Consider the following 56,177-nt stretch of genomic DNA (forward strand, 5'->3'; position numbering starts at 1 on the left):
TAAGAGACAGTCTTCGCATAGACCATGTTGCGCAGACGGGCATAAACTCGACATCCCAGACACGGCCGAGGTCGGGACCATCGTCGAGGAAATAGATCAATCCGCCGCCCGCGCCGCGAATGGCCGGGATCTGCAAGCCTCCATCGGGCCCGGCTTGTTCGAATGCCTCGGCGCCAAGCGCCACGGCACGCTCTGCGGCGGCCTTCGCATCCCCGACTTTCAGCCCGATGGCATAGGCTGTCGTGCCGTGCAGCAGGAAGGACGAGTTGGCAAAGCCCTGCTGTTCCATATTGATGACCAGGTTGATATCGCCCTGGCGATAGAGATCGACATTCTTGCTGACATGCCGAGCGACCTTCCGGAATCCCAGGGTCTGCAGCAGGTCGGTCAGTTCCGTCGCTTCCTGCTCCTCCGTTGCGAATTCGACAAAGGCGACGCCAGTCACCTCGGCCCGCGTGGGCATGGCTGGAACGGAGAGCGAAGTGTCTGGATCAATACGTTTGATCTGGTCGCCCAGATAGACCAGCGAGCGATGACCATCCACGGCAATGGCGCGGGCCGAACCGCCGCGGAACTGGTCGTTGAAGATCTCGAGCGACAGGTAGTCATCATAGCCCGTGGCTGCGACGGCGGCCATGAACTCCGCAACGGGGAGATCCCCCTCCCCCGGCATGTTGCGGAAATGCCGGCTCCAATAGAGCAGATCCATGTCGATCAAAGGTGCATCTGCAAGCTGTACGATGAAAATCTTCTCTCGTGGAATGGAGCGGATCGAATTGACGTCGATCTTGCGGGCTAGCGTGTGGAAGCTGTCAAGGATCAGGCCGATATTCGGGTGATCGGCGCGACGCACGATTTCCCAGGCGTCGCGATGATCGTGGATGTGCTTGCCCCAGGCCAGCGCCTCATAACCGACGCGCAAGTCCCGTTTGGCGGCGCGCTCGCCCAGTTCACGAAAATCTGCAGCCGCCCGATCCAGGCCGCCGATGGAGACCGGCGAGACATTCGAACACACCAGGACGAGATCGGTGCCGAGTTCCTGCATGACATCGAACTTGCGTTCGGCGCGATCGAAATTGCGGGCACGCTGCGGTTCCGGCATGCCCTCGAAGTCGCGAAACGGCTGAAATAGGGTGATCTCCAGCCCATGGTCGCGTACCATCCGGCCGACTTGGCGGGGGCTTTCGTCGAAGGCGAGGAAGTCGTTTTCGAAAATCTCAACACCGTCGAAGCCGGCTGCCGCAATGGCGGCCAGTTTTTCGGGAAGCTCGCCGCTGAGAGAAACCGTTGCTATGGACGTTTTCATCGAGATCCTCCTTTGCTGGGCCGCTACGGCCTCGTTGATATCAACGGGTCAGCGACAGGAAATGGCGCCGCATGCGCTCCGCGTCGGCGGTGTGACCGGTGAACAGGCTGAAGGCACCAACCGCCTGGAAGGTGGCCATGCCGCCGCCGTCGAGCACGCGACAGCCCCGTCGTCGCGCCTCGGCCAGAAGGGCGGTCTCGATCGGAAAGTAGACGATTTCAGCGACCCAGAGGTTTTCATGTAGCAGTTCGGCGGCTAGGGGCAGGCCGGGATATTTGTCCATGCCGGTCGGCGTGGCATGGATCAGACCGTTGGCTTCCTGAAGAGCTTGGAACAGATCGTCTCCGGCCACCAGCGTTGCGTCGGGAAAGAGCGGCTGCAATTTTGCAGCAAGATCCTCAGCGCGGCTTTTGTCCATGTCGAACACGGTCAGCTGTCCGACGCCAAGTCGCAATGCGGCATAGGCGGTGGCGGCACCTGCGCCCCCTGCCCCGAGTTGGACAGCACGCCCTAGTTCGACATCGGGCAGGCCGCGTTTGAACGATTCGGCAAAGCCCCACCAGTCGGTGTTGTGTCCTTCCCGTCGGCCATTCCGCAGAACAACGGTGTTGACGGCTCCAAGGGCCGCAGCATCCGGCGTGAGGCTATCGAGAAGCGGAATGACTGCTTGCTTGCACGGGTGGGTGATGTTCAGGCCGGCAAAGTGTTCGTCTTCGGCAAAGGACAGCAGCGTCTGCAGTTGGTCGGGCTCTTCCGCCATTTCGGCGAGGTCGAGAAGGTCATAACGGTAGGAGAGGCCCTGTTCTCGCCCCTCGGCCATGTGCATGGCCGGCGTCAGCGAGGCCTTTATGCCGGAGCCGATCAACCCGGCGCGGAGCTGTCGCGAAGCTGTGATTGTCATGAATGCGTTCGACTGGCTCGGGCCAGTGCCTCCTCGTCCCATATTGATTGCCGCTCTCCCGCTCGGTATCGACGGCAGCGCAAAGCATACCGTCATTCAGTAATGTACTAACTAGTTCGAATGTCAAGTTGGCCGGTGCTTGAAACAATCGTGCAAGCTGACTAAGACTGATGCTTGAGGGTCGGGGGCGAACGGAGGACGTCGCTCGTTGTGGGCCGGAATACTGGAATGCAGGCAGGGTGGAGTATGGCAGTCAGGCCACGCAAGAACGATCCGGAAAAGACGCGCAACGACATCCTGGCGGTGGCCACGGAGGAGTTTTCCATGAACGGCCTGGCCGGCGGCCGCGTCGACTCCATTGCCGAGCGGACCAGTACGTCCAAGCGGATGATCTATTATTATTTCGGCAGCAAGGAAGGACTCTACCTCGCGGTTCTGGAGATGGCCTACCGGAAGATCCGTTCGCATGAAGAAGATCTCGAACTGCTGGGCCTGCCGCCGGATCAGGCGTTGCGCACCTTGATCGCTGCGACCTTCGATCACGACGAGGCCAATCCGGATTTCGTGCGGCTCGTCAGTATCGAGAACATTCATCATGCGGTGCATATGCAGAGCTCGGGCGTCATCAAGGACCTGAACATTTCGATCATCGAGACGATCGCCGTTCTGCTGGATCGGGGATATCGAGACGGAATTTTCAAGCGCCAAGTCGACGCGATCGACCTGCATATGCTGATCAGCGCCTTCTGCTTTTTCCGGGTGTCCAATCGCTACACGTTCGGCACGATTTTTCACCGGGACCTGTCCGCGCCCGAATACTACGATCGGCACAAGAAGATGATTTCGGACTCGGTCATCAGCTATCTGATGTCTGCCGATTGAGTTGATCTGCAATGGTTCGAAGGGTACTTCCAGGGCGTTGACAGCTGTCAACAGGCGGCAGCAGAAGCGGCGTTCTTGCCAGCCTTTGAAACGAACGGCACGACTGCTTCTATGGAGCGCGGCAGCGGGTTGACTTGAGGTGAAGCGCATGGAGTGCGGAGCGTTGACAGCTGTCAACGGCATGTGGTTCTCGATTGTGTGGGTACGATGGGCATGCCTAAAGGAGAGTTTTTGAGGTAATCCAATAAACCGCGGGCGGGCTGTTGACAGCTGTCAACGCCCGGCGCAAACGGCCGGCAAGTCTCGCGGCATCTGCGTGAGCCGGCAACAAGCCTAAGGTTGACGTCCCCTCTAGGCCTAGGGCCGGGGTCCGCGGCGCCAGATACGCAGATCTTCAAGGACGGGCAGCGCGGCCAAGAGGACGAGCGGGAGTGCCAGAAGCAGGGCCGCGGAGGTTCCAAAGCGACTGAAGGCAATCGCCCCGGCAATGCCGCCTACCAGGAAAAGGCCGATCAGAGACAAGAGCAGGCGCAGCTTCGGTCGATCGGCGCGCACCGGCGGTGCCGCGGCATGGGTCGCGGAGTTCCAGTAAAACAGCTTGCCCAGTTCTATGCCCGCGTCCGTCACCAGCCCGGTGACATGGGTCGTGCGGATGCGGGCGCCGGACAGCTTGGTGATGATGGCGTTTTGCAATCCCATGACGAAGCAGAGAAGAGCCACGGTGAGTGGAATGAAAACGTCCTGGTACAAGGACAGAAACGAACCCAGCAATGCAAAAAGGACCAGCAAGCCGGCTTCGACCAGCAAGGGCAGGGCGTATTCTGACTGGAGGTCCATCCGGCGTCCCCAGTTGATGAGGATTGCCGAGCAGGCCGCCCCTGCCACGAAGGCGCCGAGCGCCGACAGGCCCGACAGGACCAGAACGACATTGCCAAGCACCAGATTGTCAGCGATGGCCGAGACTATCCCGGACATATGCGAGGTATATTGCTGGACGGCCATGAACCCCCCTGCATTGGCCGCGCCCGCGACGAATGTCAGGTAGCGCGCAAGATGACGATCGCTCGCCTCGCTCCGTTGCCGTGACGCCAGATTGCTTAGATATTTCTTCATTGCATGCCGTTGTGTGGTTTGTCCCAAGGTGGCTTTTGACGGCCAGGGCCACCTTATAACAGGACAAGGTTTACACGCGACGAATGTCCGGGAAATCAATCATCATCGTCAGCCGTCCCATTTGGCCCATGATGAGGGGCAACCCGCGCCCGCAGCGACTGTGCCGAAACGTTGCTATTGATCCCCGCCGCAAGCGCGGTCCGCTTGACGAGTCGCGCGACCTCTTGTGCATTCAGGCGCTGAGGTCCGGCGACCCTGCCCTGACCGATGACACGGCGAAACACAGGGCCACGGTGAATCTTTGCAAGCCGGAGCCAAGTCTGCAGGGCGGCAACAGGGCAGGCGTCCTCCGGAACGGATCTGGTGATCTTGATATGCCGTAAACCGGTCCGCTCCCTTAGCGTGATGAGCAGCGAGCCGTCCGTGAGGTCGATCCACCCTAACCCGTCCGGGCTTTCGTCGTCACCGACATCGAGACCAACAATCTCGGATCGACGCAGGCCACCGGCAGAGCCGAGCAACAATATTGCCCGATCCCGGAGGCCTCGCAAGGTGCCCCGATCAAGCGTCTCCAGCATAGCCGCAATTCCGCTTTGCCCAATCGCTCCCTTGCCCATCCGGGCCTGGCCTGGTTGGCTGCGCAAAGCCGCAAGCGCGGCCAGAATCGGAGATGCGCTCCTGTCCAGCTGCAGACCGCGCTGCCGATAATTCCAGGCAAGGGAAGACAGACGCCGTTCAAGGGTAGCAAGCCCGTTCGGCCTGGCCGTTGCCGCACCGGAGGCGCAAGCGGAGATGTAGAGGCCGACAACCTGCGCATCGGGAGGCAGGAGAGCAAGGTTCTGCCGCCGGCACCATGCCGAATAGTGTTTCCAGTCGCCGGTATAGGCTCGCTGTGTATTGGCAGAATTTGCGTCCTGTCCGCGAGACTGGACGATACTATGATTTGCGCGGGTAGGGTGGCTGGACATGATCTCGGGTGAAGAAGCGCCGACCTTGTTTGCCGGTGAAACCGCGTCAGCCGCAGGCGCAGTGTCACCAGGGATCATCGTCCCGCTATTTTCCTCGATAAAACGACTCATCCCTGATACAATAGGGAAAGTCGGCCCCGGTGCAACATTATCATTCGTTATTGAATTTAGACAGCATGTGCGGTTTAAGGCTCATACAATGACATAACCGCACAAGTTCTTTTCTATGCCGGTCCACCCGGCTGCTTCGATCCGATCGCCTGGGTGCCAGATTGGAGTTGGCGCAGGGGCTCCAATTCGTTCAGTTGCGCTCGCGTCGATGCCGGAAAGCCTTGAGGTCCGTATCCCTCCGCAGGGTCGTCCCACACTGAATCATTTCAGCGCTCTCAGCTTCATCTCCGTCCGCTGCATCAGGCGTTCCAGCTCCGCCATGTCAATCGCGCTCAGTTTCGGGCCGGGCGCGCGAGTCGCGGCAGTGGTGATCGCGCCGCGCTTCATCAGGATCGTCTTGCGCAGGGCAAGACCGAAACCGAGTTGTTGCTCGTGACGCAGAATGGGCAGGTAGGCGTCGTAGAAATCCTCCGCCTCTTCCATGCGACCTTCAGCGAACAGATTGACGGTTCCCACAAGCGCCTCGGGATAGGCAAACCCGGTCATCGCGCCGTCGGCGCCACGCGCCAGTTCCTGCGGCAGATAGAGGCCGCCATTGCCGCACAGGATCGACATGCGCGGAAAACCGTCCGCCTCGGCTGCCCGCACAGCCGAGATCTTGGCAAGGCCCGGGCAGTCCTCATGCTTGAGCATGACGATCTGCGGCAGGTCGCGGGTCAGTTCCAAAATCGTGCGCGGCGATACGGATACGCCTGTGACCTGTGGGAAGTCCTGAAAGACCACCGGAACGCTGTCGCCAAGAGCCGCACAGACCTGATGGAAATAGCCGATCACCCGATCTTCCCGGGCAAGGCCGCGCGAGGGTGCGACCATAACGCCGGCCGCCCCCTTTTCCATGGCGCGGTGGGCAAGATCCGCCAGGTTGGCAATGCCCGCATCCGAGACGCCGACCACAACAGGAAGATCACCGGCGCGGGCCATGAAGCGGTCGAGTACGGCGAAGCGTTCCTCCGGCGTCAATTTGTCCGCTTCGCCCATCATGCCGAGGATGGTCATGCCCGTTACTCCCGTGCCGCGATAGAATTCGACCAGCCTGTCGATACTGTCGAAGTCCACGGCACCTGTCTCGGTAAACGGCGTGGCCGCAATGATATAGACGCCCGCGGTGGTGCGATCGATGGTCCGGGCCATGCCCTGTTCTCCCTTGAATGATGAAACCTAGCGCTTCGGCAAGGCAAACGGCGCTATCGAGACGCCTTCGGCAAGCAATGCCTCTTTCAGCGCCTTCGTTATTGCCGCCGCGCCGGGCGTGTCGCCATGCACGCAGAGGGTGGCTGCTTCCACGGGCAATTTCTGGCCGCCGATGGTTGGAATGAAACCATCGCGCACCATGCTCATGACCTGGTCGACGCTCTGGCGCGGATCATGGATGACGGAACCCGCCATCGACCGGGATGTCAGCATGCCCTGGTCGGTATAGGTCCGGTCCGCATAGATTTCGCTTGCGGTCTTCAGGCCGATGCGTTGGGCTGCTTTCATGGTTTCAGAGTAGGGCAGGGTAATGAAGACAAGATCCGGATCCACCGCATGAACGGCCCGTACGCAAACATCGGCGAGTCCCGCGTCTTCTGCCGCCATATTGCCGATCGCGCCATGGGTCTTCACATGGGTAATCGGCCAGCCGAGTGTCCTGGCCATGCCGGAGATCGCGGCGATTTGATAGATCAGCTGCGCTTCCAGATCCTCCGGCTTTTCACCTGAAATACGTCGGCGGCCGAAGCCATAGAGATCCATGAACGAGGGATGGGCGCCAATCGCGACACCGCGCTCCTTGGCCATCAGGATCGTGTCGCGCATGACGACAGGATCGCCGGCGTGAAAGCCGCAGGCAACATTGGCTGTGGTCACCAGATCGAGCATCGCCTTGTCATCGCCGATCGAATAGGCGCCAAAAGCCTCGCCCATGTCGCAGTTCAGGTCTATCGTCGCCAAGCCGCATACTCCATCCTGATTATTCCGAATTTCATACCTGGATACAGGTTGTATACCGAAGCGGCAAGCCGTAGGCCTGCACCATCCCCTATCTTCCCTTCACGGAGATCGGGCAACGCCGCCGAAAAGCGAGCTAGGCGTATGGACTCTATCCCAGGCGTCACCCCTCAATCAGCCTGAGCCATGCTCGGCTGCACTCGAATGAGCTGATCCATGCTTTTTCGGTCGCTCCGTTCTCGCCGCATCGACGGAGCTGAACCTTCAGCGATCTCTAGGATATAGGGGCAATTCGATGCCCAAGGCAATTATTCCCCTCGCCCTTACGGCATCTGTTGCGATCAACCTCCTGTCCGGCACGACCGTTGTCTCGCCAAAGCCGGAGTTGGTTCCGGCAATCGGCGGCGAACCCGACGACGGCTATGATCCGCTGCTCGGTTGGGGCCGTTACGGTCATCCCTTGTTTCAATCGACATTGCTGACCCGTGATGCCAAGCTTTGTGACGGATATGGGCGCGTGACATCACGCTTGGTGGAGGGCGCGCGCGGCGCAGGGCCGAAGATCTGCCATGAGGATAACCCATCCGGATTATGCCCGATGACGTCGACCCATGGCGATCGATGACCATACGACCCCGAGCCGCGATATCGTTGGCAGCGCCTTACTCAATCCATCCCAGCAGTACCCACCAGAGATAGTCGAGCGGCAACAAAGCCAGGATCGTCACGAACGCGAGCGGAACGGTTACCCGCACAGCGTGACCGAGCTTTTCGCCCGAAAGCTGCATGGCCACCACCAATGGTGCCACCTGATAGGGGAAGAAGATCGTCGAGAAGCCGATGACCTGGGTCATGAGCACTGTTTCCACGGGAAAGCCGCTGGCCTGGGCGAGATTTTGCGCGAGGGGCGTCAGCACGGCAGGCACGGTCGGCACGGTGGCAAACAGGGCCGTGGCAATGGACATTGCCGACAGTGACAAGAAGTTCATGAAATCATGGCCCGGCTGCAAAGGCAGTATCTGCTCGAGCCAATGGCCGGCTTTTCCGCCCAGTCCGGTGGCGTTGACGACAGCACCGAGTGCGAGGGCGCCGGCCACGAACAAGAGGGTGCCGAAGTCGGCCGAGGATTTGAACGCCTGCGGGGTGACGATCCCGACACGGGGAAGCAGGAAGAGGGTGGCAGTCACAAGCCCGATCCAGGCGGGGTTGATGCCATGCAGGCTGTCGGTCGCCCAGAAGCCGAGCGTTATCAGCAAGACAATCGCGACCGAGCACTCATGTCCACGCATGGGAGGCGCGACGGGCTCGATCTCGGTGTCCGGGCTTGCCCCCTGACGAATGGTTGCGGGAAACAGCTTCAAAACCAAGACAACGGTGACAAGACCCTTCAGCAGTCCGAGGATCGGATAATGCAGAGCCAGGTATTCGAGATAGCCGAAATGCACGCCGTAGATCGTTTCGGCCGCCCCGGCGAGAATCATGTTCGGAATGTTCGACGGCAGGATGGCAAAGCTGGGCATGTTGCAGCCGATGGCCAGGACCACCGCGACGCCGATCCGGCCCTTCGAGCCCGGCCCGAAACCGCAACGCGCCGCAAGAGCGATGCCGACGGGCATCAGCGCCACGGCGCGTCCGACGGAAGACGGCATCAGGAAGCCGAGCATCATGGCAAGCAGGAACAGTCCGCCGATCAGGCGGGGATAACTGGAGGTCAGCGCCGGCGCGACGGCACGGGCCAACCGATCGCCGAGACCGGACAGATTGATGGCGCTGCCGATTACGAAACCGGAGACGACCAGCCATACCGCCGCTGAGGCAAAGCCGGAAAAGACCAGATCGGGAGGTGCCAGGCCCAGCACCAGCATCGCCGCAAAGAAGATGAGGGACGGCAGATAATTGGCGAGCACCTGGGTTGCCCATAAGGACAGCGTGACGAGAACGATACTCAGCGTTACCGCCTGGCTGCGGTCGAGGCCCGGTGGCGGGAAGGCCGCCAGAACAAGGGCCGCCGGAAGGACCAAGGCGACGAGAAGCCGCGCGGGGGAGATGAATTTTGGCATAGGGATAGGGCTCGCAGGTTGATATGCGTCACCCTAGCCAAGAACGGAGATATTCGTTAGACCATCATAATGACAAATGATATCTCTGAAACGCCAAATTTCCGGCCGAGCGGGACCGCGTTCATTCTGGATGCGGACCGGCCGCTGCTCGCCCATTCCCGCAAGATGCAGGCGCGTTTCTCCGTCGAACCTCACGCTCACCCGCGCAGTCAGTTGATCTGGGCGTCGGATGGCGTGTTCCGTGTGACCAGCCGCGACAATGTCTGGATCGTGCCGCCCAGTCATGCCGTCTGGATCCCGGGCGATCTGTTGCATGACGTGGTGGCGGAAACGGAGGTGCATTTCCGCAATCTCTACATTGATCCGTCAGCTATCGCCGAAAGGCCCGATCTGGCTCGACTGGCCTGCACCGTGATGAGCCTTACGCCCTTGATGCGCGAATTGATCATCAGGGTCTGCGACAGCGATCTGTCTGCTCCCCTGGATCCGAAGGTTCGCCGGCTCTGTGACTTTGCCCTGGATGAGATCGCCGGGCTGCCCGAAACGTCGCTTTGCCTGCCCGGCGGCAGCGATCCCAGGGTGGTGCGGCTCACCCGTTATCTCGGACTGCATCCCGAAGATGGAAGATCCTTTGCGGATCTGGCCCAGATAGCGGGTGCCAGCCCGCGCAACCTCGAAAGATTGTTTCGCCGCGAGACGGGGCTTAGCCCTCGTCAATGGCGCTCGAGGGCCAGGCTCCTGTCGGCCATCGAACGGCTCAACGCCGGCCAGAGCAGCACGCAGATCGCCCATGCGCTGGGATACAGCGGCCCCAGCGCTTTCGTGTCCGCCTTCCGCCAGCAATTCGGCCAGCCGCCGCAAAGTTTCCTGACCGTCGGGCGGTGAGCTTGCGCGGCCGATCCTGAGCCATTCGCCCTGCGCTGGCATGCGACGCCAACGGGAGTGCCGCTTTCGGCTACCTCCCGTCGACGACGCTGTCGCGTCAGCCGCTGATCAGTTTGACCTCGAGAAAGTCTTCAAGGCCCCACTTTCCGCCCTCGCGGCCATTACCGGATTGTTTGTAGCCGCCGAAGGGGGTTCCGGCAGCGCGCGATGCTCCGTTGATCTGGATCATCCCGGCCCGGATGCGACGCGCCACCCGCTGCGCCCGCTCGGCACTTCCGGTCTGAATGTAGCCGGCCAGACCATAATCGGTGTCGTTGGCGATCCGGATGGCCTCCTCCTCGGAATCGAACGGAATCATGACCAGAACAGGCCCGAAAACTTCTTCGCGGGCGATTGTCATGTCATTGTCCACATCGGCGAAAATCGTCGGGCGCACGAAATAGCCGCGATTGAACCCGTCCGGCCGACCGGGACCGCCGGCCACAAGACGCGCACCTTCGGCCATGCCTTTTTCGATGAGTGTCTGAACCTTGTCGAACTGCAGTTCGGAAACCAGTGGTCCGATATGGCCACCTTCCTTGGCAGGATCGTCGACTTTCACGCCGGCTGCAGCGGCTGCCGCAAGCTCCACGGCTTGCGAATAGACCGAGCGCTCGACCAGCATCCGGGAGGGAGCATTGCAGGACTGTCCCGTATTGTCGAAGCAATGGGCGACGCCCCGGTCGATTGCCGCCTTGAGATCGCTGTCGGCAAAAACGATGTTGGGAGATTTACCGCCCAGCTCCAGGGATACGCGCTTGACTGTGGCGGCCGCTGCCCGCGATACGGCCGTGCCGGCCCGCGTCGATCCGGTAAACGACATCATGTCGATGCCGGGGTGGTTGGACAGGGCTTCACCGACCACCAGGCCTTCGCCGTTGACGAGGTTGAAGACGCCGGCGGGCAGGCCCGCTTCATGGATGAATTCGGCAAACAGCATCGCTGACATCGGCGCGATTTCGGATGGCTTCAGCACCACGGTGCAGCCCACGGCAAGTGCCGGAATGACCTTCAGGGCGATCTGGTTCATCGGCCAGTTCCAGGGGGTGATCAGGCCGCAGACGCCGATCGGTTCGTGAACGATGGTCTGGTCCGCTCGGTCTTCGAGAGCAGGGTGCTCCCAGGTGTAGTTGGCGAAGGCCTTTACAAAGCCGCGAAGGTGCCACAACCCCGCGAAAGCCTGGGAGTCGCGCGCCAGCGTGATGGGCGCGCCCATTTCCAGCATGATCGCCTGCGCCATCTCTTCCAGGCGCGCTTCGTAGATATCGGCGATCTTTTCGATAAAGCCGATCCGCTGTGCGCGCGGCGTTTCGCTCCAGCCTGGAAAAGCGGCACGGGCCGCCTTGACCGCTGCATCGACATCGGCCGGCGATCCTCCGGATATCACCGCATAGGCTTCCTCGTTGGCCGGATTGATGACGGCAATCGGCTTGGCGTCCGACGGGCTGCGCCATGCGCCGTCGATGTAGAAATCGGTTTTCTGAAGCAGTTGCTGGTTTCCGGTCATGGTGTCTTATCCTCGATAGAGCATGGGTGCTTCAGGCATGAGCCTGAAATCTGGCGATCAATGCGTCGGCGGTGAAAAGATCGAGATGGCCGCCGCCGGCGTTCTTGAACAAGGCTATCTCGCTGGCAGAGGTTCTGCCCGTTTTTTCTCCGCTGCACAATTCAAAGAGGTTGGCGCGGTGTCGGCCCGGCCCGCCGTGGTCACCCACGGCCAGGCCGAGGTGGTCACTGCGCCAGCCATTCCTCAAGCTCGGCTTCGGCGCGCTCGAGCGCGCTGTAGTTGAGCAGTTTGCGCAGCAGGGCCACGGTCACCGCGCGGGCCCGCAGATTGAACCGGCTTTCGTCATGATCCTCGAGAGGCGCCTGGTAGACGCCCAGCTTTTCGTAGAGCTGCTGCAGCCGGTTCTGAACGCTGCGAAGCGAGAGATTGCGGCGGCGCGCAATGGCGCGATCGGTCAGGCCAAGGGCAATATCGATGAGGATCTCATATTCCGTATCGCTGAAGCCTTTGGCCTGACCGAGGCTCTTCTGCTGCATGCCCCGCACTTCGCGGTCGATGACGCATTGCGCCTCGACAAAGATGCTGCGCAGGGCAAGCCTCAGCCGCTCGTCGGAGGCCGACTTCAAGACATAGCCGTAGGCGGCACCGTCCGGAACGATGCGGGAGACGCCGCGCACATAGGCCTCGTCGGAATAGTTCGACCAGAACAGGATGCGGGTGTCCGGGCGTTCTTTCCAGATGGTGCGCGCCGCCTCGATGCCGTTGCGATTGTTCATCTGCAGATCCATGACGATATGCGCAGATTTGTGGTCCCGCGCCAGCTTCTCCCCGGCATTGCCGCTTTCGGCCTCGATCACCGTTTCGCATTCCGGCAGGGCGGTGCACACCGCCTCGTGCAGATAGGAGCGGTGGAGTGGATCATCCTCGACAATGAGAACCTTCATGCATTACTCCTCTGGTTCAGGACGCGCCGGCCCCGCGCTGCGGCAGGCAGATGGATCCCGACGACGGTGCCGATACTGTCGTGCCCGGCATTGATCGAAAATTTCGCCGAGATCAGCCGCGCCCTGGTTTTCATGTTGTCAATGCCGCCGCCATTGCGCCGTCGCGGCTTCTCGATGCCGATGCCGTCATCGCTGACCTGGATCGAAATGCCGCCGCCGACTTCTCTCAGCCGCACCGTGATCTGGCCGGCCTGGGCGTGACGCACGGCATTGTTGATCGCTTCCTGGATGATACGAAACAGGGCCACGCAGACGGTCTGGCTAAGACTGTCGATCACGCCGTCGGTCTCGTCGACCAGTTCCGTCAGGATCGACAGACCGCTGTCGCGCACCGAACGGTCGAGGTGGTTTTCGACCGCCTGGACGAAACCGAACAATTGCAGCACGGAGGGTTTCGCCTCCTCGATAATCTGTCTTAGATCCTGCATGCAATGCTGCAGTCCGCGCGCCAGCGGCTCCAGGGCTTCGCCCGGAACCTCCGTCTCATGCGTCAGCCGTTCCAGCCGGCGCGACAGGCGTGTCAGGTCGGCAAGCGTCTGGTCGTGCAGGTCCATGCCGATGCGCTGCCGCTCGCGCTCCAACGCTTCGGTAAGGTTCAACGCACCAAGCCGCAAACCCTCCTCGCGGGCCCGGGCTTCGGCCTCAACGATCGCCGAGCGCTGCGCCTGCTCGGCGGCCCTGAGCGCAAAGAAATAGGGCGACAGCAGGTCAGCGATCGAATGCGCATTGGCAATGTCGTCCATGGTGTAGGCCGCGGTCTTGTGGGAGGAACAGCTGAGCGCGCCGATCACGTCACCCTCCACTTTCAGCGGCACATGGATGCGGCTGCGCAGATCCTGATCGAAGACCGGGCGCACGAAGGCGCCTTCGAAATTGAAGCGCGGATCGCAGCAGGCATCGTCCGTCAGGATATGCGTGACCTCGCCCCAGAGCAGCGTGCGGATCGGGCTGCCCGACACGAGCGCCGGCGGGTGGGTGCTCCAGGCGGTCTCCAGTCCGGTTTCATAGGCCGTGTGGTATTTTCCGCCATGCATGATGATGCAGACGTCGAGGTGATCGTGGGGAATGATATGGGATATTTCCTTGGCCACCGCGCGAATCGCCGACCGGAACTCAAGCTGACCGGCCAGAAGGCGCGATATGCCGAGATAATGGTCGAGCAGCGCTGTGGGCGCCATCTTCAGCATGGTGATGTTCCTCTCCTCCCGCAGCGTCCGCTGCCTCCACAGCCGAACCCCGATCTTCCTCTATCTTACTAAGCGCCGAGCGGCGCGTCACGTCCTGCGCGATCCCGCATCATCTGCAGCACAAGCCGCAAAGTCGCTGCCTCGAAGTTCCTATACAATCCCGTTCTTCTATATCATCCTGCCCCAGCTGAGAGGAGGAAGCTCGGCAGTTCACAAAAAGGCTCATCCGCCCGCCACGGGCAGGATGACAGGATTCGGTCCGATGAGGCTGGATCAACAGGGAGAGAGAGATGACATTCAATAAGGTGCTTCTGGCATCGGCCGCGCTTGCGTTCGCCATCATGCCGATCCAGGCCATGGCCGATACCTCGGCAAAGAAGATTGCATTGTCCAACAACTATGCCGGCAACTCCTGGCGTCAGGCCATGCTGACCAGCTGGGAAAAGGTCACCGGCGAGGCCGTCAAGGCCGGCATCGTCGCGGCAGCCGACCCGTTCACGACGGCCGAGAACCAGGCAACGGAACAGGCCGCCCAGATCCAGAACATGATCCTGCAGGGCTATGATGCCATCGTCATCAATGCGGCCTCGCCGACCGCGCTGAACGGCGCGGTCAAGGAAGCCTGCGACGCCGGCATTACCGTCGTGTCGTTCGACGGCATCGTCACCGAGCCCTGTGCCTGGCGCATCGCCGTCAACTTCAAGGAAATGGGCCGCAGCCAGATCGAATATCTGGCGAAGAAGATCCCCGCCGGCGGCAATGTGCTGGAAATCCGCGGCCTTGCCGGCGTCTTCGTCGATGACGAGATCTCGGCCGGCATTCACGAGGGCGTCAAGCAATTCCCGCAGTTCAAGATCGTCGGCTCGGTGCATGGCGACTGGGCGCAGGACGTGGCCCAGAAGGCCGTCGCCGGCATCCTGCCGAGCCTGCCCGAAATCGCCGCCGTGGCGACCCAGGGCGGGGACGGCTATGGTGCGGCGCAGGCCTTTGCCGCTGCCAAGCGACCCATGCCAACCATCGTCATGGGCAATCGCCAGGATGAGTTGAAATGGTGGAAGGAACAGAAGGACGCCAACGGCTACGAGACCATGTCGGTTTCGATCGCGCCCGGCGTCTCGACGCTCGCCTTCTGGGTCGCCCAGCAGATCCTCGACGGCAAGGACGTCAAGAAGGACCTGGTCGTTCCGTTCCTCAGCATCAGCCAGGATACGCTTGATGCCAGCCTGGCGACGACCCAGGAAGGCGGCGTGGCCAATGTCGAATATTCCCAGGCCGACGCCGAGAAAGTCATCGCGGAAGCGAAGTGACATCCTCCCTGCGGTTCCGCCCTCCTTCGGGAGCGGCGGAACCGTTTCTCCTGCGGGAACAGACAGCATGACAGACAAGGCCCAGCGGCACCCAGTGATCGAGGTCACCGATGCCAAAGTCCACTTCGGTGCGGTCAAGGCTCTCGACGGTGTGACGATCCAGATCCAGCCCGGCGAATGCATCGGCCTGGTCGGCCATAACGGCGCCGGCAAATCGACGATCGTCAACATCATCAACGGCGGCCTGACGCCGCAGTCGGGCACGATCAGCTGCAATGGCCAGGCCGTGCCCGGCTACGCCATCGCGGCTGCCCGCGCCAACGGCGTGCGCTGCGTGTTTCAGGAACTGTCGCTCTGCCCCAACCTGACGGTGATTGAAAACACCCGTGTCATGCACCGGGCACTGACCGGCTGGGGCTGGCGCCGCCGGGCGGCCAGCATCATCCGTACCAAGCTCGACGACATCTTCCCAGGCCACGGCATAGACCCGACGACACCGGTTGGCGATCTCTCCATTTCGCAGCGGCAGATGGTCGAGATTGCCACGGCCTTCTCGACGGTGTCCCAGCCGGTGCGGCTCGTCATCCTCGACGAGCCGACCTCGTCGCTCGATTCCAGCCTCGCCACCCAGTTGCTCGGCTATGTCAGGACATTCGTCGACGGTGGCGGATCGGTGATTTTCATCTCGCATATTCTCGGCGAAATCCTGTCGGCCGCCGACCGCATCATCGTGATGAAGGACGGTACCATCGTCTCCGAACGCCCGGCAGCGGAATTCGACGAACACAGCCTGCTCTCCGCCATGGGCAGCGTCGTCGCCGGCAGCAAGGCGACAAAGCCGATCAGATCGACCGAGGCCCTCAAGCCCCTGCTGGCGGCACCACCCCGTCGGGGCCGGGGACTGCCCTTCAAAGCCTTTGCCGGGGAAATCGTCGGCCTGGCGGGGCTCGGCGGCCATGGCCAGACCGATGCGCTGGTCGATCTCTATCTTTCGCACACCGGGAGTTGGTTCAACAGCCGCACGCCCGAGGTCTCTTTCATTGCCGGGGACCGGGCGCTGAACGGCGTGTTCCCGCTGTGGAGCATTCTCAAGAACCTGTCGATCGCTCCTCTGCGGGATCTCGCAAGCCGCGCGGGCGTGCTGGACGAGCCGGCGGAGGCAGCGCTCGGACAGGCGTGGAAAGGCCGCATGGAAATCCGCACCCCCGACGTCGGCAACTCCATCCTGTCGCTTTCGGGCGGCAACCAGCAGAAGGTGCTGTTCGGTCGGGCGCTCGCGACGTCGGCCCCGACCATTCTGATGGACGATCCGATGCGCGGCGTCGATATCGGAACCAAACAGGAAGTCTACGCCATCCTGAGGGCAGAAGCCGAAAAGGGCCGTACCTTCATCTGGTATTCGACTGAGATGGACGAGGTCTGCTTGTGCGACCGCGTCTATGTCTTCAACAACGGCGCCATCGTCGCGGAACTGAAGGGGGACGATGTGACGGAGAAGAACATTCTCGCGGCGTCCTTCATGGGGGCAGCGGCATGAGAAGAATTCTTTCCCCCGATACCATCCGGCTGGTCATTCCGGCGCTGTCGCTGACGGTCCTGCTGATCGCCGTCTTCTACCTGCAGCCACGCGCCATGAGCTATGTCGGGCTCAATCTGCTGTTCAATCTCGCCGTGCCGATTGCTCTGGCCACGATCGCCCAGATGCTGATCATGACGGTCAATGATCTCGACCTGTCGATGGGCACTTTCGTGAGCTTCGTCGCCTGTGTCGCGGCGACCTTCCTGCAGGCCACGCCGTTGCTCGGTATCCTCATTCTCTTGGTAGCCGTCGCCACCTACGCAGCGCTTGGCGTGCTGATCCACCTGCGCAACCTGCCGTCGATCGTCGTGACACTCGGCATGAGCTTCGTATGGGGCGGGCTGGCCGTGCTGATCCTGCCGGCACCGGGCGGCCAGGCCCCGGAATGGGCGCGCGCCGTGATGATCTCCAAGCCACCCCTCGTGCCCATGGCGATCATCGCCAGCATCATCATCGCGGCGGTCTCGCATTTCCTGATCATGCGTTCCTCCTTCGGTGTCATCTTGCGCGGCGTCGGCGGCAATGCCCGCTCAGTGGAACGGGCCGGCTGGTCGATCCTCGGTGCCCGCGCCACGACCTATGGGCTGGCCGCCGTCTTTGCCATCCTCGCCGGCATTTCCCTTGTCGGCCTGACGACCTCGGCCGACGCCAATATCGCTTTGCGCTATACGCTCTTGTCGATCGCCGGGGTCATTCTCGGCGGCGGCGAGTTTACTGGCGGCCGCATCTCCGCCATCGGCGCCGTCATCGGAGCGCTGACCCTGACGCTGGCCGGCTCATTTCTGTCCTTCCTGCGCATCTCGCCGGACTGGCAGATCGGTGCGCAGGGTGCGATCCTGATCGTCGTGCTGGGTCTACGGCTGCTGCTCAATCGGCTCGAAATGCGGAGCAAACGCCCATGACCTTCCTTGGCTCTCTCACTCGCAAACCGTGGATCTGGTCCTGTGTCGCCGCGCTCACTGTCTGGCTGACGACCATCCTGTTTACCGGCGGCGCCAGCACGGTCGGCCTCAGCCAGGCGGCCCTGACCTTTGCCGCCTTCTCCATCCTGGTCGGCGTCGGCCAGATGTTCGTCATCACCCTTGGGCCTGGCAATATCGATCTCAGTGTGCCGGCGACGATGACGCTGGCCGGCACGGTGGCGTTGAAGTTCATGAATGTCGATAATTCGATGATCCTGCCTGGACTTGCCGTGGCGATCGGCATCGGCATCGCCGTCGGTATCGGCAATTACGCGCTGATCAAGCTGCTGCAGATCCCGCCGATCATCGCCACCCTGTCGATGAGCTTCATCGTCCAGTCGACGGCCATCTGGACCAATCGTGGTCTGCGGATCAAGCCGCCGGAGGTGCTTGCCAATTTCACGACGGAAACGACGGCCGGCATTCCCAATGTCGCTCTTGTGGCGCTGGTCCTGTCCGTGCTGGCTTTCGTTCTCCTGCAGAAAACCGTTTACGGCCGCTGGATCGCGGCCATCGGCCAGAATATTCGCGCCGCGCGCATGGCCGGCATCCCGGTCGACGGCACGCGCTTCGTCACCTATATCCTGTGCGCCGTCCTGGCGGCCCTCTGCGGATATCTGCTGGCCAGCTTCTCCGGCGGCGCCGCCCTCAACATGGGCTCGGAATATCTGCTGATGTCGATCGCCGTCGTCGTCATCGGCGGCACGGCGGTGGCCGGCGGCGACAGCAACGTGCCGGGCATATGGGGCGCATCGCTCTTCATGTTCCTGGTGGTGTCCATGCTCAACACCTACGGCGCCGGAGCCGGCATTCGCCTTGTCATGACTGGCCTCATCATCATCGCCGTCATCGTCGTTGCCGGCGGTCGAAATCCCAACCAACGATGAATTGCGGAAATCCTCATGCCCGAGAACCCCTTGTATGAAATCCATGACCCGCGGTTCAGAGCGCTGATCGTTGAAAGCGCTGCCCTTGAGGAGCTGCATTCCGGCTGCCGCTGGGCCGAAGGTCCGGTCTGGTTCGATGACGCGCAGCAGCTTCTATGGAGCGATATTCCCAACCAGCGCATGCTGCGCTGGACGCCGGACGGACATGTCTCGGTCTACCGCTACCCCTCGAATTTTTCCAATGGCCATACCCGCGACCGGCAGGGTCGGCTCGTCTCCTGCGAACACGGCACGCGCCGCGTCACGCGGACCGAGCCGGACGGCACGGTGACCGTGCTGGCCGACAGCTTTGAGGGCAAACGCCTGAACTCCCCGAACGACGTGGTCGTTCGTTCCGATGGCAGCATCTGGTTCACCGATCCGACCTACGGCATCCTGTCGGACTATGAGGGCTACAAAACAGCGCCGGAACTGGCGGCCCGCAATGTCTACCGGCTGGATCCGGCCTCGGGCGAGTTGGTGGCCGTCGTCGGTGATTTCCTGCAGCCGAACGGGCTGGCCTTTTCTCCCGATGAGAACAAGCTCTACGTCGCCGACAGTGGCGCCAGCCATGACGAGACCGCGCCACGCCATATTCGTGTCTTTGAGGTCGAGCAGGGCGGGACACTGAAAAACGGCCGGGTCTTCTGCCACATCGACAAGGGCATACCGGACGGCCTGCGCGTCGATGTCGATGGCAATGTCTGGTCCAGTGCCGCCGACGGGGTGCACTGCTTTGCGCCGGACGGCACGCTCATCGGCAAGATCCTGGTGTCGCAGACGGTCGCCAACCTGACCTTCGGCGGCCCCCGCCGCAATCGGCTATTTATCACCGCGACACAGTCGCTCTATTCTATATACGTCACGGTCTCCGGGGCGAGCCGGCCTTAGACAAGGATCTAGTCTGGTCTTCCTGAGCCCTCCGGCAGCAGCCGTTTCAGGATCTTATCGGCGTCGGCACTGCCAAGCGGAACCGGTGCTTCCGGCTTGCCGTCGGTAAGCGCCGGCTTTCCGACCGCAATGGGCAAGGCGTCCAGGCGCGTGCAGGACCCCGTGTCGTCGAAGTGCATGCGGATCGCCGCGCTACGCCAGACGTCGACACCCCTAGCGTCATAGGTCAGGGGGCGGCGCGTGTGGAACACGAAATTGCCGAGGCCGGCGATAATGGGTCGTTCCCGGTAAAAGGTGACCGGCTGCATGACGGGAGCGCCGGTCCCCAGGATGAAATTCGCGCCCTCATCGATCAGGCGCCGACCGAGATCGGTGAGCCAGGCTGGAGTCTCAGTCCAGTCCGTATCCCAGTGATGATTGTGCAGGGCTATGCCAACCAGATGGCCGGCCAGCCGGGCGCTTTTAATGCCGCCTAAAAGTCGCTCAAGGTCGGCGGCATTGGGCGCCCAGTCGGCACCGGTGGCGTGCCCTTGCCGGACCTTGGTACCGAAGACATCCAGTCCGCTGTCGGTCTGCGACTGGTAGCCAACCGCCGAGCGCGCCGCGGCCCGACGGTCATCGCCAAGGGCCTCTATGATCTGTTGAAGGCGATGGAAATCGGCAGGCGCCACCGTCACCGTCCGGTGCATCCGCAAGGGGGCAATGCCGGCGCGATCCGGCGCTGCATAGACGATGTCGGGCTGGGGACCGAGATCCACCGAAAACAGCGCTAGCGAGCCGGCGGGGCTCGCCATAATAGCCGGAGCGGCTGCGGCATCGATCGTATCGCCGCTGCCGGCAAGCGCCAGTCCACACGCCATCGCTGCCCGTCGCGTGGCAGCGATGCCGGGCGGGCCGAGATCGAAAGCGTGATTGTTGGCATGCGCCAGCCCATGGAAACCCAGTTCGCGCAGCGACGCAAGGGCTGCAGCGCTGGCCAGATGCAGCGTCTTCGTCTTGGTTGGCCAACTGCCTGCCGTCTCGACCGTCGCTTCCAGGTTGGCAACAGCCACGTCGGCCGCCAGGAACGCCCGCACGGCCTCAGCGCCCACGGATGTCGCGTCCAGGGGTTCGTGCAGCAGGATCTGTCCCGTGACGGCAATCGAAATCGGCATGGTTCTGCTACTTCGCCTGAGGCTTCAACGGTGTCAGGCCATCCTGCCCGACGATGGGCAGCAGGATGGCCGACGGGTGAGCAGCGTCGCAGAACACGCTGTTGCGAGCAACCGTGGCTGTTCGACCGTAGCCCTCCGGTGCAAACGTGTTCGGATTGACGTCGTATTTCGGAAAATTCGACGACGAGATATCGACCCTGATCCGATGCCCCCTGGCAAACCGGTTGGCCGTCGCGAAAGGTTCGATCACGACCTGAAACACCTCGCCCGGTGTGATCGGTTCCGGCTTGGACCAGGAATTCCGATAGCGGCACCGGATGATCCCATCGGTGATATTGAGCGCATAACCGGCCGGATAATCCTCGCTCGGTGGATAAACATCGACGAGTTTCGCCGTGAAATCGGTGTCCAGCGCATCGGAAGATACAAAGAGCTCCACCCTGATCGGTCCCGCGACGACCATGTCTTCGGGCAGCGGCTCGGTTTCGAAGGAAAGCACGTCTGCTCTTGCCGAAAGCGGCAGGCCGGGATTGTCCGAGCCGAAGAAGAGGTCCGCCTCGCGCTGGTCAAAGCCCCCGCCCTCGAATATCGGCTGGCCGCTGGTCAGCGAGCCGCCAATGCTCGGCACGGGGTGCTTCGGATCATAGTCATAAGTCAGCGGCGGCACGTCGCCTGCTGGCGAAACCTCTGTAAGCTGCCGGTTGCCATGCAGGTGGAAGCGGCGGACCACGGTGCCGGGCAGCGGCCAGTCGGTCGCCGAAATCCAATGGCCCCCATGGTCGAGGCGGCCATCGCCATTGCGCCGACCCGAGCCTCCGCCCATGACGAAGGCGCGAACCTCCGAATCTTCGCCGGCATCGATTGGCGCGTCCTTCAGGAAACGATTGAACCAGGTGCGGCGAAATTCAAGCCAGGTCGCCATGACATTGCCGCCAAGCGGCGCTTCGCCGCCAAACGAAACATCGCCGGCAAAGGTCGTGTTTCGGTTGCCGTGAAGCCATGGCCCCATGATCAGTCGCAGCGGCCGATCCGGATGGCCGGATAGGCCGTGATAGTTGTCGAGCGTCGACTTGACATAGGCATCGTACCAGCTCGACATCAGAACAATCGGCACCTGAGGGAAGGTGTCATAATAGCCCTCCATATAGAGGCCGACGCGACGCCAGCTGTCGTCGAAACTGCCGCTGCGCCACTGATCGAGCAGATAGCTCTCGTATTCCGGCGCGGCGCGCAAGGGCGACACCCCCTCGCTCCAGGGCATGGCCTTGAACCAGGCATGGATGTTTTCCGCCTCGATCGCCGCGCGTGTGATGCCCTTGCTGGCTTCGCGGGCGTTGTTGTAGGCCCAGGTCGCCTGTTTCAGCTCGAAAGCCCCGCCTTGGCGGATACCGCATTGAAAGGCATTGGAAAAACCGCCGGAATCCATGACCATGCAGGCGAGGCCGGGCGGATTGAGGCAGGCGAGGGCGGCTTGCGTATGGGCCGCATAGGACAGGCCCATCGTCCCGAACCTGCCGTTCGACCATGGCTGCTCGATCAGCCAGCTTGCCGTATCGTAGCCGTCCTCGGCTTCGGAGATATACTTGCTGAATTGCCCCTCGGAATTGTAGCGTCCACGGCAGTCCTGATAGATCACCGCATAACCGGCCCGCACGAAGAAGGTGGCCACCTCTTCGCGTTTCAGCGGAGCGGCCATGCCGATCTCGATTTCCGAGCGCGAACGCTCCGCTTTGCCATAGGGGGTGCGCTCCATGATCACCGGCAAGCGTCCTGCAATCGCGACGCCGGCCACTGCCGGACGGTAGATATCGGTGGCCAGATGCACGCCGTCGCGCATTCGTACCATAACGTCCCGCTCGACAATCACGTCGTCGGTGATCGCCTCGAAGCGTGTGGCCTTAAGGGTCTTCATTGCCTGTTCCTTGGATGCTATGCGATGCCATGGCGGCGGCGCAACGGGCGCGCCGCCGCGGGTTTGCCCATCGATTATTTGGCAAGCGTGGTCAGGGTGGCGCTTGTGTCTTCCGTCATGTTGGCGACATAGGAAAGGTTCGCCTTGCCGGCCCAATGGACCTTCTGCCAATAGAGCGGAATGACAGGCGTGTCCTCGAACACCATCTTGGTGGCCTGCTGCAGCAGTTCGATGCGCTTGGCTTCATCGAACTCGCCGACGGCCGTGCGCATCAGATCGTCAAAAGCCGGATTGCTGTAGCGCGTGCGGTTGAAAGAGCCGGTGCCTGCCTCCTTGTTGTTGGTCATCAGCAGATTGCGCAGACCGGTCGCGGAGGTCGGCGTCGAATTGCCGAGCGAGAAGACAAAAGCGCTGAATTCCTGCGCCGATGCCGCTTTGGTGTAGACGTTGTAAGGCTGGGCCACGACACCGTTCACCTTCAGGCCGCCGCGTGCAAACATCTGGCCGAGGGCCTGGGCGATTTCGGAATCGCCCGGGAAACGATCGTTTGATGTGTGCAAGGTAATGCCGAAACCTTCCGGATAACCGGCCTGTGCCAACAGCGCCTTCGCACCCTCGGCGTCGAAGGCGGGGGTCGGGATCGACGGATCATTGCCGGCCACACCGGCCGGAACCAGCTGGCCTGCCGGTTCGGCAGAACCGTCGAGAATACGGTCGATGATCAGTTGGCGATTGACGAGCTTCGACAAGGCAGCACGGACGTTCTTATCCTTGAGCGGGTTCTTCTCGAGTGCCTTGCCGTTCTTGTCGGTGACGAAGGGCGTCACGTCGCGGGCACTGTCGAGTGCCAGATAGATCATGCGTGCCGAAGCGATGGAGAAAACCTCCAGACCCTCGATGCCTTCGATCGTCTTGATGTCGCCCGGCGGCACGGCATCGATCAGATCGACGGCTCCGGAACGCAATGCCGCAACACGGGAGGCGTCATTGGAAATGAACTTGATGGTGACGTTGTCGAAATCCTGCTTCTGGCCCCAGAAGGTGTCATTGCGGGTCAGCGTCAGGTTGTCACCGGGCGTCCAGGATTTGAACTTGTAGGCTCCCGTGCCGATGGCCGCCTTGCCACTGTTGAAATCCTCGATCGTGGCGGTCTCGGCGGCCTTTTTCTGGACGATATAGACGAAACCGATCTGCTCGATGAAATCCGGTGCCGGTTTCTTGGTCTTGAACTCGACGGTCAGGTTGTCGAGCGCCTTCATGCTGTCGATAGCGGCAACATTGCCCGAAAACGGCGCCGGGCTATTGGGAATATCCTTGGCACGGGTCAGGGAAAAGATGACGTCCTCGGCCGTCAGCGGCGCACCGTCATGGAACGTCACGCCTTCACGCAGCTTTACGTGCCAGGTGAGCGGATCGATATTGGTCCAGGACACGGCCAAAGCCGGCTCGATATGAATCTGTGCATCGGTCTGCACCAAACGGTCGAAAACCTGCATCGCGATGTTCTGATTGTTGCCGGTCCGCGAGAATTGCGGATCGATCGCGGATGGTTCGGTCGAGCTGCCGATCGTCAGGTCGGCGGCCTGCGCATTGAGCGCAAGCAGTGTGCTCGCGGCCGTCGTCAGGAGAAATGAGCGGATGTTCATAGGTCTGTTCCCTTCTTTGCTATGGTAACCGGCTGGACCGGCAGTGTTGTCGTTGGTGCAGGTATCGGATCGTTGAGATGACAGGCGCTGACATGTCCCGGCCCCGTCGCCTGAAGCCGCGGACGCTCGACGCGACAGCGGTCGAACGCCATCGGACAACGCGGATGGAAATGGCACCCGGCGGGTGGATGAAGCGGCGAGGGGATCTCGCCGCGGATCGGTGTGAAAGCCCGCTTGCGATCGCCGATTTCCGGCAGTTCACGGATTAATGCCTGGGTATAGGGGTGCCTCGGTTCGGCGAAGAGTTCGTCCGGCGCAGCACTTTCGACGATCCGGCCGAGATACATCACCACCACCCGATCACAGATGTGCTTGACCACGCCAAGATCGTGACTGATGAACAGATAGGTCAGCCCGAATTCCTGTTTCAGATCCATGAAAAGATTGAGGATCTGCGCCTGGATGGAGACATCGAGAGCTGCCACGGACTCGTCGCAAACCAGAAGTTCGGGCCTGACCGCCAGCGCCCGGGCAATGCCGATGCGCTGTCTTTGGCCGCCGGAAAACTGGTGCGGATAGCGATCGAGATAGGAGGGATCGAGCCCGACACGGCTGGTGATGTCTGCGACATAGTCCCGTATCTCGCGACGGGCGACCAGGCCATGCACCCGAGGCGCCTCGCCAATGAGGTCGATCACGCGCTTGCGCGGATTGAGGGTCGACATCGGATCCTGGAAAATCATCTGGGCGGCGAGCCTGGCGGCCCGCTTTTCCGCGCCTTCCAAAAGAGGCAGGGCATTCCCCTTCCAGCGCACCTCTCCATCGCTGACCGGCATGATGCCGGCCATCATTCGGCCAAGCGTCGATTTTCCGCATCCGGATTCGCCGACCAGGCCGACAACTTCGCCCGGCATGACGGAGAGATCGACATCATCGACCGCATGCACAGTGCGGTCCTGCAGATTGGCCCCCAGGGCGCGGGCGATTTTTTCGGCATAGTCCAACTTGCGTGAAAAACGTCGGCTGACACTGACAGCCTCGATAAGCGGGGTCGTCATGCGGCCCTCCATGCATGCGGATGGAAACAGCGCCATTCTCGGTCAGCCGCCTGCTCAAGCGCTGGTTCGGCAGCGCAGCTGGCGGTGGCGCGTACGCAACGATCCCGGAATGAACAGCCGGAGGGTCTGTCGAGCGGCGAAGGGGCCATGCCGGGAATCGGCTGTAATGGCTGGCCCCGCGGCACCGCCGCAGGCACCGCATTGAGGAGACCGGATGTGTAGGGATGGGCCGGGCGCGCCAGCACTCCATCAACCGGCCCTGCCTCGACGATCCGGCCGGCATACATGACCATGATCCGGTCTGCGAGCGCGGCAACCACACCGAGGTCGTGGCTGATCCAGATCAGCGCCATGCCGAACTCCTGGGCCAGCCGTTTGATCTCGAACAGGATCTGCGACTGAATGGTGACATCGAGCGCCGTGGTCGGCTCGTCGGCGATGATCAGGTCGGGCCGATGCAGAAGCGAGATAGCGATTGCCACGCGCTGCCGCATGCCACCGGAAAACTGGTGCGGATAGGCATCCAGCCGTTCCTCCGGCGAGGGGATGCCGACGAGGCCCAGCGTATCGCGCGATCGGGCACGAGCCTCAGCCCGCGACATCTTTTCGTGGGCCAGAAGCGTTTCGATCATCTGGGTCCCGATCGACAGCACGGGATTAAGCGTCATCATCGGATCCTGGAAGATCATCGCGATGCGCTTGCCGCGAATTTCCCGCATCGATCTGGACGGCAGATTCAGGAGATTCTGGCCATCGAACAGGATCTGGCCGGAGACAATGCGGCCGGGCGGATCGACCAGGCCGAGTATGGAAAACCCGGTGATGGATTTACCCGAGCCGGATTCCCCGACTAGGCCGACGATCTCGCGCGGGCCGACGGCAAAACTGACATCGTCGACCGCCTTGATGGTGCCGCGACGGGTGGTGAAATGGGTGGAGAGGTTCCTGACATCGAGAATGGGTCTGGTCATCGCGATCACCTTTCGCCCAGTCGGGGGTTGAGGACTTCGCGCAGGCGATCGCCGACGATATTGATGGAGAATACCAGGATCAGAAGCAGCAGGCCCGGATAGACGCTCATCCAGTACTCACCCGACATCAGCACCTGATAGCCATTGGCAATCAGCAGCCCCAGCGACGGCTCGGTGATCGGCAGGCCGATGCCGAGAAAGGACAGCGTGGCTTCGGCAGAGATGGCATTGGCGACCTGCAGCATGCCGATCACGATCAGCGGTGGCAGGCAGTTCGGCAGGAGATGACCAAACAGGATGCGCGGCGTACCAATGCCAAGCGTCACGGCCGCTTCGATATAGTCCTTGTTCTTTTCGACCAGGGCCGCGCCGCGCACGGCGCGGGCAAAGGTTGCCCATTGCACGAGGATCAGCGCCAGCACCACTTTCCACACCCCTTGCCCCAGCAGGGCCAGCAGCATGAGCGCCACGAGAATGGTGGGAAAGCCGAGCATCAGGTCGACGATGCGCATGATCATTGCGTCAATACGGCCACCGAAATAGGCGGCGACCAGACCCAGCATGGTGCCGACCATCAGGGCAACGACGCCGGAAAACACGCCGACGCCGAGACTGGTGCGCAGGCCGTGCACCATGGCCGAAAGCATGTCGCGGCCTTGGCCGTCGGTGCCGAGCCAATAGACCATGCCGTCCATGCTTTGCGATCCGGGCGGCAGCTTGGAGTCGAGAATATCCAGCACCGCGAGATCGTAGGGATCCTGCTGGGTCAGGAACGGTCCGAAAACCGCCGTCAGCAGCAGAAACAGGCAAACGATGGCCGCGATCGTGGCCTTGGGGCTTTGCAGGAGGCCGCCGATCAGACGACCGGCCAGCGTGTCATCCCGCAGGGTGAAGAAGCGGCCACTCATTGTGCATCTCCCAGCCGCACCCGCGGATCGATCAACGAATAAAGGACGTCGACCACGAAATTGATGAAGATGAAAAGGCTGACGATGACCAGCAGGTAGGCCACGACCACAGGACGATCGAGCCTCATGATGGAATCGATCAGAAGTTTGCCGATGCCCGGCCAGGCGAAAATCGTCTCCGTCACGACGGCAAAGGCCAGCATGCTGCCGAGTTCGAGGCCGATGACGGTCACGAGCGGGATCAGGATGTTCTTCAACACATGCACCAGCACGATACGACGCTCGGACAGGCCCTTGGCGCGCGCGAATTTGATGAAATCCAGAGGCATGGTCTCGCGCACGCCCGTGCGGGTCAGCCGTATGACAAGAGAGAGCTTGAACAGGCAGAGATTGATCGCCGGCAGGATCAGATGCGTGATGCCATCAATCGTGAACAGACTGGAATGGAGACCAAGGAAGCTGCCGATTTCACCGCGGCCGGTCGAGGGCAGCCAGCCGAGCCAGATGGAAAAGATCATGATCAACATCATGCCCTGCCAGAAGCTCGGGAGGGAAAAGCCGAGGATGGAACCGGTCATGATCGCCTCGTCGGTCACACTATTGGGCTTCAGGCCGGAGATCAGGCCCAGCGGGATGCCGAGGACCAAGGCGATGAACAGGCCGGTGAGGGTCAGTTCCAATGTGGCCGGCAGTCGCTCGAAGATCAGGGCGATAGACGGACGATTGAAGACAAAGGAGCGACCGAGATCGCCATGCAGCGCATTCCAGGCAAAGGTCAGGAACTGCTGCCACAGCGGCTTGTCGAGACCGAGCGAGACGATGACCTGGGCGCGTTCGGCGGGGCTTGCATCGGGCGAGATCAGCATCTCGATCGGATCACCGATGGCGTAGACGCCGAGAAAGACGATGAGTGCGGTGATGAGCAGCACGACAATGCTTTGCATTAGCCGGCGGATGATGAAAACCGTCACGAGCGATACTCCCGCCTGACTCGATGCAGACGGGGACAGAGAGATGTCATCGGAGAACCCCTTTTTGTCTTTTGTTGAGGTGACGATAGCGGGCCGGAAAAAGCGCGCAATATTATGAGTGAAGCGCATGATCCTATGCGTTTTGCGCCGAGCATGCGGGATAACACCGCGGCGGCTTGCCTTCCACGGCGGCAGCCTTAGGATCGGCGTCATGAATTTCAAACAGCTCGAAATTTTCAAGACGATCATGGATACCGGCTCGACCATTGCGGCAGCGGCAGAACTGGGCCTGTCGCAATCGGCGATCAGCCGGCAGTTGGCGGCGCTGGAAGAGGAAATCGGCCGTGAGCTTTTCCTGCGCGACAAGGGTCGGCTTGTCCCACGCCCGGAAGCACATTTGCTGGTCGGCGAAGTCGACGAGGTGGCCGACAGCGTTGCCAAGCTGCGCAACAAGATCGGCGATATCCGTACCGGCGTGTTCGGCGAGGCGCTGATCAGGATAGCCTTTCCCCACAGCCTGACGACGACCATGCTGCCGCCGCTGGTGGCCCGATTCAAAGCGGACCACCCGCGGGTGACGGTCGAGATCCTGAGCGGTCCCTATGATGCGATCGAAAGGATGGTGCGCAACCGCGTCGCTGATCTCGGCTTTGTGCGGCTCCCCACGGAAGAGCATTCCTTTGATGCCCGCTCGCTGTTCCAGAGCGGCACGACCTGCGTGATGCCATTTGATCATCCACTGGCCGCCAAGGAAGCGATCACCGTCAACGACCTGGCCCGCAATGATCTGATCTTGCTGGGACGACAGCGGATCAACCGCAACGAGTTGGAGCACGAGCTGCGCCGCATCGTGCCGAGCTACCGCTGCAGTCTGGAGGTTCATTCGGTGGAAACCGCCTGCGCTTGTGCAGCCCAAGGTCTCGGCATTGCCATCGTGCCATCTTTGATCGCGGCATTTTTCCGCAACGAAGCCACTGTGATGCGACCCTTCCTGCCGGACAAGGTCGCCGATTATGGCATCATCACGCTGTCCGGCGCGCCGCTGTCTTGGACCGCGGAAGCATTTATCGAGATACTCCGCCGCGGCGTGCCAAGTCTCGACGACAGGAGCCTCTAGCAGGCTGTTGAAGAAGTCTCTGATTTTGGCTTTAGGATGGACTCATCCCCGTTGTGATATGCGATCGTGATTTCGATAGCATCGTCGTCGAGCAATTCTGCATGGCCATCTCTCGTGACTTCGTCCATCTCGTCAGGACCGTTCCATGTAAATGAGACAGAGGATTGGCTGTAGCCGAGATCATGCCTCGCTTGCATTCCGGCGCAAGCGATAACGAACCTCTGGTTCGCTTCATGACCGGAGTGAGGACCTGTCTGTCCATATCTGAGCGAGGCGCCGATTGTTATTTGATATCCAAAGCGACAACGGACGCGCTGTAAATCTGCTCTGCGGCGGCCGGCAACAGCCGGCTTGCCATTTCAACTTTTAGAGCTTCGTGGCGCAAGATTTCCTCGGTTGGGTTGTCCATCCTGGCGCCGAGCGTCACAAATTCCTCCCTGACATGCCCGGGCGCCGGTTAACGCTACGGTGCCCCTGACGCGCCTATACGGCGTCGAGGTCCGCAAGGCGTTGTTTGATGGTGGAACAGCTTCCCCTACGCTCCCTTGTTTCGAAGTCGGTAGGGTTTGACTTTTCCTGCCGCCAACGGCTTCAGGTTTTTTTCAAGAGCTTAGAGAGACAATCTTGGACGCGGCGTCAAGTTGAGGCGCTCTTGATACGCGCACGCCCACCCTCGCGATCTAGCCGACGCTGTGGTCGATCCACGCGCGCGTCTGCTCCAGAACCTCGTCCGCCAGTTCGGGATCGCCGATCGCCCGGGCGAGGATGACCGCCCCGACCATCGCTGCCCAGCTTCCGATCGCTGTGCGCCGCCGGTCTTCGGCATCCAGCTCCGGGAGCGCCTTCTCGATCCGGAGGATTTGCGCGCGAAGGCCTTGCGACATGGCCGTGCGGGCTGCCGGTGTCTGGTGGCGAATGGCCGCGGCAAGACCTGCCGTGGGGCAACCACCGGCGGCATTGTCGCGATGGCGAGGCGACAGATAGGATCCGACATAGGCGCGGAAGTCATTTTCTCCGACGGTATCCGCTGCTAGGGCATGGACGAGTGTCTGTGCGACCAGATCGTCCTTTGAACTGAAATGCCCATAAAAGCCGCCATGGGTGAGGCCCGCGGCCTTCATGACCTCCGCTACGCTGACGGCGTCGAACCCCTTGTCGCGAAACAGCCGGCTGGCAACGTCCAGAATCCGGCGCCTGTTTTCCGCCATCTGTTCTCGGCTGACCTTCATTTTTACAATTCTCCGCCATCGCCGTTGACATTTACATGATGACCATCATATTTAAATCTATTCATGATGATGATCATGAATATAGGTTCCTTGACAGAAAAGAGCAATCCCATGAGTACAATTCCTACGGTCCTCATCACCGGCGCCTCCACCGGCATTGGTGCAACCTATGCCGATCGGTTTGCGCGGCGCGGCCATGACCTCGTGCTGGTCGCGCGCGACGTGGCGCGAATGGAGGCTGTGGCAGGCCGTCTGCGTCAGGAAACCGGCGTGGTGATCGACATCATTCCGGCGGATCTCACGCAAGCGGCCGATCTTGCCAGGGTCGAGACCAGATTGCGCGACGATGCCCGCATCGGCATCCTGGTCAACAATGCCGGGACGGCCATCGGTGGAACGTTCGTCGAGCAGAGCACCGACGACATGGCCCGACTTGTTGCGCTCAACACGACCGCACTCGTCCGGCTTGCCAGCGCCATTGCTCCGCGACTTGCCAAGACAGGCGAGGGGGCAATCGTCAACATCGGCTCCGTGGTCGGCCTGGCACCGGAGTTCGGCATGACGGTCTACGGCGCAACCAAGGCCTTTGTGCTGTTCCTGTCTCAAGGGCTCAGCCTCGAGCTTGGACCGAAGGGCGTCTACGTCCAGGCCGTTCTTCCCGCGACGACCCGAACCGAAATCTGGGAACATGTCGGCGCCGACGTCAATGCATTGAACAACGTCATGGAGGTTGGCGACCTGGTGGATGCGGCGCTGGTCGGCTTCGACCGCCGCGAGCCGGTGACCATCCCACCGCTTCCCGATGCCGGTCAGTGGGACGCCTTTGAGACTGCGCGCAAGACCATGATGGCCAACTTCGGCAACGCGCTTCCTGCCGAACGGTACCGCACGTTCGCTTGAGTGCATCAACCAATCAACCGGACAGATACCGCTGCGGCGGAAACACTATAGGTAAATCATGACCAACAAGACGCTTTTCGAGCCCTATACTCTCGGCTCCCTGACCCTTGCCAACCGGATCGTCATGGCGCCCCTGACGCGCAATCGCGCGGGTCCAGGCTTTGTCGCAGGGGACCTGACGGCTGAATATTACGGCCAGCGCGCGTCGGCCGGGCTGATCATTTCAGAGGCCACGCAGATCTCGCAGCAGGGGCAGGGTTACCAGGACACACCCGGCATTTACACCCAGGCGCAGATCGAGGGCTGGCGCAAAGTCACCAGTGCGGTGCACGAGAAGGGCGGTCACATCTTCCTGCAACTTTGGCATGTTGGTCGCATCAGTCACGTCGACCTCCAGCCAAACGGCGCAGCACCGGTCGCACCCTCGGCGATCCGGGCCGAGACCAAGACCTTCGTCAACAACGCCTTCGTGGACGTTTCGCAACCCCGTGCCCTTGAGATCGACGAGCTTGCGGGTATCGTCAACGACTTCCGGCAAGCGGCAGCGAACGCCATTGAGGCTGGTTTCGACGGCGTAGAGGTCCACGGGGCCAACGGCTATCTGCTCGACCAGTTCGCCAAGGACGGCGCCAATGTTCGCACAGACGCCTATGGTGGCTCTGTCGAAAACCGTGCGCGCCTGATGCTGGAGGTCACGGCCGCGGTTGTCGAGGAAATCGGCGCCGAGCGCACCGGCATCCGGATCTCGCCGGTCTCGCCCGCCAACGGCATTTCCAGCAGTGATCCCCAGGCGCAGTTCGACTATATCGTCGATCAACTCGAAGCCCTTGGCATCGTTTACATTCATGTCGTCGAGGGCGCCACCGGCGGGCCGCGCGATGTCGCGCCATTCGACTTCGGCTCGCTGCGTCGTCGCTTCAGCAAGACCTATATCGCCAACAATGGCTATGACCTCGAACTGGCGACATCGCAGCTCGCGGATGACAAGGCGGATCTGTTTGCCTTCGGTCGACCGTTCATCGCCAATCCGGACTTGGTGGAACGACTGCAAAGTGGGGCGCCTCTGACGCAGATCGATCCTGCCACCCTCTACGGCGGTGGCGCTGCGGGCTATACCGATTATCCGACGCTCGCCGCCGCTTCCGGACGCTGATTACTTTTGGGGCCGCTTTTCGCTGCGGCCCCCCACAGCCGGCGCCTCGATCTGGATCCGCGGCTCCCTTCACCGCCCTGGACCCTGGTGATCGCGATCCTTGTCGCCGATCTCGATACCGAGCGGCTTGCCTTGGCGGTGGCCAAGGTCCTTACCCCCCGAGAGACCGGATTGACGCTTCCTATGCGACTGTCGGCGGCAACCGCCAGCGACGGGGTGTCCGCGCCCGGCCGGCGAGAGCAAGTGGGCCGATTGTGCTTGCACTGGTCAACAGCGCCGACGCTGCGGACCTATGGACGCGGCGGTGCCATCTGAAAACTGCTGGATGAAGACGTGGTGCAGGTTGCGCGCCACGCTGCCATTGACACGACGCTGCCCCCAGAAGTCGTGAGATCTCCATACCGTATCAAGGCAATCTGCGCCGCATTTCCCACGGGACAGAACCGCATTAACCAAGAAGTCCGCCATTTTTCTCTTCAGCCAGAAGTCATGCTTGACTTTAATAATGATATGCATCATCTAAAATAAACAATGATGATTATCGTCATTATAAATTCAGATCTCCGATCAAATGCCTTGACGCCAACGCCTGGCGATTCAACAAACAGAGAAAGACGCTATGGCGACGTTTGCTACTAAAGGACAGAAGTCCGCCTTTGTGACCGGGGCGTCCAGTGGGATCGGCAAGGCGACCGCCTTGGCGCTGGCCCGCGCGGGCTACAAAGTGATTGGCACCAGCCGGAAGGCGGTGCCGGACGAGCTGCGCGATGGCATCCGCATGATCGCTTGCGATGTAACGTCTGATGCGTCTGTGGCTGAGGCTGTGGCGCTGGCCCATGCTGAACTTGGTCATATCGATCTTCTGATCAACAATGCCGGCTACGCTTTGTCCGGGGCGGCCGAAGAAAGCTCGGTGGACCAGGTTCGTTCGCTGTTTGAGACCAACTTTCTGGGCGTGGTTCGCGTGACGAATGCAGTTCTGCCCATTATGCGCCAGCAGGGCTACGGCAGGATCCTGAACATTGGCTCTGTCGTGGGCCTGATTCCGGGTCCTTTCGGCGCCTATTACACGGCGAGCAAGCATGCGATCGAAGGCTATTCGGAATCGCTGGACCATGAGGTGCGGCAGTTCGGCGTCCGGGTTGCCGTGATCGAACCTTGGGCAACCAAAACTTCAATCGAAGCCAACTCTCCGCAAGGGGATCGTCCCATTGCGGCCTATCGTCAGACATTCGCCAGGTACCAGGCCGCGTTTGACGCAGCCATGGCGGCTGGTGACACGGCGGACGATGTTGCGGCTACGATTCTTACGGCAGCGCAGGCCAAGGTGCCGCGGCTGCGCTACCCCTCGGGCAAGGCGGCTCGGCAGACCTCTTTTGCCCGACGGTTTCTCCCGCGCGCGCTGTTCGACCGCATCTTGCGCAAGCAATTCAACATCGCCTGAGATCGCCGGCTCCCGTTAGAGGCCCGATCGCGGGCAAAGTAGGACCACCATGATAGATACATCCCAATCGGCGGCATCAGTATACCGTTACAGCGACGCCCCCAACCGTTTCATCACCGTCGGGAAAATTCGACTTGCTTATCGGGAGCTTGGTCCGCGCGGTGGCGTTCCATTAGTGCTGCTGAATCACTGGGGGGCGGTCCTGGACAATTTCGACCCGCGGATTGTCGATGGGCTTGCAGCCTCACATCACGTGATCGCGATAGACTACCGGGGGATCGGCCTTTCCGGCGGGTCGGCCCCGGTGACCATTGACGAGATGGCCCGCGATGCGATTGATATGATCGGCGCTCTGGGCTTTAAAACCGTTGATCTGATGGGCTTTTCGCTGGGCGGCTTTGTGGCGCAGGATATCACACTGAAAGCCCCCGATCTGGTGCGCAAGCTGATCTTGACCGGCACTGGCCCGGCGGGTGGAACGGGCATTGCAAGGGTGGGGGCCGTGTCCTGGCCCTTGATCCTCAAGGGAATGCTAACCCTGCGCGACCCGAAAACCTATCTGTTCTTCACCTCGACCGCCAATGGTCGCCGCGCAGCCAAGGACTTCCTGGCGCGACTGAAGGAGCGTAAACTGAATCGCGACAAGGGTCCGACACCCCGTGCCTTCTTGCGCCAGCTTACGGCCATTCAGGCTTGGGGCCGTCAGGCGCCGCAGGATCTGGGCCGCATCCGTATTCCCGTTCTTGTGGCCAATGGCGACAGTGACATCATGGTGCCCACGCCCAACAGCCGCGACATGGCCCGGCGTATTCCAGGTGCTGAACTGCTGATCTACGACGATGCCGGCCACGGCGGGATCTTCCAATACCATGCCGAATTTGTGCCGAAAGCCTTGGCTTTCTTGGCCGCCTGACCCGATATAAGTTTCACACTGGAGAAAGCCCGTGAAAGCCTTCGTCGTCGACAAATACAAGAAGAAGGGCGCGCTGCGTCTGGCCGACATGCCCGAGCCCCGGATGGGCGCAAACGATGTTCTCGTGCGCATTCAGGCCACCGCGATCAACCTTCTGGATTCCAAGGTACGGGACGGCGAATTCAAGCTGTTCCTGCCCTATCGCCCGCCCTTCATTCTAGGCCATGATCTGGCCGGAACGGTTGTGCGCGTCGGCGCGAATGTGCGGCAATTCAAAGCGGGGGATGAGGTTTACGCCCGTCCGCGCGATCACCGGATTGGCACCTTTGCAGAGTTCATCGCGGTTGACGCCGCCGACGTGGCTCTGAAACCCGCGAGCCTTTCCATGGAGCAAGCCGCATCGATCCCGCTGGTCGGATTGACCGCCTGGCAGGCTTTGGTCGAGGTGGGCAAGGTCAAGCCCGGCCAGAAAGTGTTCATTCAGGCCGGCTCCGGCGGGGTTGGGACCTTTGCCATCCAGCTTGCCAAGCACCTTGGTGCCACGGTGGCCACCACGACCAGTGCGGCGAATATTCACCTGGTCAAAAGCCTCGGCGCCGATGTGGTGATCGACTACAAGACGCAGGATTTCGAACAGGTACTGTCCGGTTATGATCTGGTGCTGAACAGCCAGGATGCCAAGACGCTGGCCAAGTCACTGAACGTACTGAAACCGGGTGGCCGATTGATCTCGATCTCCGGCCCACCGGATGTTCCCTTTGCCAGATCTCTGGGGCTGAACCTGTTTCTGCGCTTTGTGATGCGAATGCTGAGCCGGGGCGTTCTGAAGAAGGCGAAAAGCCGGGGCGTCGAGTATTCCTTCCTGTTCATGCGCGCAGAAGGACAGCAGTTGGCCCAGATCGCCAGGCTGATCGACTCCGGTGTGATCCGTTCGGTCGTGGACAAGGTGTTCCCCTTTGCCCAGGTGGGAGATGCCTTGGCCTATGTCGAGACCGGGCGCGCCAAGGGCAAGGTCGTGGTCAAGGTTGCAGACTAAGTTTGCCGCCCAACATCGGAAATTATAAGGATCGGGGCCGCATTTTTGCGGCTCTATTGTTTCTGATGCCCGTTCGTGACAGCAGCACGGCAATCGGCGCGGCAGGTATCAAGAATTTCGTCTGCCAAGGCCGAGGCGTCCGGGCAGGCCCGCGACAGCACGATGGCCCCGACGGCTTGCGCCAGAATGCTGATGGCTTGCGCGCGGGCATTTGCGCTGGCGGGCTGGTTTGCAGCAAGATTGCTCTCCAGTGCGCCAACAAGGCCCTCAATACCCTCGCCGAAAACGGATCTGGTTTCATCCGGCAGCCGCGCCGCTTCCCCGCTCAGTGCGGCGGCCGTGCAGCCTTGGCCGCGCGCATCGCGATGCGCGCGAGAGACATAGGCGTCGATCATCTCACCCAAATCATACCCTGCATAGCGCACCAAAGTTTCGGAAAGTCCTTTGGCGGAGGCTTCTGCAATCAGCGCCTCCTTCGAGGCGAAGTGATTGTAAAATCCACCATGGGTCAGGCCCGCACCCTCCATCAGGTCGGCGACGCCCACGCCATCGAACCCTCGTTCGCGAAACATCTCGGAGGCGATAGCGACGATCCTGTCGTGATTTTCCTGCTTCTTTTCCTTGGTGATCCGCATGTCCGAATCCTTTCGACGACGCGCCGTATCTATGATGTTGATCATCATTGGGTTGGTATATTGCTGACGACTATCATTAATAATGTGTTCAACACAAGGAACACCTTATGCCAGTTGCCTAACTTTCCGTCCCGCCCCTCGTTTCATCGCCTAGATGGCGTAAGTTCGCCCGGCGCCGCTGACAGCTTGTTACCCGCTACAATGAAGGCTTCTCTTTCTGGGGCAGAGGAGGGCGCTGGGACAGGGGCTTTCTGTAGCGCGATGGCGAGACTGCTGCTTGAGCCGACTATCGCTCCAATTGCGCGGAAGTTTTTCCATGGCGAACCAGCATCAGGTTGCTCCGATGAGCATGTAGTCGCTATTGCAAAGAGCACAACGATGCGTGGAGCGACTTTCCACTCCATCAATATCGCTAGGCAGGTGAGTTCCAGGTCGACGTAGGCGACTAGTCGCGAAATCGTAGAAATTCCTAAAAATATATGTTTATCAATCTATTAGCTTCCTTAGTCAGAGGAAGCCGGTCCAGATCCCTTTCAAGAGCCTGCAAACTCACGCCACGTGATGTCCTGTCTTCACAACGGGGCATCTTTGTCTTACAAGGCACCCGTAATCCGGTCGCAGCCCACCCGGTCAAAACAAGGGATACTACATCGTGAACATCATCGTCATCTGCTCCGGCGGATTGGACTCTGTTTCGCTCGCCCATAAGGTGGCAGCGGAACATCAACTCGTCGGCCTTCTTTCCTTCGATTACGGACAGCGGCATCGCAAGGAACTGGACTTCGCCGCCGCCTGCGCCAGGCGGTTGGGCGTCGCCCATCAGATCATCGACATCAGCAATATCGGCGCTCATCTCACCGGATCGGCCTTGACCGACGATATCGCCATTCCCGACGGGCACTATGCCGAGGAGACGATGAGAGTGACGGTTGTCCCGAACCGCAACGCGATCATGCTGGCCATCGCCTTCGGGCTCGCGGCGGCGCAGAAAGCAGACGCCGTCGGGGTCGCCGTGCATGGCGGCGATCATTTCATCTATCCCGACTGCCGCCCCGGCTTCATAGACGCATTTGAAGCGATGCAGGACCAGGCTCTCGATGGCTATGCCAGCGTTTCGCTCTACGCGCCTTACGTTCATATATCGAAGGCCGATATTGTGACCGACGGCGCGAACAACGGCACTCCATTTGCCGAGACCTGGTCGTGCTACAAGGGTGGTGCGCGCCATTGCGGCCGCTGCGGAACCTGCGTCGAGCGGCGGGAAGCGTTTCATCTTGCCGGGGTCGCGGACCCGACCGACTACGAGGATCCGGACTTCTGGGTGGCGGTCACCGCCAGCTTCTCCGTCTCGGAGGGGAAGTAGTATTTCGGATCACCAAGGAATTTCACTTCCCCGCCTCGCATCAGTTGACGCGTTTGCCGGCCGAACAGACTTTTTATGGCGCCATTGCTCATCCATCAACCGCCACGAGACCTATTTTGCAAACCTTGTCTTGGAGGAAATCACATTGACCCAGCATGGCGATTACCGGATCGAACCCCTCGTCCCGAGTGTCGAAGATTTCCTCCGACTGCGACATCTGTCGGGCCTTAGCGCCTTTTCGAGGGAGGCGGCCGAAAAGGGGTTGCCCAATTCGATCTTTGGTGTCTGCCTGATGAGCGGCGGCGATGTCGTCGGCATGGGTCGCATCATCGGCGACGGCGGCTGCTTCTTTCAGATCACCGACATCGCGATCATGCCGGCCCACCAGGGTAGAGGGCTTGCCAAGATGATCATGGCTGCCCTGACCGACCATATCGAGACCCAGTTGCCGAAGACCGCCTATGTCAGTCTGATCGCCGACGTCCCGGCGAACCGCCTCTATCAACAGTTCGGTTTTACTGAAACTGCGCCGCGGTCGGTCGGGATGGCGAGGAAAGTTGTCTAGCGATGGGCGGCCAACGCAACTTCCTTCTATTTTCAGGGAGCCTTTGTGACGCTGCCCCACCTCCTTCGTGAGCGCCTTCACCTGACGGGGACGAAGAAAGGCTGAGACCGAGGCCAATGCGGTGCCTGGACCGTGCTCGTCGATGGACGGCGCATCAACGCCTGCCTTTTCAGGCAGCCTTCATCGCGTGCGACGGCTTCCAATGCGGCTACTGCACGTCTGGGCAAATCATGAGTGCTCGTCCTGGTCCGCGACCCTTCCCAGGGACAGACCCATGATCTTTCGAACCGTGATCCCGACAAGCCTGTCGACGAGTCGGGCCCGGATGGATTGCAGGGTTATTCGAAGACGATGCGCGGGAAATAGAAGCTCACCACCCAGTTCGGCAGGTCGACGATTTCGCTGATCCTGAGATCGGCGCAAACCGAGCACAGCATATAGGCGTCGACCGGGTTCAGTCCGTGTTCGGCGCAGAGGAGATCGACCATGCGCGACACGGCCTCCCGGGCGGCTGTCATCAGATCAGGGCCTATGCCGGTCGTCACTTCATAGCCTGCGCCGTCGAGATGGCGGGTGACGGGTCCGGGCGTGGTGAAACGGGGGGCGGGCAGGCGGGCATCCTTGACAAGTTCCACCGTCGCTTCGACATCCATCCGGCTTTCGATGGCCGTGCCGCAGACCTCACCGTCGCCCTGGGCGGCATGGGTGTCGCCGATCGAAAGCAGCGCGCCTTCCACCTCGACCGGCAGGTAGAGTGTGACGCCGCTGGTCAGGTCGCGGATATCCAGGTTGCCGCCGACGCGGCGTGGCGGCACGACGGAATGCAGGCCCGGTTCCGCCGGAGCGACACCGATCGTGCCGGCGAAGGGCTTGAGCGGCACGCGGCCTTTCGGGCCATAGAGGGCCGGGGCCATGGAGGCGGCGTCATAGGACCAGAGATGCAGTGCCGGATCCTTGAACTGGTCCGCCAGAAGCCCGAAGCCGGGAATATTGGCCGTCCAGCCGATCCCTGAGGGATGAAAGGCGCGCAGCGTGATCTTCAGCGCATCGCCCGGCTCGGCACCCTCCACATAGACCGGCCCGGTCACCGGGTTGATCAGACCGAAATCGAGCGCTGCGAGCGTCTCAAGCGTCGCGTCGGAACCGATCTGGCCGCCGGAGGAATCAAGGCATTCGAACAGGATGGTTTCACCGGACTTTGCCACGATCGCCGGATCGAAGGCCCGGTTCCAGCCGAAGTGACTTTGGGCGCGGTGGATGGTGTGGGTGCAGGCAACGCACATGGAGCGGTCCTTTCTCGGTGAGGCTCCCGTCCAGACGACGGTGGTCAGTCCAGAGGAAAATGGCAGGCCACCTGCCGGTTGGTCGCAACCCTGGTCAATTCCGGCCTCGTCTCGCGACACAGATCCGTCGCATAGGGGCAGCGGGTGGAAAACTTGCAGCCGGAGGGCGGCGACAAGGGGCTCGGGATTTCGCCGGACAGCAGGATCCTCTCGCGTTTGCCGCGGAGATGCGGTTGCGGAATGGCCGAGAGCAGGGCGCGCGTATAGGGGTGGTGCGGCCGGGCGTAGAGCGCTTCGGTTTCGCCGGTCTCGACGATCGAGCCGAGATACATGACCGCCACCCGTGTCGAGACATGGCGGACCACGGCCAGATCGTGGGCGATGAAAACATAAGTGAGGTTCAGCCTGTCGCGCAGCTCGCCGAACAGGTTCACCACCTGTGCCTGGACCGAAACGTCGAGCGCCGAGACCGGTTCGTCGGCGACGATCAGTTTCGGCTCGACGGCCAGCGCCCGGGCGATGCCGATGCGCTGGCGCTGGCCACCGGAAAATTCGTGCGGGTAGCGGTCGAGATATTCGCGGCGCAGGCCGACAAGTTCCATGAGTTCGTCCAGCCGTTCCTCGACAGCCGAACCTTCGCGGATGCGATGGACGCGCAGCACTTCCGCCAGCATGTCGCGAACGCGGCGGCGCGGATTGAGCGAGGCGGACGGATCCTGGAAGATCATCTGCATCTTGCGGCGTACCGGTTTCAGCGCGGCGGTGCCGGCAGTCGCAATGTCCTGTCCGTCGAAGGACAGGGCCCCGGAGGTGATGTCGTAGAGGCGGGTCAGGCAGCGTCCGAGCGTCGACTTGCCGCTGCCGGATTCGCCAACGAGACCCAGCGTTTCCCCTGGATAGACGTCAAGATCGATGGCATCGACCGCATGCAGGACGCGGCCGGAACGGGGCAGCATGGTCTTGCCGACGGTGAAATTCTTGGTGAGCCCGCGGGCCTTGAGCAGCGGCGCGTTTGTGGTCGTTTCGGCGCTCATGCGGTTTGCTCCAGCGGAAGGGCGGATTGCCGAAGGGCGGGACGCTCGTCGTCACCGATGACGCATAGTGCGGCCTGCTCACCGGACTTTTGCAGGGGCGGGCGCTCCGCGCAGGCGGGGCGCGCGAAGGTGCAACGCGGCGCGAAGCCGCAACCGTCCGGAATGGTCTCCGGCGTCGGCGGCATACCGGGGATCGACCGGAGTTTGGCAAGTCGCGGGCCGGTCAGTGGCGGGATCGAGGCCATCAGCCCCCAGGTATAAGGATGCATGGGCGCGGAGAAGACGTCCTCCATGCGGCCACGCTCGACGATCCGCCCGGCATACATCACTGCCACCTGCTCGGCGACTTCCGCCACCACGCCCATGTCATGGGTGATCAGGATGATGGCGGAGCCGAAATCCTTGCGCAGCCGGAGAAGCAGATCGAGCACCTGCGCCTGCACGGTCACGTCGAGCGCGGTGGTCGGTTCGTCGGCGACGAGAAGAGCCGGGTTGCAGGAGAGCGCCATGGCGATGACGGCGCGCTGGCGCATGCCGCCGGACAGCTGGTGCGGATAGCGGTCGACGGCTTCGCCCGGATTGGAGAGGCCCACTTCCCCCAGCAATTCGATGGCGCGGCGGCGGGCAATGCGCGCCGAGACGTTTTCGTGCGCCCGGATCTGCTCGGCGATCTGCCAGCCGATGGTATAGACCGGGGTCAGTGCCGTCATCGGGTCCTGGGAGATAAGCCCGATCTGCCTGCCGCGGATCGCCCGCATCTGGCTGGCCGGCAGGTCGAGAAGGGGCTTGCCTCGAAACGACACGGCGCCGTCGACGCGGGTGGTCTTGGTATCGTGCAGCCCGAGCAGCGACAGCAGTGTCACGGATTTGCCCGAGCCGGATTCGCCGACGATCGAGAGGATCTCGCCCCCGTGGACGCGAAAGGAAACGTCGCGCACGGCCGGGACCAGGCCGCGGTCGGTCGCAAACGACACCGACAGGCCGCTGACGTCGAGGAGGATCTTTTTTTCATTCTGGCTCATCGCTCAGTTCCCCCTCACGCGCGGATCGATCAGCACATAGACCAGGTCGACCAGGGCATTGGCGATCACGACGAAGAAGGACGCATACATCACGGTACCGAGGATCATCGGCAGGTCGAGGTTGAGCAGTGCCTGATAGGTCAGGCGCCCGACGCCGTTGAGGCCGAAGACGACTTCCGTCAGAAGCGCCGCGCCGCCGACCAGCACGCCGAAATCGAGCCCGAACATGGTCACGAAGGGAATGAGCGAGGTGCGCAGGGCATGGCGCAGCATGACGCGGGCCGGCGACAAGCCCTTGGCGCGGGCGGTGCGGATGAAATCCTCCTGATAGGCCTCCACCAGATTGGCCCTGAGCACGCGGCCATAGATGCCGATATAGAGGGCGGCGAGCGTGAACCACGGAATGATCAGCGTCTTGAACCAGCCGGCGGGGTCCTGCAACAGCGGCTTGTAGCCGAGCGCCGGCACCCATGAAAACAGCCAGGTATCGTGGAAACGGCTCTGGCTCATGAGGTTCATCATCTCGCCCAGCCAGTAGACCGGCATGGAGACGCCGATCAGCGCCAGCGCCATCAGGCCGCGGTCGACCAGCGTGTCGCGGGTCAGCGCCGCCAGCACGCCGACGAGAATGCCGCCGACGATCCACAGCACGGCGGCGCCGGCGACCAGCGAGAGCGTCACCGGAGCGGCGGCAATAACGGCCGGTACGACGCGGTAGCCACGATTGACGAAGGAAGTGAGGTCCTGCGTCACGAAGAGCTTCGTCATCATCACCCCGTATTGCACCGGCAGCGGGCGGTCGAAGCCGAATTCCCGGCGAATGGCTTCGACGGTTTCGGGTGAGGCATTGCGGCCGGCAAGGCGAGCGGCGGGGTCAGAGCCCGGTGTGGCAAAGAAGATGAGGAAGACGAGCGCGGAGATGCCGAACATGACGAAAAGCATCTGGCCGAGGCGCTGCAGGACGGCGAAGATCATGAACCTCTCCTCAAACCAGTTTGGTGCGCGGATCGAGCGCGTCACGCAGGCTGTCGCCCAGCACGTTGAGTGACAGCACGGTGAGCACGATGGCGATGCCAGGCGCCAGCGCCACGATTGGCCGCGTGTAGAGCAGGGTCTGGCCGTCCTGGATGATCGTGCCCCAACTCGCATCCGGCGCCTGCACGCCGATCGACAGGAAGGACAGCGAGGATTCGGTGATGATGTTGAGCCCCATCATCAGCGGCACGAAGACGATCAACATGGTGGCGACGTTGGGCAGGATATCGTGCAGCAGGATGCGCCAGGCGGGAATGCCCAAGCCGCGCGCCGCCAGCACGAATTCGCTTTCCCTGAGCGCCAGCACCCGACCGCGCAGCGGGCGCGCCACATAGGGCACGTAGATGATGCCGATGATGAAGATCGGCAGGGCCAGGCTGTCGGCGCCGATCTCGATCGGCCCGATGACGATGCCGTTGGAGATCAGCACGATCGAGAGCGAGATGGCCAGCAGATAGACCGGAAAGGCCCAGAGAATATCGAGGATCCGCGACAGGATGTTGTCGACCCAGCCGCCGAAGAAGCCGGCGGAAATGCCGACGATGGCGGCAAGACAGAGACAGATGAGGGTCGCCGATGCGGCGATGAACAGCGAGTTGCGGCCGCCATAGAGCAGGCGGGCGGCAACGTCGCGCCCTTGCGTGTCGGCGCCGAGCAGATATTGCGGGCTCCAGGTCGGCCCGATCGGCGTGACGCCGAGACCAAGGCCCTCGGTCGAAGCCTGCATCACCTTGACCCGCTTGCCGTCGATCATGATGCGGCCGCTGAGATTGGAGCGGAACGGGTCGGTCTCGGCGATGTAGCTGGCATAGAGGGGGGCTGCAAGCGTGGACAGCACGATCAGCAGCAGGACCGCCGCGGCGGCCAGGGTCACGCGGTCGCGCTGCAGGATATGCCAGGCGCGCCGCCACGGGCCCGAGGACGGGCGAGAGGCAAGGGCTGGCGCCTCGAGGCTGGTGATCTGTAGAACGTCGGTCATCTATTCCCCGATAGGCATCATTGGGCTGGCGGGCGGCAAAACTCTTCGCCGCCCGCCGGATTGTGTCAGGCGAAGCTCACTTCACCCAGGACTGGGAGGCGATCCAGCGGTTCTGCTTGTTGAACAGGTAGTTGCCGAGCCGCGCCGAGGCGAAGTTCACGCTCTTCGGCGTAAAGAGCGGAGCCAACGGAGCCTGTTCCATGAAGCCCTTGTCGACCTCAGCCCATTTGGCATTGGCCGCCTCGGGATCGGTGAGCGCAAGGGTCATCGCCTCCTTCATCTTGGCGTCGAGATCCTTGTTGCAGTAGCCGGCGATGTTGATCGAGGCGTCGGTGCCGGGTGTGAACGAAGCGCAGGACAACAGCACGTTCAGGAAGTTCGAGGCTGCGGGATAATCCATGTACCACTGCGACACGCTGATCTGGACATTGTTGCTGGTGTTCTGGATGTAGGTGAACTGGATGTTCGGCGAGATGGCCTTCATCAAGGCATCGTAGCCGAGTTCGGAGAGCACGCTCTGGATATAGGTGCCGATGCCGCGCGAGGTGGCGTTGTCCTCGGCGATCACGGTGACCTTCTGGCCCTTGGTGCCGGACTCCTCGACCAGTTGCTTGGCCTTGTCCATGTCGGGGCCGGCCCATTCTGGACCGGGCTCGGCACTGTAGATGCAGTCGTCGACATGGCCGGGGAAGTCCGGCGGCAGGATCTGGCAGGTCGGCTGGGCGAGAACTTCGCCGCCGAACAGCCCAACGAGCGCGTCGCGGTCGAGCGCGTAGTTGACGGCCTGGCGCACCTTGACGTTGTCGAACGGCGCCAGATTGGTGTTCATCGGCGCGTACCAGAAGGCGGCCAGCGGATCGAGATGGATCTGGCTTGCATATTTCGCGCCGATTTCCGGCAGGCGGTCGGCCGGCGGCGTGTCGAACATCCAGTCGATCTGGCCGTTGATGACGGCATTGATCGTCGCTTCTTCGGTCAGGCCGAACTTGTAGACGATCTCGTCGGCATAACCATCCGGCTGGGCGTCGACGCTCCATTCCTTGAAATGCGGATTACGCTTTATGACCAGCTGTTCGGTCGGATTGTAGCTGTCGAAATAATAGGCGCCGGTGCCGGGAATGGGCGTGGTGCCGGCGTCGGCGGCGGGCGCATCCGCTGGCAGGATGGAGGCATGCGGGACGGCGAGCTTCGAGAAGATCTCGGAGTCCGGCGCGACGAGGTTGATCGTCACCGTGCCGGCGGCATCGTCGCCGACAACCCCGCCGTCGAGCGTGCAGCTGGCCGCATCGGCGATGCATTTGTCGGCGCCGATGATGCCGTTGTAGAAGCTGCCCATGGTCGGGCCCTTGACCTTGAAGATGCGCTGGAAGGAGGCGACGACGTCGGAGGGCGTCACGTCCTTGCCGTTCGAGAACTTGATGCCCTTGCGGATCTTGAAGACATAGGTCTTGCCGTCATTGGTCGGCTCAGGGATTTCCTCGGCGATCGACGGAACGATCTCGAAGCCGTCCGTGCCGCCTGCCTGCTTGAACTTGACGAGGCCGTCATAGGTCATCTGGTAGAGCTGCCAGAACTGGGCAGTGTAGTTGATCATCGGATCGATCGTGCCGGCGGCGGAAACGGCGGCGAGCGTCATGGTGCCGCCGCGGTGCTTGGCCATCAGTTCGGCACGGTCCTCGGCGAATGAGGCACTGGAAAGTGCCGTCTGCGCAAGCAGGGCGCCGGCGGCAAGCAGACCGGCGCGGCGGACGAAGGGTTTCAGGTATATCGTCATGATGCAGTTTCCCTCTGGTTTTTGTCGCGGTTGTGGATCGCGCCCTTGGCCGGGCGGCTTTTTGTTGTGGAATGGTCAGGGTGCCTTGTCGTCGAGGAAGCCGGCGGCCTCGGCCATGCAGGCCTCACGCTCCTCGACATGCGGCATGTGGCTCGACTGTTCGAAGATGCGCCAGCGCACGTCCGGGATCTCGTCGGCATAAGGCTGCACGCAGGCCTCCGTCGCCTCGTCGTAGCGACCGGAGATCAGCAGCGTGGGGGCGGCGATGGTCGACAGGCGGCCGACGATCGACCAGTCCTTCATCGTGCCGATGACGTGGAACTCGTTCGGGCCGTTCATGGTGTGATAGACGGTCGGGTCGGTGGCGATCGCGTCGAAGGTGCGCTGGACTTCGGGCGGCATGGGCACGATGCGGCAGACATGACGCTGGTTGAAGACATCGGTCGCCTCCATGTATTCCGCGCTGTCGGTGGTGCCGGCCTGCTCGTGGCGCAGCAGCGTGGCCTGGACTTCTGAAGGCAGGGCCTCGCGCAGTCGGTTGGCTTCCGCGATCCAGGTCTTCATGGCCGCCGGGGAGTTGGCGATGATCAGCGCCTTGAGGCCTGCGGGACGTTCTACGGCAAACTCGGCGGCCAGCATGCCGCCCCAGGACTGGCCGAGCAGGCAATAGGCATCGCGAATGCCGAGATGGTCGATCAGATTGTGCAGTTCGGTCCTGAAGAAGGCAACGGTCCAGAAGTCTCCGCCCTTGTCCGGCAGGTGGGTCGATTTGCCATTGCCGACCTGGTCGTAGTGGATCACGGCCCGGCCGGTCGCGGCTATGTCCTTGAAACTGTCAACATAATCATGGGTGCAGCCCGGACCGCCATGGGCGACGATGAGCGGCGGCTTGCCGGAGCCGAGATCTCCGGTGATCCGGTACCAAGTCTGGTAGTCGCCGTAGGGGGCGTAGCCTTCAGTGATCGACACGCGTCATGTTCCTTTTCTGTCTCATTGTCTTTCAGGCGCCGTTTCTGGTGCGGCGGTCGTCGCGGCAGATGGCTTCGGCCGTCTCCTCGATGGTCATGCCCCAGTCCATGGCGATCTTGCGCAGCCGTTTCCAGGCGCCGGCCTCGTCGAGCCGCTCCTGCTGCAACAGCTTGAGGATGGCGCGCACGACGATCGGCCGCTGGCGCAGCCTGTCTTCCAGGACCCTGATATCGTCGGCCTGGCTGCGCGTGACCTGGTAGGCATGGGAGGCGATCAGCAGCGCGCTGTAGGCGCCGGTCGAGCCGATGGGTTTCAGCAGATGGGCGTTGGAGCCCTGTGCCAGCGCCCATTCGACGCGGCCGGGCGCTTCCGATCCGATCAGGGCGATCATCGGCATCGGCGCAAAGCCGCGCGGCCAGGGAAACTGGCCGTCATGGCCCATGTCCGCATCGAAAAAGACGACGTCGCAGGAAGCGTCCGCGCCGTCGATCTGCGGCCAGACCACACTGACGCGGATATGAAGCAGTTCGAGCTGGCGTTTCAGGGCATCCACGGAAGGGTGTTCCCGGTGCAGGATGACGGCATGCCAGGTGGCGAGGGGAAGGCGCTGAGCGCGGCTCATTTGATCACCTTCAGCATGGCGCCGGCCAGAGGCGTAGCGGGATCCGGGTCAGCTCCGCCGCCGCCGAGCGGTCGGCCCAGCGAGCGCACCAGATAGGGATCGGCGGCCAACGCAGCCGGCGCACTGTGGAAGATCTCGAACTCGCCATCGCTGTTGGATAGGGCCAGGTGGGGACGCAGCGCCGCGTGATGGGTGCGGGGGTCCACCGTGACCGGCCCGAGCGGCGTATCGAACAGCCGTGAGGTGACGACACGCCGGATCGCCTCGGGTGCGTCGGTGGCCGCATCCTCGATCGCCCGGGCGAGGATCGAGACGCTCATGTAGGCGGCGACGAAGGAGGTAGTCAGGCGGCGGTCGCTGCCATGGCGAAGCGCCATGCGGGCCTTGAAATCACGGTTTTCTGCCGTGTCCAGCCGGTTGAAATAGGGAGAGGCGGACATGTGCCCGGCCCGAGCGGACGATGTCAGGCCCTCAAGCTCGGTTTCCGACAGGTTGCAGGCCACGACCGGCGGCGCATCCGGAATAACCCTGCGAAGGGTATCATAGGCCGCGAGGAAGGCCGTCACTGACTCTCCGACCAGGTTGCTCAGGATGAAGTCGGGTCTCTTTTGGGCAATTTCCGCGATCAGATGGTCGACTTCGGTGGAACCTAGGGGAACGAACCGCTCCGATACCACTTGGCCGCCGGCGGCCTCGGTGATCTCGCGGGCGATGCGGCTGATTTCCCAGCCCCAGATGTAGTTGGAGCCGACGATGAAGGGACGTCGGCCGTAACGCGGCAGCACGTGGTCGAACAGCGGAAGCAGGTGCTGGTTCGGGCAGGCGCCGAGATAGATGGCACTGTCGCTCGCCTCATAGCCCTCATAGGGAAAGGCGTACCAGAGGAGCGCACCGTGGCGCTCGATCGCCGGCAGGACGTCCTTGCGGCTCCAGGAGGTGATGGTGCCGATCACATGGCGGCAGCCGTGCTGGCGGATCGCCGCCTCGCACAGAAGCGCATAGCGCTCCGCCCGGCCGGCCGGATCGTCGATCTTCGGTTCCATGCGGAAGGAGAAGCCGCCATCGGCATTGATCTCGGATATTGCGGCCATGGCGCCGGCGACGGCTTCCTGGCCGAGCGAGGCATAGGCCCCTGTCGTTGAATAGAGAATGGAAACCGGCACAGTCTCGCGCTTCATCACGCGCGCCCCCGATGCTGCGGCTTTTCATTTCCCTTTGCATTCATCGTCATATCCCAAGGCTTCATCGCCTGGTTCCATCCACATGAGACGCTCGATACGGCCGTTCGTCTATTGCTCGGAACAAAAAAAGCCCCGCACCGCGTGTCTCGCGGTATCGGGGCTCATTTGCCGTCGGCAGCTTCTACCATTTTCAAAGGCGAAGCTAGTTTATGGCTGCATTATAGTCAATTGCTTTATGTGCATAAATATTGCCCAATCCGGAGACTGAGAAGCCGTGGCGTGGATGACAAGCGGCGCATCATAACGTTCTGATATACAAACATAACACCTTGTAATCGAGGGCATGGCTTTACCGATTGAACCCTCGACACTGGCCGCACATACTCCCGGTCATAACAACGACAAAGAGGGTAACATGTTAAAATTCAACACAATACAGGCTCACGCCTGCCGCCTTTCCACGTCCGCCATTGCTGGCATCCTGCTGCTTGCCGCCGGTCAGGCGAATGCCGAGACGCTTCGGCTCGCGCACGCGTCAAGCTCGAAGAGCCTCATCCAGGAAGCGGTCGTCATGTTTGCCGACAAGCTCGCCGCAGAGACCAAAGACGGCCTGACGGTTCAGATATTTCCGGACGGCCAGTTGGGAGACGAGGGGCCGATTGCCGATGGCGTCGGGTCCGGCTCAATCGATATCGGGCTCGGCGGGGTTGCCGATGCGATCGATCCAAAGCTGAACGTCGTCACCTTGCCCTTCCTGTTTTCCGATGCGAAGGCAGCGCATACGTTCCTCGACGGTCCGGTTGGCAAAAAGGTCTTCGACACCGGTGGCGACAACGGCTTCAAGATGCTCGGTGCGCTGGATTCCGGTTTCCGCCAGTTTGCAACGGTCAGCAAATCGATCGCGACTCCAGAGGATATGAAGGGTTTGAAACTCCGGACGCCGCCGAACCCAGTCATTCTCGCAACCATCGAACAACTTGGCGCGTTGCCGCAGTCCCTGCCTTTCGGCGAGGTCTACACATCGCTGCAATCGCATGTGGTCGATGGCGTGGAACCGGAAATCCGCGATTTCTCCGATCAGAAATGGTACGAGAGCGCGAAATTCCTGTCCGTCTCAAACTATATCTGGACGCCAAACTACTGGTTCATGAACAAGGCGCGTTTCGATGCGCTCAGCCCGGAATATCAAGCTGCCCTAACCAAGGCGGTGGAAGAGACGACTGCCTGGTATCGCGGCCAGCTCGATGAGGTCTATGCCAAGGTCATTGAAGACCTCAAGTCGAAGGGCGTGACGGTAACGACCGTGGAGACGACACCGTTCCGTGCCATGGTCGATCCCGTTTATGTGAAGTTTGGGGCTGAATGGGGCGACGAGCTGGTATCGTCCGTGCGCGCGGTAGCCGCCGGTCAATAGTCGAAGCTGCGGCGACATCCGAATCGGTTTTCCGAGGGGGATTGTCGCCGCACTCGTTTGCAGAGATCCTTTCCACTCTTGATGGAGGCCCCATGAAACACCTCGGTTCCTCAGCGGTCCTGGGGATGACGATCGTCGGCGTGCTGGTCGTCGTCGCTCTCGTCCTCTCTACCGGCCTTGGTGCCGTCGGCCGATATCTTGGCCTTTCCGGCATCACCTGGTCCTTCGAAATGGTCAGCATCCTGTTCTTGTGGACGACGGCTATCGGCGCCGTTCTGTCTGAGGTCGCCGGAGAGAACGTCTCCATCGACGGCAATACGTCGACAAGCGGGCGCAGCCGGTGGTTTCGAATCTACCACAACCTCGTCCTCCTCAGTGTCGCCGGCGCTTTTCTGGTGAGCGGCACAGCGATGCTTGGACGTACGGGTCTTGTTCCGACGCCGGTCATGCGTGTGCCGAGCTGGACGGTACAAAGCATCATCGTTTTCATGGGGGCGGCGCTGGCGGTCATCGCTATTGCGCGCATCGTCTCGGCTTTCCGGGAGCGCGCTCGATGACACTTTTGGTTCTGTTCGGGGTTTTTGCCGTCACCCTCTACACGGGTGTTCCGGTCGCCTGGGCGATCGCCTTTTCCACGCTTGTGGTCATTTTCACCGGTTTGGTTCCGTTGCCTCCGTCCTGGTTCGCACAACAGGTCTACATGGGCGCCGACTCCATTTCGCTGGCATCCATTCCGTTGTTTCTCGTTGCAGGCGGCATCATGAACGAGGGTGGCCTGACACGCCGTATCATTGACCTTGCCAACGACATGTTCGGGTGGGTGCGAGGCGGACTGGGCGTCGTCAACGTCGCAACCTGTATGGTCTACGGTGGCATCACCGGCTCTGCCACAGCTGACACTGGTGCCGTCGGCGCCATCATGATCCCGGCCATGGCCGAACGGGGCTATCCCCGGGACTTCTCGGCAGCCGTGACCGCTGCGGCCGGTACGCTCGGTATCATTCTGCCGCCGAGCGTCGTCATGATCATGTACGGGGTCATAACGGATACATCGATCGGTGGACTTTTCGCGGCGGGCATTATTCCCGGGCTCATGCTGGCGACCACGTTCGGCCTTACGGCCTGGTGGGTCGGCGTGAAGGAGAACTTTCCGAAGTCGGAGACACGACCCACCGTCTGGAGTTTCACCCGGCATCTCTTGCGCGCGCTTCCTGCATTGATGATGCCCATCGCGGTCCTCAGTTCCATGCTGAGCGGACTTGCCACCACGACGGAAGCTGCTTTCGTCGCTGTCGTCTGGGCTCTTTTGGTGGGAGGCCTTCTCTACCGGGAGATAACCTGGGCCGGCCTTTGGAAAATCGGGGTAGAAACAGTGCGCATGACCGGTGCCATCATGATTATCATGGCCGTCTCGGTTCCGTTCTCCTGGATCCTGACCGTCGAGCAGATTCCGCAGTGGACGGCTGGGCTGCTTCACGCCTGGGGCGCCGGCCCGACGATTACGATCCTGTTGATCCTAGTCCTCCTGACCTTCGTCGGCACTTGGGCGGATCTGGGACCCTCGCTGATCATCCTTGCTCCGATCGTCCATCCGATCGGCGTTGAGGCCGGGCTCCAGCCCTACCAGCTTGGCCTGATCTTCACCATGGCATTGGGCATCGGATTGTTCACGCCGCCGGTCGGCACCAACATCTTCGTCGTCTGCAATGTCGCCAAGGTTGGGGTAAACGCGGTCACGCGGAGGCTTATTCCGTTCTTCATCACCAGCAATATCTGCCTTCTGCTCGTCGCCTTCATTCCCGAGACGACGGAATGGCTTCCGCGCTACTTCGGGTTCTAGAACCGCCAGTGGTCACAACGAATGGATAAAGGGCAATGACGACACATTTGGTCGGAGGAATCTCCAGCGCCGGGCGAGCTCTGCCGCCCTTGGACGGCAAACCGTTTATCACGCGGCGGTCCAATGGCGCCTATGTCTGGGACGATGCGCAACGCCGATACATCGACACAGCGCTCGGCTTTGGAGCGACCGTGATCGGCCATGCACATCCGCTGGTCGTCGAAGCGGTGACGGCCGCTTTGCGCAACGGGCCGATGCCGGCCTTTGCCCATGACGGCGAAGAAGAGGCAGCGCGCTTGCTGACGTCGGCGACACGCCACCTGTCGCGGGCGATTTTCACCAACACCGGCAGCGAGGCCGTCCATCTTGCCTGCAGGATCGCACGTGTTGCCACGGGTCGTTCCATCATCGCCAAAATGGCTGCCGGCTATGACGGATGGTATGACGACGTCACGCTCGGCCAGGCCGGCTCCGGCGATGCGGCAATGCTCGCAAACGCGAGACCCTCGCGCGAGCGCACAACCCTGCTGCGCTTCAACGATTTCGACGATGTTGACCAACTGTTTGCGGAAAACGGCGATATCGCCGCCGTAATCCTGGAGCCGATGCTGGCCAATGCGGGATGCGTTCCGGCAGCGCCGGGATATCTCGCCCATGTCGAAGCGACGGCCCGGCGGCATGGCGCTCTCGTCATTCTCGACGAAGTGCTGATGGGATTTCGTACCGGCCTGGGCCTCACGGGGCATGGCATCGGCCTGGAGGCTGATCTGGCCACTGTCGGCAAGGCCATCGGTAGCGGCATTGCCGTCGCTGCCGTCGTCGGTCGACCCGAACTCATGGCGCTTGCCGAAGAGGGTGCAGTCAACCGCGCGGGAACCTACAGCGGCAATCCTGTTGCCGCCGCAGCTGTCACGGCCACGTTCCAGGTTCTCAAAAACCTGGACTACCCGGCGCTTATGGCGCGGGGCGAGCGCTTGAGGCATGGGATACGCGCAGCGTTCGCCAAAAATGGTACGACAGTCACGACGTCGGGCGAGGGCTCCGTGTTCACAATCTGGTTTGGCGACCGGCCACCCTCGAACTACGCGGAGACGCTCGGGATGGCCAATGCAGCCATGACGCTCAAGCTTCACGAAACGCTTCGTCGCCACGGACTGCTGATCATGCCGTTCGCCTTCGGTCGCCTCTATCTTTCGGACGCCCATACCGATGAGGTGATCGACGCCATGATTGATATTTTTAAGGACGCTGCGAGAGAGATGGCCGCGTAACGCGGCTGATCCTGTCAAAGCTGCTGAAAGTGTGACCGAACGAAACTGGCGACTGTTCTAACCGCCGCGCGCGCGCCGTGCGGAACGAGAAGGGCGATCTCAAGGGGTTTCAGCGGCGGCAGACCGTCGCCTTGTTCGGTCAGCCGGCGGTGTCGGGGCGCTACAACCGAGGCTGGCAAGGCGGTGATGGCAGCGCCCGAATCCAGCGCCGCCTGGATCGATGGCAAATGTGAGGATGTCCATGCTGCACGCCATCCAATCCCAGCCTGGGTCAAAGCATGGACGATATGCGGCCGAGCGCGACAATCTTTCTCCGGGAACAATGCAAGAGGAAGGGGCCGCTGGCGCTCTATCTGTCCATCCGAAGGGCCGCACCAGATCAGTTGTTCTCGGCGCAGCAACTCTCCGACGATTGAATCCGGTGCACGGGTTATGATGGCGAGATTGATGGTGCCGTGTTCCACCATCGCTTCAAGCGAGCGAGAAAAGTCGCATTGGATCTCGACTTGAATGCGTGGGTTGGCGCGAGAAAACTCCTCGATCAGTGGCTTTCCGAAGAGTTCGATGTAGTCATCGGGCATTCCCAGACGGACATAGCCGCGCATGGCGCCTGGATCGAGCGCCGCCAGCGCCTCATCCTCGATGGCAATTATGCGGCGGGCATAGCCGATCAGGATTTCGCCGGTTTCAGTCAGATGTACACCACGTCGCGTCCTGTCAAACAGCTTTCTTCCGATCTGATCCTCAAACCGGGCGATAAGCAGACTCACAGCAGCTTGCGACTTGCCGATCCGCAATCCCGCCGCAGTGAAACCGCCAGCGTCGGCAACCGCCACGAACGTCGCGAGCGCATCTGTGTCGAAGTGCTGCATTTGAATCTGACCTCGATTCAAGACTTAGGGAGTCGTTAAGTCCCCGATTTGGTTTCTGGTTACGTCGCTGCACCCCGCGATCAGCGGCATAATTCTCCGTTTCTGTTTCCGAGTAAAGCACCGGATCGTACGGAATTCTACGTGTTGCAACTTGCGTGCACAGGCGAGTTTCGCAGTTGTGCCAATACGTTATAGCGATATGTCGTTGAAACCACGGCCTTTGTAGGATTGATCCTAAACCTGTCGCGTCGGCATTGGTATTTGCGGTTCATTTCGGCGGAGGCTTGGCCGGCACGACGACCCAAGAATTTTCCCGCACACAAGCTTTTTTCCGAGATCGCCGCGTGCAGGCGAGCATGCCTCCGGCCGGGTCATGCCGCTAGGTGTCTTAGAAGAGGAAGTCGTTGGGCCGCCCCGGCTCGAACACGTCCATCGTTTCCGGAGGCTCGCCGAACATCATGCCGACTGTGCTGTCGGTCGCCGACACTGCGCACTATTTATTTCGAGTCCGAGGTCGCCGATATCATCCGCGAGCAGGCACAAGTCTTGGCACAGGCAGCGCGTTGCAGCTGGACACGGCATCAGCCTAGCCCCGCCCGGAATCAGTGACGCATGTTTATCGGCGGCGGCAATGGGCCTTTTGGCTCGTTCGTGTTTCCGACCGATCCGGTTGGCCTAACCACAGCACATATTTTATACCGAATTCCCGATTTCGAATCCGTCCTGCAGACCTATGTCTGGCAGGACTATGATCTGGCGCCCGAGTTTCTGGAAATGAGGAAGTTTCTGGATTTCTGGCAGCAGACGCTCGACGGTCCGCCGCATTCGATCCGCTATTCGCACAAACGGCTCATTGGCCCGAACGAATGGCGGCAGATCGATGGTGAATTCAAGCTGCACTGACGCTTCAGAGGTCGCCGCGTTGCAGAGCACATCGACGTTCTGCAGGGCCCTTTGTCGAGCGCTCGGCTGTGTGGCATAGGCGTTACTTATCGCAGATGCGGATCGTTGCTGCCTCTGTTGCGCCCAGCGACGACACCATTGATATCTGGCGCGATCAGATCGTGTTTCTCCGCAAAGGCAGCAAAAACACTACGGGCTGTCTCCGCCTCAATATCTCCGGAAAGCGCTGCCATGCACGCTTTCAAGGCAAGCGCACGGGCTGGATCGTAAGAATCTGCTGGCCAGTCCATGAGCAACTCGTAGGCATGCGTCACAGTGGGGATCTCCGTCGGAATGCCGAGGCCGGTGAGAATTGTGACAGGTGTTTCAAACATATCGGGTTTCATGTTGTGCTCCTTTCAAAAGCCCGATCGTTGAAAGGGAAGGGGCGCCCTAGACCAGCGCCCCTTGCGATAAAAGGCTTAAGCCGCCGTCTGGGCTTCGATCTGGGGCACGTGCTCGGCGTTTGCCAGCGTCGGCTCTGCCTGGATCTCGATCTTGCGCGGCTTCATCGCCTCGGGGATTTCTCGCACGAGATCGATGGACAGCAGACCATTTTTGAGGTCGGCACTCGAGACACGAACATGGTCGGCAAGTTCGAAGCGGTGTTCGAACGGACGACCTGCGATGCCGCGATGCAGATACCCTTCGTGCTGTGTCTCGTCCTTTTTCCCGATGATCGTCAGCAGGTTAGACTGGAACGTGATGTCAAGGTCGTCCTGGGAGAAGCCCGCGACCGCAACTGCGATCCGGTACGTGTCGTCTCCCGTCTTGACGATATCGTAAGGCGGCCAGTCGCTGACCGAACGGGCACGCTGGGCGTTTTCCAGGAGATTGAAAATCCGGTCAAAGCCGACGCTTGAGCGGAAAAGCGGTGCATAGTCATAAGATGTTGCCATAGCCATATCCTCCTTGAAGCAACATGGTAAGAGGACGCCATATGGCGCCCGAGGGTATTTCGGCCCCTTCAGCAACCGATGAAAATCATCTGGTTTTTGCCTAATCTAGTTTCAAGACATCATTGCAGAAAAATTAGAAAGGGCCGATTGCGGGCGCCTGTATTGAGCCCAACACGCGGTGACTGTGGGCCAAAGGTCGAGTTCAGCCCAAGGCGATGCAATTCACCCTTGCTGTCCCGGATTTCCGGCAAACCGTTCCGGATATCGCTTACGCTGAAACACTTCGACCACGAAGTCGACGAAAACCCTCGTCTTCAAGGGGACGAGGGTTCTACGCGCTTAATAGATCGAAATCGGCCCCGCATCGACCCACCATCACGGTACCAGTCGCGCGAACTCGCCACTTTCCAGATAGCGAAGGGCATCCGCCTTGACGATCAGGGTAAGC

Annotated in this window: 53 protein-coding genes and 3 pseudogenes; 22 read left to right on the forward strand and 34 right to left on the reverse strand. The window is 61.4% G+C overall.

From position 1 onward, the window contains the following. Both HFC70_RS05455 and HFC70_RS05460 read right to left on the reverse strand, forming a co-directional pair. Positions 1-1,306, reverse strand: a 1,306-nt coding sequence (locus tag HFC70_RS05455; protein WP_168472212.1) for a sugar phosphate isomerase/epimerase and 4-hydroxyphenylpyruvate domain-containing protein, incomplete at its 3' end; no start/stop codon positions are given. 40 nt (positions 1,307-1,346) lie between these two features. Then, positions 1,347-2,207: a shikimate dehydrogenase gene (locus HFC70_RS05460; RefSeq protein ID WP_168472213.1), complete on the reverse strand. Its 861-nt coding sequence runs from the start codon at positions 2,205-2,207 to the stop codon at positions 1,347-1,349. 246 nt (positions 2,208-2,453) lie between these two features. Here HFC70_RS05460 and HFC70_RS05465 point away from each other — a divergent pair, with 246 nt between their 5' ends. After that, a complete protein-coding gene (locus HFC70_RS05465; protein ID WP_168472214.1) occupies positions 2,454-3,089 on the forward strand; it encodes a TetR family transcriptional regulator in 636 nt (211 codons plus the stop codon). A gap of 372 nt (positions 3,090-3,461) precedes the next feature. On the opposite strand, the pseudogene HFC70_RS05470 reads toward HFC70_RS05465, so the two are convergent. The 4 genes and pseudogenes from HFC70_RS05470 to HFC70_RS05485 all read right to left on the reverse strand — a co-directional run. Continuing rightward, positions 3,462-4,142, reverse strand: a pseudogene (locus HFC70_RS05470) (YoaK family protein); the annotation flags it as partial. A 155-nt stretch (positions 4,143-4,297) separates the two neighbouring features. After that, on the reverse strand, positions 4,298-5,281 hold the full coding sequence (locus tag HFC70_RS05475) for a tyrosine-type recombinase/integrase (RefSeq protein WP_168472216.1): 984 nt from the start codon (positions 5,279-5,281) through the stop codon (positions 4,298-4,300). 261 nt (positions 5,282-5,542) lie between these two features. Continuing rightward, on the reverse strand, positions 5,543-6,472 hold the full coding sequence (locus HFC70_RS05480; protein WP_168472217.1) for a dihydrodipicolinate synthase family protein: 930 nt from the start codon (positions 6,470-6,472) through the stop codon (positions 5,543-5,545). 27 nt (positions 6,473-6,499) lie between these two features. Next, on the reverse strand, positions 6,500-7,273 hold the full coding sequence (locus tag HFC70_RS05485; RefSeq protein WP_168472218.1) for a LamB/YcsF family protein: 774 nt from the start codon (positions 7,271-7,273) through the stop codon (positions 6,500-6,502). A 292-nt stretch (positions 7,274-7,565) separates the two neighbouring features. On the opposite strand from HFC70_RS05485, the gene HFC70_RS26760 reads away from it, so the two are divergent. Further along, complete coding sequence (locus tag HFC70_RS26760) at positions 7,566-7,895, forward strand: hypothetical protein (protein ID WP_210259149.1); 330 nt, start codon at positions 7,566-7,568, stop codon at positions 7,893-7,895. Between the two features lie 37 nt (positions 7,896-7,932). Here the strand turns inward: HFC70_RS26760 and HFC70_RS05495 are convergent, their stop codons facing one another. After that, entirely contained in the window at positions 7,933-9,330 is a 1,398-nt protein-coding gene (locus HFC70_RS05495) for an SLC13 family permease (protein WP_168472219.1), read from the reverse strand. 69 nt (positions 9,331-9,399) lie between these two features. Here HFC70_RS05495 and HFC70_RS05500 point away from each other — a divergent pair, with 69 nt between their 5' ends. Continuing rightward, positions 9,400-10,215 carry a helix-turn-helix domain-containing protein gene (locus HFC70_RS05500; RefSeq protein ID WP_168472220.1) on the forward strand — a complete coding sequence of 272 codons (816 nt, stop codon included), beginning with the start codon at positions 9,400-9,402 and terminating at the stop codon, positions 10,213-10,215. Positions 10,216-10,312: 97 nt separating this feature from the next. Here HFC70_RS05500 and HFC70_RS05505 read toward each other — a convergent pair whose 3' ends face one another. From HFC70_RS05505 to HFC70_RS05515, 3 genes are all read right to left on the reverse strand, one after another. Next, positions 10,313-11,761: an aldehyde dehydrogenase family protein gene (locus tag HFC70_RS05505; protein WP_168472221.1), complete on the reverse strand. Its 1,449-nt coding sequence runs from the start codon at positions 11,759-11,761 to the stop codon at positions 10,313-10,315. Between the two features lie 224 nt (positions 11,762-11,985). Next, positions 11,986-12,705, reverse strand: coding sequence for a response regulator transcription factor (locus tag HFC70_RS05510; protein WP_168472222.1), 720 nt, complete (start codon positions 12,703-12,705; stop codon positions 11,986-11,988). Continuing rightward, on the reverse strand, positions 12,702-13,952 hold the full coding sequence (locus HFC70_RS05515) for a sensor histidine kinase (RefSeq protein WP_168472223.1): 1,251 nt from the start codon (positions 13,950-13,952) through the stop codon (positions 12,702-12,704). Before HFC70_RS05515 ends, HFC70_RS05510 begins: the two co-directional genes overlap by 4 nt. A gap of 290 nt (positions 13,953-14,242) precedes the next feature. Between HFC70_RS05515 and HFC70_RS05520 the strand changes: the two genes are divergently transcribed. The 5 genes from HFC70_RS05520 (at position 14,243) to HFC70_RS05540 (ending at position 19,617) form a co-directional block, all read left to right on the forward strand. Further along, positions 14,243-15,259 carry an ABC transporter substrate-binding protein gene (locus HFC70_RS05520; protein ID WP_168472224.1) on the forward strand — a complete coding sequence of 339 codons (1,017 nt, stop codon included), beginning with the start codon at positions 14,243-14,245 and terminating at the stop codon, positions 15,257-15,259. A 67-nt stretch (positions 15,260-15,326) separates the two neighbouring features. Beyond that, on the forward strand, positions 15,327-16,796 hold the full coding sequence (locus tag HFC70_RS05525; protein WP_168472225.1) for a sugar ABC transporter ATP-binding protein: 1,470 nt from the start codon (positions 15,327-15,329) through the stop codon (positions 16,794-16,796). After that, the gene (locus HFC70_RS05530) at positions 16,793-17,740 is read left to right on the forward strand and encodes an ABC transporter permease (protein ID WP_168472226.1); all 948 of its coding nucleotides are present in this window, start codon (positions 16,793-16,795) and stop codon (positions 17,738-17,740) included. The genes HFC70_RS05525 and HFC70_RS05530 overlap by 4 nt, the downstream gene beginning before the upstream one ends. Then, positions 17,737-18,687 (forward strand): ABC transporter permease, encoded by a 951-nt coding sequence (locus HFC70_RS05535; RefSeq protein ID WP_168472227.1) that lies wholly within the window; start codon positions 17,737-17,739, stop codon positions 18,685-18,687. The genes HFC70_RS05530 and HFC70_RS05535 overlap by 4 nt, the downstream gene beginning before the upstream one ends. 15 nt (positions 18,688-18,702) lie before the next feature. Beyond that, positions 18,703-19,617 carry an SMP-30/gluconolactonase/LRE family protein gene (locus HFC70_RS05540; protein ID WP_168472228.1) on the forward strand — a complete coding sequence of 305 codons (915 nt, stop codon included), beginning with the start codon at positions 18,703-18,705 and terminating at the stop codon, positions 19,615-19,617. A gap of 8 nt (positions 19,618-19,625) precedes the next feature. Here HFC70_RS05540 and HFC70_RS05545 read toward each other — a convergent pair whose 3' ends face one another. The 7 genes from HFC70_RS05545 to HFC70_RS05575 all read right to left on the reverse strand — a co-directional run bounded on the left by HFC70_RS05545 (position 19,626) and on the right by HFC70_RS05575 (position 28,237). Next, a complete protein-coding gene (locus HFC70_RS05545; RefSeq protein ID WP_168472229.1) occupies positions 19,626-20,771 on the reverse strand; it encodes a CapA family protein in 1,146 nt (381 codons plus the stop codon). A gap of 7 nt (positions 20,772-20,778) precedes the next feature. Next, on the reverse strand, positions 20,779-22,683 hold the full coding sequence (locus tag HFC70_RS05550; protein ID WP_246735660.1) for a CocE/NonD family hydrolase: 1,905 nt from the start codon (positions 22,681-22,683) through the stop codon (positions 20,779-20,781). 74 nt (positions 22,684-22,757) lie between these two features. Then, on the reverse strand, positions 22,758-24,329 hold the full coding sequence (locus HFC70_RS05555; RefSeq protein WP_168472230.1) for an ABC transporter substrate-binding protein: 1,572 nt from the start codon (positions 24,327-24,329) through the stop codon (positions 22,758-22,760). Further along, positions 24,326-25,387 (reverse strand): ABC transporter ATP-binding protein, encoded by a 1,062-nt coding sequence (locus HFC70_RS05560; protein WP_168472231.1) that lies wholly within the window; start codon positions 25,385-25,387, stop codon positions 24,326-24,328. The genes HFC70_RS05555 and HFC70_RS05560 overlap by 4 nt, the downstream gene beginning before the upstream one ends. Next, positions 25,384-26,358: an ABC transporter ATP-binding protein gene (locus HFC70_RS05565; RefSeq protein ID WP_168472232.1), complete on the reverse strand. Its 975-nt coding sequence runs from the start codon at positions 26,356-26,358 to the stop codon at positions 25,384-25,386. Before HFC70_RS05565 ends, HFC70_RS05560 begins: the two co-directional genes overlap by 4 nt. Before the next feature lie 5 nt (positions 26,359-26,363). Beyond that, the gene (locus HFC70_RS05570; RefSeq protein ID WP_168472233.1) at positions 26,364-27,266 is read right to left on the reverse strand and encodes an ABC transporter permease; all 903 of its coding nucleotides are present in this window, start codon (positions 27,264-27,266) and stop codon (positions 26,364-26,366) included. Further along, entirely contained in the window at positions 27,263-28,237 is a 975-nt protein-coding gene (locus HFC70_RS05575) for an ABC transporter permease (RefSeq protein WP_168472234.1), read from the reverse strand. Before HFC70_RS05575 ends, HFC70_RS05570 begins: the two co-directional genes overlap by 4 nt. Positions 28,238-28,448: 211 nt before the next feature. On the opposite strand from HFC70_RS05575, the gene HFC70_RS05580 reads away from it, so the two are divergent. Beyond that, positions 28,449-29,354 carry a LysR family transcriptional regulator gene (locus HFC70_RS05580; protein ID WP_168472235.1) on the forward strand — a complete coding sequence of 302 codons (906 nt, stop codon included), beginning with the start codon at positions 28,449-28,451 and terminating at the stop codon, positions 29,352-29,354. Between the two features lie 283 nt (positions 29,355-29,637). Here HFC70_RS05580 and HFC70_RS05585 read toward each other — a convergent pair whose 3' ends face one another. After that, positions 29,638-29,781: a hypothetical protein gene (locus HFC70_RS05585; protein ID WP_168472236.1), complete on the reverse strand. Its 144-nt coding sequence runs from the start codon at positions 29,779-29,781 to the stop codon at positions 29,638-29,640. A 253-nt stretch (positions 29,782-30,034) separates the two neighbouring features. Continuing rightward, on the reverse strand, positions 30,035-30,583 hold the full coding sequence (locus HFC70_RS05590; RefSeq protein WP_168472237.1) for a TetR/AcrR family transcriptional regulator: 549 nt from the start codon (positions 30,581-30,583) through the stop codon (positions 30,035-30,037). Between the two features lie 111 nt (positions 30,584-30,694). Here HFC70_RS05590 and HFC70_RS05595 point away from each other — a divergent pair, with 111 nt between their 5' ends. Both HFC70_RS05595 and HFC70_RS05600 read left to right on the forward strand, forming a co-directional pair. Continuing rightward, positions 30,695-31,483, forward strand: a complete 789-nt coding sequence (locus tag HFC70_RS05595) for an SDR family oxidoreductase (protein ID WP_210259150.1) — start codon at positions 30,695-30,697, stop codon at positions 31,481-31,483. 58 nt (positions 31,484-31,541) lie between these two features. Beyond that, positions 31,542-32,636 (forward strand): alkene reductase, encoded by a 1,095-nt coding sequence (locus HFC70_RS05600; protein WP_168472239.1) that lies wholly within the window; start codon positions 31,542-31,544, stop codon positions 32,634-32,636. 267 nt (positions 32,637-32,903) lie between these two features. On the opposite strand, the gene HFC70_RS05605 is transcribed toward HFC70_RS05600, so the two are convergent. Beyond that, positions 32,904-33,155, reverse strand: a complete 252-nt coding sequence (locus HFC70_RS05605; RefSeq protein ID WP_168472240.1) for a hypothetical protein — start codon at positions 33,153-33,155, stop codon at positions 32,904-32,906. A gap of 100 nt (positions 33,156-33,255) precedes the next feature. Between HFC70_RS05605 and HFC70_RS05610 the strand changes: the two genes are divergently transcribed. Genes HFC70_RS05610 through HFC70_RS05620 form a run of 3 tightly spaced genes read left to right on the forward strand, consistent with a single transcriptional unit; the run spans position 33,256 to position 36,029 of the window. Further along, positions 33,256-34,080 carry an oxidoreductase gene (locus HFC70_RS05610; protein ID WP_168472241.1) on the forward strand — a complete coding sequence of 275 codons (825 nt, stop codon included), beginning with the start codon at positions 33,256-33,258 and terminating at the stop codon, positions 34,078-34,080. Positions 34,081-34,129: 49 nt separating this feature from the next. Further along, a complete protein-coding gene (locus HFC70_RS05615; protein WP_168472242.1) occupies positions 34,130-34,993 on the forward strand; it encodes an alpha/beta fold hydrolase in 864 nt (287 codons plus the stop codon). A gap of 31 nt (positions 34,994-35,024) precedes the next feature. Further along, complete coding sequence (locus HFC70_RS05620) at positions 35,025-36,029, forward strand: NADP-dependent oxidoreductase (RefSeq protein ID WP_168472243.1); 1,005 nt, start codon at positions 35,025-35,027, stop codon at positions 36,027-36,029. 53 nt (positions 36,030-36,082) lie between these two features. Here HFC70_RS05620 and HFC70_RS05625 read toward each other — a convergent pair whose 3' ends face one another. Next, entirely contained in the window at positions 36,083-36,664 is a 582-nt protein-coding gene (locus HFC70_RS05625) for a TetR/AcrR family transcriptional regulator (RefSeq protein ID WP_168472244.1), read from the reverse strand. Between the two features lie 652 nt (positions 36,665-37,316). On the opposite strand from HFC70_RS05625, the gene queC reads away from it, so the two are divergent. The 3 genes and pseudogenes from queC to HFC70_RS05640 all read left to right on the forward strand — a co-directional run. Beyond that, a complete protein-coding gene (queC, locus tag HFC70_RS05630; protein ID WP_168472245.1) occupies positions 37,317-38,027 on the forward strand; it encodes a 7-cyano-7-deazaguanine synthase QueC in 711 nt (236 codons plus the stop codon). 145 nt (positions 38,028-38,172) lie between these two features. Further along, positions 38,173-38,592 (forward strand): GNAT family N-acetyltransferase, encoded by a 420-nt coding sequence (locus HFC70_RS05635; protein ID WP_168472246.1) that lies wholly within the window; start codon positions 38,173-38,175, stop codon positions 38,590-38,592. Further along, positions 38,585-38,831, forward strand: a pseudogene (locus HFC70_RS05640) ((2Fe-2S)-binding protein); the annotation flags it as partial. The gene HFC70_RS05635 and the pseudogene HFC70_RS05640, both read left to right, overlap by 8 nt. A gap of 99 nt (positions 38,832-38,930) precedes the next feature. Here HFC70_RS05640 and HFC70_RS05645 read toward each other — a convergent pair. The 9 genes from HFC70_RS05645 to HFC70_RS05685 all read right to left on the reverse strand — a co-directional run bounded on the left by HFC70_RS05645 (position 38,931) and on the right by HFC70_RS05685 (position 48,488). Then, positions 38,931-39,875: an acetamidase/formamidase family protein gene (locus tag HFC70_RS05645; protein ID WP_168472247.1), complete on the reverse strand. Its 945-nt coding sequence runs from the start codon at positions 39,873-39,875 to the stop codon at positions 38,931-38,933. A 44-nt stretch (positions 39,876-39,919) separates the two neighbouring features. Continuing rightward, positions 39,920-40,909 carry an ABC transporter ATP-binding protein gene (locus HFC70_RS05650; protein WP_210259151.1) on the reverse strand — a complete coding sequence of 330 codons (990 nt, stop codon included), beginning with the start codon at positions 40,907-40,909 and terminating at the stop codon, positions 39,920-39,922. Next, positions 40,906-41,931, reverse strand: a complete 1,026-nt coding sequence (locus HFC70_RS05655; RefSeq protein ID WP_168472248.1) for an ABC transporter ATP-binding protein — start codon at positions 41,929-41,931, stop codon at positions 40,906-40,908. The genes HFC70_RS05650 and HFC70_RS05655 overlap by 4 nt, the downstream gene beginning before the upstream one ends. A 3-nt stretch (positions 41,932-41,934) precedes the next feature. Next, complete coding sequence (locus HFC70_RS05660; RefSeq protein WP_168472249.1) at positions 41,935-42,906, reverse strand: ABC transporter permease; 972 nt, start codon at positions 42,904-42,906, stop codon at positions 41,935-41,937. Positions 42,907-42,916: 10 nt separating this feature from the next. Continuing rightward, entirely contained in the window at positions 42,917-43,945 is a 1,029-nt protein-coding gene (locus tag HFC70_RS05665; RefSeq protein ID WP_168472250.1) for an ABC transporter permease, read from the reverse strand. Positions 43,946-44,021: 76 nt separating this feature from the next. Continuing rightward, on the reverse strand, positions 44,022-45,719 hold the full coding sequence (locus HFC70_RS05670; protein ID WP_168472251.1) for an ABC transporter substrate-binding protein: 1,698 nt from the start codon (positions 45,717-45,719) through the stop codon (positions 44,022-44,024). Positions 45,720-45,794: 75 nt separating this feature from the next. Next, positions 45,795-46,688 (reverse strand): proline iminopeptidase-family hydrolase, encoded by an 894-nt coding sequence (locus HFC70_RS05675; protein ID WP_168472252.1) that lies wholly within the window; start codon positions 46,686-46,688, stop codon positions 45,795-45,797. A gap of 31 nt (positions 46,689-46,719) precedes the next feature. Then, entirely contained in the window at positions 46,720-47,310 is a 591-nt protein-coding gene (locus tag HFC70_RS05680) for an ANTAR domain-containing response regulator (RefSeq protein ID WP_168472253.1), read from the reverse strand. Further along, positions 47,307-48,488, reverse strand: a complete 1,182-nt coding sequence (locus HFC70_RS05685) for a transporter substrate-binding domain-containing protein (protein ID WP_168472254.1) — start codon at positions 48,486-48,488, stop codon at positions 47,307-47,309. Before HFC70_RS05685 ends, HFC70_RS05680 begins: the two co-directional genes overlap by 4 nt. A gap of 418 nt (positions 48,489-48,906) precedes the next feature. On the opposite strand from HFC70_RS05685, the gene HFC70_RS05690 reads away from it, so the two are divergent. The 4 genes from HFC70_RS05690 to HFC70_RS05705 all read left to right on the forward strand — a co-directional run bounded on the left by HFC70_RS05690 (position 48,907) and on the right by HFC70_RS05705 (position 53,016). Then, positions 48,907-49,905 (forward strand): TRAP transporter substrate-binding protein, encoded by a 999-nt coding sequence (locus HFC70_RS05690; RefSeq protein ID WP_168472255.1) that lies wholly within the window; start codon positions 48,907-48,909, stop codon positions 49,903-49,905. A gap of 92 nt (positions 49,906-49,997) precedes the next feature. After that, complete coding sequence (locus HFC70_RS05695; protein ID WP_168472256.1) at positions 49,998-50,462, forward strand: TRAP transporter small permease; 465 nt, start codon at positions 49,998-50,000, stop codon at positions 50,460-50,462. Next, complete coding sequence (locus HFC70_RS05700; RefSeq protein ID WP_168472257.1) at positions 50,459-51,745, forward strand: TRAP transporter large permease; 1,287 nt, start codon at positions 50,459-50,461, stop codon at positions 51,743-51,745. The genes HFC70_RS05695 and HFC70_RS05700 overlap by 4 nt, the downstream gene beginning before the upstream one ends. Before the next feature lie 35 nt (positions 51,746-51,780). After that, entirely contained in the window at positions 51,781-53,016 is a 1,236-nt protein-coding gene (locus tag HFC70_RS05705) for an aspartate aminotransferase family protein (protein WP_168472258.1), read from the forward strand. 14 nt (positions 53,017-53,030) lie between these two features. On the opposite strand, the gene HFC70_RS05710 is transcribed toward HFC70_RS05705, so the two are convergent. Then, positions 53,031-53,888 (reverse strand): LysR substrate-binding domain-containing protein, encoded by an 858-nt coding sequence (locus HFC70_RS05710; protein ID WP_168472259.1) that lies wholly within the window; start codon positions 53,886-53,888, stop codon positions 53,031-53,033. A gap of 612 nt (positions 53,889-54,500) precedes the next feature. Between HFC70_RS05710 and HFC70_RS05715 the strand changes: the two genes are divergently transcribed. Next, positions 54,501-54,791: an usg protein gene (locus HFC70_RS05715; protein WP_168472260.1), complete on the forward strand. Its 291-nt coding sequence runs from the start codon at positions 54,501-54,503 to the stop codon at positions 54,789-54,791. 86 nt (positions 54,792-54,877) lie between these two features. On the opposite strand, the gene HFC70_RS05720 is transcribed toward HFC70_RS05715, so the two are convergent. The 3 genes and pseudogenes from HFC70_RS05720 to HFC70_RS26925 form a co-directional block, all read right to left on the reverse strand. Beyond that, positions 54,878-55,177, reverse strand: a complete 300-nt coding sequence (locus tag HFC70_RS05720) for a DUF982 domain-containing protein (protein WP_168472261.1) — start codon at positions 55,175-55,177, stop codon at positions 54,878-54,880. A 75-nt stretch (positions 55,178-55,252) separates the two neighbouring features. Then, positions 55,253-55,729 (reverse strand): Hsp20 family protein, encoded by a 477-nt coding sequence (locus HFC70_RS05725; RefSeq protein ID WP_168472262.1) that lies wholly within the window; start codon positions 55,727-55,729, stop codon positions 55,253-55,255. 222 nt (positions 55,730-55,951) lie between these two features. Further along, positions 55,952-56,176: pseudogene (locus tag HFC70_RS26925) on the reverse strand (LysR family transcriptional regulator); the annotation flags it as partial. Position 56,177 lies beyond the last annotated feature (1 nt).

It is taken from the genome of Agrobacterium sp. a22-2 (genome assembly GCF_012276985.1).
In the GTDB taxonomy this organism is placed as follows: domain Bacteria; phylum Pseudomonadota; class Alphaproteobacteria; order Rhizobiales; family Rhizobiaceae; genus Allorhizobium.

Coding starts and splice junctions, on each gene's coding strand:
- HFC70_RS05515 (WP_168472223.1), bottom strand. CDS start 13,952: ATGCTGAAGATGGCGCCCACAGCGCTGCTCGACCATTATCTCGGCATA.
- HFC70_RS05520 (WP_168472224.1), top strand. CDS start 14,243: ATGACATTCAATAAGGTGCTTCTGGCATCGGCCGCGCTTGCGTTCGCC.
- HFC70_RS05660 (WP_168472249.1), bottom strand. CDS start 42,906: ATGATCTTCGCCGTCCTGCAGCGCCTCGGCCAGATGCTTTTCGTCATG.
- HFC70_RS05680 (WP_168472253.1), bottom strand. CDS start 47,310: ATGAGCCGCGCTCAGCGCCTTCCCCTCGCCACCTGGCATGCCGTCATC.
- HFC70_RS05500 (WP_168472220.1), top strand. CDS start 9,400: ATGACAAATGATATCTCTGAAACGCCAAATTTCCGGCCGAGCGGGACC.
- HFC70_RS05700 (WP_168472257.1), top strand. CDS start 50,459: ATGACACTTTTGGTTCTGTTCGGGGTTTTTGCCGTCACCCTCTACACG.
- HFC70_RS05580 (WP_168472235.1), top strand. CDS start 28,449: ATGAATTTCAAACAGCTCGAAATTTTCAAGACGATCATGGATACCGGC.
- HFC70_RS05685 (WP_168472254.1), bottom strand. CDS start 48,488: ATGAAGCGCGAGACTGTGCCGGTTTCCATTCTCTATTCAACGACAGGG.
- HFC70_RS05715 (WP_168472260.1), top strand. CDS start 54,501: ATGTTTATCGGCGGCGGCAATGGGCCTTTTGGCTCGTTCGTGTTTCCG.
- HFC70_RS05570 (WP_168472233.1), bottom strand. CDS start 27,266: ATGAGTGGCCGCTTCTTCACCCTGCGGGATGACACGCTGGCCGGTCGT.
- HFC70_RS05465 (WP_168472214.1), top strand. CDS start 2,454: ATGGCAGTCAGGCCACGCAAGAACGATCCGGAAAAGACGCGCAACGAC.
- HFC70_RS05565 (WP_168472232.1), bottom strand. CDS start 26,358: ATGACCAGACCCATTCTCGATGTCAGGAACCTCTCCACCCATTTCACC.
- HFC70_RS05525 (WP_168472225.1), top strand. CDS start 15,327: ATGACAGACAAGGCCCAGCGGCACCCAGTGATCGAGGTCACCGATGCC.
- HFC70_RS05695 (WP_168472256.1), top strand. CDS start 49,998: ATGAAACACCTCGGTTCCTCAGCGGTCCTGGGGATGACGATCGTCGGC.
- HFC70_RS26760 (WP_210259149.1), top strand. CDS start 7,566: ATGCCCAAGGCAATTATTCCCCTCGCCCTTACGGCATCTGTTGCGATC.
- HFC70_RS05625 (WP_168472244.1), bottom strand. CDS start 36,664: ATGCGGATCACCAAGGAAAAGAAGCAGGAAAATCACGACAGGATCGTC.
- HFC70_RS05475 (WP_168472216.1), bottom strand. CDS start 5,281: ATGAGTCGTTTTATCGAGGAAAATAGCGGGACGATGATCCCTGGTGAC.
- HFC70_RS05690 (WP_168472255.1), top strand. CDS start 48,907: ATGTTAAAATTCAACACAATACAGGCTCACGCCTGCCGCCTTTCCACG.
- HFC70_RS05610 (WP_168472241.1), top strand. CDS start 33,256: ATGGCGACGTTTGCTACTAAAGGACAGAAGTCCGCCTTTGTGACCGGG.
- HFC70_RS05605 (WP_168472240.1), bottom strand. CDS start 33,155: ATGATGCATATCATTATTAAAGTCAAGCATGACTTCTGGCTGAAGAGA.
- HFC70_RS05615 (WP_168472242.1), top strand. CDS start 34,130: ATGATAGATACATCCCAATCGGCGGCATCAGTATACCGTTACAGCGAC.
- HFC70_RS05550 (WP_246735660.1), bottom strand. CDS start 22,683: ATGAAGACCCTTAAGGCCACACGCTTCGAGGCGATCACCGACGACGTG.
- HFC70_RS05530 (WP_168472226.1), top strand. CDS start 16,793: ATGAGAAGAATTCTTTCCCCCGATACCATCCGGCTGGTCATTCCGGCG.
- HFC70_RS05720 (WP_168472261.1), bottom strand. CDS start 55,177: ATGAAACCCGATATGTTTGAAACACCTGTCACAATTCTCACCGGCCTC.
- HFC70_RS05595 (WP_210259150.1), top strand. CDS start 30,695: ATGAGTACAATTCCTACGGTCCTCATCACCGGCGCCTCCACCGGCATT.
- HFC70_RS05600 (WP_168472239.1), top strand. CDS start 31,542: ATGACCAACAAGACGCTTTTCGAGCCCTATACTCTCGGCTCCCTGACC.
- HFC70_RS05495 (WP_168472219.1), bottom strand. CDS start 9,330: ATGCCAAAATTCATCTCCCCCGCGCGGCTTCTCGTCGCCTTGGTCCTT.
- HFC70_RS05535 (WP_168472227.1), top strand. CDS start 17,737: ATGACCTTCCTTGGCTCTCTCACTCGCAAACCGTGGATCTGGTCCTGT.
- HFC70_RS05710 (WP_168472259.1), bottom strand. CDS start 53,888: ATGCAGCACTTCGACACAGATGCGCTCGCGACGTTCGTGGCGGTTGCC.
- HFC70_RS05665 (WP_168472250.1), bottom strand. CDS start 43,945: ATGACCGACGTTCTACAGATCACCAGCCTCGAGGCGCCAGCCCTTGCC.
- HFC70_RS05655 (WP_168472248.1), bottom strand. CDS start 41,931: ATGAGCCAGAATGAAAAAAAGATCCTCCTCGACGTCAGCGGCCTGTCG.
- HFC70_RS05480 (WP_168472217.1), bottom strand. CDS start 6,472: ATGGCCCGGACCATCGATCGCACCACCGCGGGCGTCTATATCATTGCG.
- HFC70_RS05560 (WP_168472231.1), bottom strand. CDS start 25,387: ATGACGACCCCGCTTATCGAGGCTGTCAGTGTCAGCCGACGTTTTTCA.
- HFC70_RS05545 (WP_168472229.1), bottom strand. CDS start 20,771: ATGCCGATTTCGATTGCCGTCACGGGACAGATCCTGCTGCACGAACCC.
- HFC70_RS05725 (WP_168472262.1), bottom strand. CDS start 55,729: ATGGCAACATCTTATGACTATGCACCGCTTTTCCGCTCAAGCGTCGGC.
- HFC70_RS05505 (WP_168472221.1), bottom strand. CDS start 11,761: ATGACCGGAAACCAGCAACTGCTTCAGAAAACCGATTTCTACATCGAC.
- HFC70_RS05540 (WP_168472228.1), top strand. CDS start 18,703: ATGCCCGAGAACCCCTTGTATGAAATCCATGACCCGCGGTTCAGAGCG.
- HFC70_RS05590 (WP_168472237.1), bottom strand. CDS start 30,583: ATGAAGGTCAGCCGAGAACAGATGGCGGAAAACAGGCGCCGGATTCTG.
- HFC70_RS05510 (WP_168472222.1), bottom strand. CDS start 12,705: ATGAAGGTTCTCATTGTCGAGGATGATCCACTCCACCGCTCCTATCTG.
- HFC70_RS05555 (WP_168472230.1), bottom strand. CDS start 24,329: ATGAACATCCGCTCATTTCTCCTGACGACGGCCGCGAGCACACTGCTT.
- HFC70_RS05645 (WP_168472247.1), bottom strand. CDS start 39,875: ATGTGCGTTGCCTGCACCCACACCATCCACCGCGCCCAAAGTCACTTC.
- HFC70_RS05670 (WP_168472251.1), bottom strand. CDS start 45,719: ATGACGATATACCTGAAACCCTTCGTCCGCCGCGCCGGTCTGCTTGCC.
- HFC70_RS05650 (WP_210259151.1), bottom strand. CDS start 40,909: ATGAGCGCCGAAACGACCACAAACGCGCCGCTGCTCAAGGCCCGCGGG.
- HFC70_RS05460 (WP_168472213.1), bottom strand. CDS start 2,207: ATGACAATCACAGCTTCGCGACAGCTCCGCGCCGGGTTGATCGGCTCC.
- HFC70_RS05705 (WP_168472258.1), top strand. CDS start 51,781: ATGACGACACATTTGGTCGGAGGAATCTCCAGCGCCGGGCGAGCTCTG.